47 protein-coding genes (1 of these 47 only partly in view) are annotated in these 57,671 nt (G+C 72.1%); 27 read left to right on the top strand and 20 right to left on the bottom strand.

Features of this window, described 5'->3' with window-relative positions; genetic code table 11:
* On the top strand, nt 1-576 hold the end of the coding sequence (locus ACFY12_RS31050) for a hypothetical protein (protein ID WP_390719265.1). It extends 816 nt beyond the left edge of the window; the window shows 576 of its 1,392 coding nt (coding positions 817-1,392); its start codon lies off the left edge, out of view; the stop codon is at nt 574-576.
* A 63-nt stretch (nt 577-639) separates the two neighbouring features.
* Entirely contained in the window at nt 640-1,377 is a 738-nt protein-coding gene (locus ACFY12_RS31045) for a hypothetical protein (RefSeq protein WP_390719264.1), read from the top strand.
* On the opposite strand, the gene ACFY12_RS31040 is transcribed toward ACFY12_RS31045, so the two are convergent.
* Nucleotides 1,271-1,855: an NUDIX hydrolase gene (locus tag ACFY12_RS31040; protein ID WP_390719263.1), complete on the bottom strand. Its 585-nt coding sequence runs from the start codon at nt 1,853-1,855 to the stop codon at nt 1,271-1,273. The two genes, ACFY12_RS31045 and ACFY12_RS31040, sit on opposite strands and share 107 nt — an antisense overlap.
* 367 nt (nt 1,856-2,222) lie before the next feature.
* Here ACFY12_RS31040 and ACFY12_RS31035 point away from each other — a divergent pair, with 367 nt between their 5' ends.
* Nucleotides 2,223-5,189: an FAD-binding and (Fe-S)-binding domain-containing protein gene (locus ACFY12_RS31035; protein WP_390719262.1), complete on the top strand. Its 2,967-nt coding sequence runs from the start codon at nt 2,223-2,225 to the stop codon at nt 5,187-5,189.
* Between the two features lie 13 nt (nt 5,190-5,202).
* Here the strand turns inward: ACFY12_RS31035 and ACFY12_RS31030 are convergent, their stop codons facing one another.
* On the bottom strand, nt 5,203-6,573 hold the full coding sequence (locus tag ACFY12_RS31030) for an alpha-amylase family protein (protein WP_390719261.1): 1,371 nt from the start codon (nt 6,571-6,573) through the stop codon (nt 5,203-5,205).
* A 345-nt stretch (nt 6,574-6,918) separates the two neighbouring features.
* Between ACFY12_RS31030 and ACFY12_RS31025 the strand changes: the two genes are divergently transcribed.
* Nucleotides 6,919-8,352 (top strand): Gfo/Idh/MocA family protein, encoded by a 1,434-nt coding sequence (locus tag ACFY12_RS31025; protein WP_390719260.1) that lies wholly within the window; start codon nt 6,919-6,921, stop codon nt 8,350-8,352.
* A 141-nt stretch (nt 8,353-8,493) separates the two neighbouring features.
* Here ACFY12_RS31025 and ACFY12_RS31020 read toward each other — a convergent pair whose 3' ends face one another.
* Nucleotides 8,494-9,246, bottom strand: coding sequence for a L,D-transpeptidase family protein (locus tag ACFY12_RS31020; protein ID WP_390719259.1), 753 nt, complete (start codon nt 9,244-9,246; stop codon nt 8,494-8,496).
* A gap of 229 nt (nt 9,247-9,475) precedes the next feature.
* Here ACFY12_RS31020 and ACFY12_RS31015 point away from each other — a divergent pair, with 229 nt between their 5' ends.
* Together ACFY12_RS31015 and ACFY12_RS31010 are read left to right on the top strand one after the other, a co-directional pair.
* Nucleotides 9,476-11,293, top strand: a complete 1,818-nt coding sequence (locus ACFY12_RS31015; protein WP_390719258.1) for an ABC transporter transmembrane domain-containing protein — start codon at nt 9,476-9,478, stop codon at nt 11,291-11,293.
* On the top strand, nt 11,290-13,080 hold the full coding sequence (locus ACFY12_RS31010) for an ABC transporter ATP-binding protein (RefSeq protein ID WP_390719257.1): 1,791 nt from the start codon (nt 11,290-11,292) through the stop codon (nt 13,078-13,080). The genes ACFY12_RS31015 and ACFY12_RS31010 overlap by 4 nt, the downstream gene beginning before the upstream one ends.
* A gap of 18 nt (nt 13,081-13,098) precedes the next feature.
* Here the strand turns inward: ACFY12_RS31010 and ACFY12_RS31005 are convergent, their stop codons facing one another.
* Nucleotides 13,099-13,890, bottom strand: coding sequence for a metal-dependent hydrolase (locus ACFY12_RS31005; protein ID WP_390719256.1), 792 nt, complete (start codon nt 13,888-13,890; stop codon nt 13,099-13,101).
* Nucleotides 13,891-14,464: 574 nt separating this feature from the next.
* Here ACFY12_RS31005 and ACFY12_RS31000 point away from each other — a divergent pair.
* A complete protein-coding gene (locus ACFY12_RS31000) occupies nt 14,465-16,978 on the top strand; it encodes a DEAD/DEAH box helicase (protein ID WP_390719255.1) in 2,514 nt (837 codons plus the stop codon).
* 52 nt (nt 16,979-17,030) lie between these two features.
* On the top strand, nt 17,031-17,894 hold the full coding sequence (locus ACFY12_RS30995) for an acyl-CoA thioesterase (RefSeq protein ID WP_390719254.1): 864 nt from the start codon (nt 17,031-17,033) through the stop codon (nt 17,892-17,894).
* Here ACFY12_RS30995 and ACFY12_RS30990 read toward each other — a convergent pair.
* Together ACFY12_RS30990 and ACFY12_RS30985 are read right to left on the bottom strand one after the other, a co-directional pair.
* Entirely contained in the window at nt 17,881-18,771 is an 891-nt protein-coding gene (locus ACFY12_RS30990) for a DUF6397 family protein (protein ID WP_390719253.1), read from the bottom strand. The two genes, ACFY12_RS30995 and ACFY12_RS30990, sit on opposite strands and share 14 nt — an antisense overlap.
* Before the next feature lie 67 nt (nt 18,772-18,838).
* Nucleotides 18,839-19,258, bottom strand: coding sequence for a roadblock/LC7 domain-containing protein (locus ACFY12_RS30985; protein ID WP_390719252.1), 420 nt, complete (start codon nt 19,256-19,258; stop codon nt 18,839-18,841).
* A gap of 168 nt (nt 19,259-19,426) precedes the next feature.
* On the opposite strand from ACFY12_RS30985, the gene ACFY12_RS30980 reads away from it, so the two are divergent.
* Nucleotides 19,427-19,855 (top strand): PPOX class F420-dependent oxidoreductase, encoded by a 429-nt coding sequence (locus ACFY12_RS30980; RefSeq protein WP_390719251.1) that lies wholly within the window; start codon nt 19,427-19,429, stop codon nt 19,853-19,855.
* Between the two features lie 49 nt (nt 19,856-19,904).
* Here the strand turns inward: ACFY12_RS30980 and ACFY12_RS30975 are convergent, their stop codons facing one another.
* Nucleotides 19,905-20,519, bottom strand: coding sequence for an ATP/GTP-binding protein (locus ACFY12_RS30975; protein WP_390719250.1), 615 nt, complete (start codon nt 20,517-20,519; stop codon nt 19,905-19,907).
* Between the two features lie 282 nt (nt 20,520-20,801).
* Here ACFY12_RS30975 and ACFY12_RS30970 point away from each other — a divergent pair, with 282 nt between their 5' ends.
* Together ACFY12_RS30970 and ACFY12_RS30965 are read left to right on the top strand one after the other, a co-directional pair.
* A complete protein-coding gene (locus ACFY12_RS30970; RefSeq protein ID WP_390719249.1) occupies nt 20,802-21,470 on the top strand; it encodes a class I SAM-dependent methyltransferase in 669 nt (222 codons plus the stop codon).
* A gap of 195 nt (nt 21,471-21,665) precedes the next feature.
* Entirely contained in the window at nt 21,666-22,448 is a 783-nt protein-coding gene (locus ACFY12_RS30965; RefSeq protein WP_390719248.1) for a hypothetical protein, read from the top strand.
* Between the two features lie 48 nt (nt 22,449-22,496).
* On the opposite strand, the gene ACFY12_RS30960 is transcribed toward ACFY12_RS30965, so the two are convergent.
* A complete protein-coding gene (locus ACFY12_RS30960; RefSeq protein ID WP_390719247.1) occupies nt 22,497-22,679 on the bottom strand; it encodes a hypothetical protein in 183 nt (60 codons plus the stop codon).
* 148 nt (nt 22,680-22,827) lie between these two features.
* Between ACFY12_RS30960 and ACFY12_RS30955 the strand changes: the two genes are divergently transcribed.
* The 7 genes from ACFY12_RS30955 (at nt 22,828) to ACFY12_RS30925 (ending at nt 31,817) form a co-directional block, all read left to right on the top strand.
* Nucleotides 22,828-25,734 carry a DEAD/DEAH box helicase gene (locus tag ACFY12_RS30955; protein ID WP_390719246.1) on the top strand — a complete coding sequence of 969 codons (2,907 nt, stop codon included), beginning with the start codon at nt 22,828-22,830 and terminating at the stop codon, nt 25,732-25,734.
* A complete protein-coding gene (locus ACFY12_RS30950; RefSeq protein ID WP_390719245.1) occupies nt 25,731-27,044 on the top strand; it encodes an SWF or SNF family helicase in 1,314 nt (437 codons plus the stop codon). The genes ACFY12_RS30955 and ACFY12_RS30950 overlap by 4 nt, the downstream gene beginning before the upstream one ends.
* Nucleotides 27,045-27,215: 171 nt before the next feature.
* Nucleotides 27,216-28,103 (top strand): YceI family protein, encoded by an 888-nt coding sequence (locus ACFY12_RS30945; protein ID WP_390719287.1) that lies wholly within the window; start codon nt 27,216-27,218, stop codon nt 28,101-28,103.
* Between the two features lie 43 nt (nt 28,104-28,146).
* Entirely contained in the window at nt 28,147-29,082 is a 936-nt protein-coding gene (mmuM, locus tag ACFY12_RS30940) for a homocysteine S-methyltransferase (RefSeq protein ID WP_390719244.1), read from the top strand.
* A gap of 256 nt (nt 29,083-29,338) precedes the next feature.
* A complete protein-coding gene (locus ACFY12_RS30935; protein ID WP_390719243.1) occupies nt 29,339-30,154 on the top strand; it encodes an ABC transporter substrate-binding protein in 816 nt (271 codons plus the stop codon).
* A gap of 11 nt (nt 30,155-30,165) precedes the next feature.
* The gene (locus ACFY12_RS30930) at nt 30,166-30,951 is read left to right on the top strand and encodes an amino acid ABC transporter permease (RefSeq protein ID WP_390719242.1); all 786 of its coding nucleotides are present in this window, start codon (nt 30,166-30,168) and stop codon (nt 30,949-30,951) included.
* A 5-nt stretch (nt 30,952-30,956) separates the two neighbouring features.
* Complete coding sequence (locus ACFY12_RS30925) at nt 30,957-31,817, top strand: amino acid ABC transporter ATP-binding protein (RefSeq protein WP_390719241.1); 861 nt, start codon at nt 30,957-30,959, stop codon at nt 31,815-31,817.
* Between the two features lie 86 nt (nt 31,818-31,903).
* On the opposite strand, the gene ACFY12_RS30920 is transcribed toward ACFY12_RS30925, so the two are convergent.
* Complete coding sequence (locus tag ACFY12_RS30920; RefSeq protein WP_390719240.1) at nt 31,904-32,719, bottom strand: hypothetical protein; 816 nt, start codon at nt 32,717-32,719, stop codon at nt 31,904-31,906.
* Between the two features lie 205 nt (nt 32,720-32,924).
* On the opposite strand from ACFY12_RS30920, the gene xylB reads away from it, so the two are divergent.
* From xylB to ACFY12_RS30895, 5 genes are all read left to right on the top strand, one after another.
* Nucleotides 32,925-34,355, top strand: a complete 1,431-nt coding sequence (gene xylB, locus ACFY12_RS30915) for a xylulokinase (protein WP_390719239.1) — start codon at nt 32,925-32,927, stop codon at nt 34,353-34,355.
* A gap of 248 nt (nt 34,356-34,603) precedes the next feature.
* On the top strand, nt 34,604-36,019 hold the full coding sequence (locus ACFY12_RS30910; protein ID WP_390719286.1) for a family 2B encapsulin nanocompartment shell protein: 1,416 nt from the start codon (nt 34,604-34,606) through the stop codon (nt 36,017-36,019).
* A gap of 103 nt (nt 36,020-36,122) precedes the next feature.
* Nucleotides 36,123-37,541 carry a family 2B encapsulin nanocompartment shell protein gene (locus tag ACFY12_RS30905; protein ID WP_390719238.1) on the top strand — a complete coding sequence of 473 codons (1,419 nt, stop codon included), beginning with the start codon at nt 36,123-36,125 and terminating at the stop codon, nt 37,539-37,541.
* 182 nt (nt 37,542-37,723) lie between these two features.
* Complete coding sequence (locus tag ACFY12_RS30900) at nt 37,724-38,428, top strand: N-acetylmuramoyl-L-alanine amidase (RefSeq protein ID WP_390719237.1); 705 nt, start codon at nt 37,724-37,726, stop codon at nt 38,426-38,428.
* Nucleotides 38,429-38,662: 234 nt separating this feature from the next.
* The gene (locus tag ACFY12_RS30895) at nt 38,663-39,895 is read left to right on the top strand and encodes a phosphodiester glycosidase family protein (protein ID WP_390719236.1); all 1,233 of its coding nucleotides are present in this window, start codon (nt 38,663-38,665) and stop codon (nt 39,893-39,895) included.
* 9 nt (nt 39,896-39,904) lie between these two features.
* Here ACFY12_RS30895 and ACFY12_RS30890 read toward each other — a convergent pair whose 3' ends face one another.
* Nucleotides 39,905-40,099 carry a hypothetical protein gene (locus ACFY12_RS30890; RefSeq protein ID WP_066934301.1) on the bottom strand — a complete coding sequence of 65 codons (195 nt, stop codon included), beginning with the start codon at nt 40,097-40,099 and terminating at the stop codon, nt 39,905-39,907.
* A 241-nt stretch (nt 40,100-40,340) separates the two neighbouring features.
* Between ACFY12_RS30890 and ACFY12_RS30885 the strand changes: the two genes are divergently transcribed.
* Entirely contained in the window at nt 40,341-41,258 is a 918-nt protein-coding gene (locus ACFY12_RS30885; RefSeq protein WP_390719235.1) for an Ig-like domain-containing protein, read from the top strand.
* Between the two features lie 26 nt (nt 41,259-41,284).
* Nucleotides 41,285-44,605, top strand: a complete 3,321-nt coding sequence (gene lysX, locus ACFY12_RS30880) for a bifunctional lysylphosphatidylglycerol synthetase/lysine--tRNA ligase LysX (protein WP_390719234.1) — start codon at nt 41,285-41,287, stop codon at nt 44,603-44,605.
* Nucleotides 44,606-44,672: 67 nt separating this feature from the next.
* Here the strand turns inward: lysX and ACFY12_RS30875 are convergent, their stop codons facing one another.
* From ACFY12_RS30875 to ACFY12_RS30860, 4 genes are read right to left on the bottom strand one after another with little or no spacing between them, the layout of a single operon-like run.
* Nucleotides 44,673-45,710, bottom strand: coding sequence for a 2-hydroxyacid dehydrogenase (locus ACFY12_RS30875; protein WP_390719233.1), 1,038 nt, complete (start codon nt 45,708-45,710; stop codon nt 44,673-44,675).
* Nucleotides 45,711-45,741: 31 nt separating this feature from the next.
* On the bottom strand, nt 45,742-46,371 hold the full coding sequence (locus tag ACFY12_RS30870; RefSeq protein WP_390719232.1) for a histidine phosphatase family protein: 630 nt from the start codon (nt 46,369-46,371) through the stop codon (nt 45,742-45,744).
* Entirely contained in the window at nt 46,368-47,882 is a 1,515-nt protein-coding gene (locus ACFY12_RS30865; RefSeq protein ID WP_390719231.1) for an FGGY-family carbohydrate kinase, read from the bottom strand. The genes ACFY12_RS30870 and ACFY12_RS30865 overlap by 4 nt, the downstream gene beginning before the upstream one ends.
* Nucleotides 47,875-49,404 (bottom strand): FGGY family carbohydrate kinase, encoded by a 1,530-nt coding sequence (locus ACFY12_RS30860; protein WP_390719230.1) that lies wholly within the window; start codon nt 49,402-49,404, stop codon nt 47,875-47,877. The genes ACFY12_RS30865 and ACFY12_RS30860 overlap by 8 nt, the downstream gene beginning before the upstream one ends.
* 532 nt (nt 49,405-49,936) lie before the next feature.
* On the opposite strand from ACFY12_RS30860, the gene ACFY12_RS30855 reads away from it, so the two are divergent.
* A complete protein-coding gene (locus ACFY12_RS30855) occupies nt 49,937-50,719 on the top strand; it encodes a DeoR/GlpR family DNA-binding transcription regulator (protein ID WP_390719229.1) in 783 nt (260 codons plus the stop codon).
* Here ACFY12_RS30855 and ACFY12_RS30850 read toward each other — a convergent pair.
* From ACFY12_RS30850 to ACFY12_RS30825, 6 genes are all read right to left on the bottom strand, one after another.
* A complete protein-coding gene (locus tag ACFY12_RS30850) occupies nt 50,716-51,402 on the bottom strand; it encodes an ABC transporter ATP-binding protein (RefSeq protein ID WP_390719228.1) in 687 nt (228 codons plus the stop codon). The genes ACFY12_RS30855 and ACFY12_RS30850 overlap by 4 nt on opposite strands.
* Nucleotides 51,395-52,348 carry an ABC transporter ATP-binding protein gene (locus ACFY12_RS30845; protein ID WP_390719227.1) on the bottom strand — a complete coding sequence of 318 codons (954 nt, stop codon included), beginning with the start codon at nt 52,346-52,348 and terminating at the stop codon, nt 51,395-51,397. Before ACFY12_RS30845 ends, ACFY12_RS30850 begins: the two co-directional genes overlap by 8 nt.
* Nucleotides 52,345-53,232, bottom strand: coding sequence for an ABC transporter permease (locus ACFY12_RS30840; protein ID WP_390719226.1), 888 nt, complete (start codon nt 53,230-53,232; stop codon nt 52,345-52,347). Before ACFY12_RS30840 ends, ACFY12_RS30845 begins: the two co-directional genes overlap by 4 nt.
* Nucleotides 53,225-54,190, bottom strand: coding sequence for an ABC transporter permease (locus ACFY12_RS30835; protein ID WP_390719225.1), 966 nt, complete (start codon nt 54,188-54,190; stop codon nt 53,225-53,227). The genes ACFY12_RS30840 and ACFY12_RS30835 overlap by 8 nt, the downstream gene beginning before the upstream one ends.
* A gap of 29 nt (nt 54,191-54,219) precedes the next feature.
* The gene (locus tag ACFY12_RS30830; RefSeq protein WP_390719224.1) at nt 54,220-55,842 is read right to left on the bottom strand and encodes an ABC transporter substrate-binding protein; all 1,623 of its coding nucleotides are present in this window, start codon (nt 55,840-55,842) and stop codon (nt 54,220-54,222) included.
* A 161-nt stretch (nt 55,843-56,003) separates the two neighbouring features.
* Complete coding sequence (locus tag ACFY12_RS30825; protein WP_390719223.1) at nt 56,004-57,227, bottom strand: S1 family peptidase; 1,224 nt, start codon at nt 57,225-57,227, stop codon at nt 56,004-56,006.
* A gap of 45 nt (nt 57,228-57,272) precedes the next feature.
* Between ACFY12_RS30825 and ACFY12_RS30820 the strand changes: the two genes are divergently transcribed.
* Nucleotides 57,273-57,416, top strand: coding sequence for a hypothetical protein (locus tag ACFY12_RS30820; RefSeq protein ID WP_390719222.1), 144 nt, complete (start codon nt 57,273-57,275; stop codon nt 57,414-57,416).
* Nucleotides 57,417-57,671 lie beyond the last annotated feature (255 nt).

Below are 57,671 nucleotides of genomic sequence, written 5' to 3'. Positions count from 1 at the left end.
TCGCTGGGCGGGCTGCGCGAGGTGCTGGTCAACGGTGCCACCGCCGACCCGGCGCGGGGCGGCCATCGCTGCTGGGGCGCGGCGCTGGCCACGGGGCACGGCAACCCGGCGCCCTCGGCGGCGCACACCGCGCGGGCGGTGGTGGCGCTGGACCGGGCCGCGCGGGTGCTGGGTGAGGACGCCCGGCAGTGCGCGGTGCGCGAGGAAGGGCTGCGCTGGCTGCTGGCGGGTGCGGTGGCGGGCGGTGCGATGCCCGACCTGGACAACTGCCAGGAGGAGGTCCGCCGGCCGGACCAGGAGGATCCGCTGCATCAGGAGCTGCTGTCGGTGCGGCACTTCTCCGCCGCGTGGGTGGCCCGGGCGCTGATGACGGACGGGGCGCGGCGGACAGCGGCGGAGGAAGTGGGTCCGGAAGCCTGGGAGGGGTACCTGGCCACCGCGGTGGCGCGGGTGCGGAGCATGCAGCGGGGCGGGGTGTGGCGGTGGGAGGACGGGCCCATGGGCCACCCGGTGTGGATGGCGTATCAGGGCCTGTCGGTGCTGCGGCGGTACGCACTGCTGGTCCACCGGCCCTGACATCGGCGGGTTCGGCTGCGCGGTGCCGCCGGCGGTCGGCGGCACCGGGAACAGGAGGCGGAGATGCAGGTCGAGGAAGCCCGGCGGCTGCTGGTGGCACGGCTGGGCGGCGGGCCGCGTCCGCCGTCGCCCGAGGCCGCGCGGGCGGCGATCGCCCGGCTGGCGCATCCGGACGCGCTCGGTCCGCTGGTGCGGCGATTATCCGCCGGTGATCTGGACCTGCCGGAGTGCACCCGGCTCTCGTACCGCCATGTGCTGGGTTTCGACAAGCTGGTGCTGCTGTCCGGTGCGCCCTGTTTCGTGCTGCGGGTGCATTTCTGGCACGGCGGGACGGGCCCGGCCCCCGAGGACATCCACAACCACCGCTGTGCCATCGCCTCGGCCGTGGTGCGCGGCCGGGTCCGGATGGAGTGCTACGAACCCGCGGCGGACGGGGTGCCCGCGACGGCTTACCGGGAGTCCATCGACGGCCCGGGCGGGGCCTGGCGGCTGCGCCGGGTCGGGGACGCGCGGCTGCGGCTGCTGCGTACGGAGCGGTACGGGCCCGGGCAGAGCTATGGCCTGGACGCCCGTACGCTGCACCGGGTGATGAGTGAGGAGCCGACGGTCACGCTGTTCCTGGAGACGGCGCCGCAGCGCTCGGTGACGGATGTGTACGTCCGGCACGGCGGCGCCGTTACGGGCGGCACGGTGCTCAGAAGTGGCGAGTCCCGGCGTGCCCGGCCGCAGCCCAAGGTGCCGCTGCCACCGGCCGTCTATCTTGCCGAACTCGACGCGCTGGCATGCTCGTTGGGCTACTGAGCGGCACCGGCCCGGGACCGCCGATGCGGGCCGCCAGGACGTGCCGGCCGGCCGCGTCGAACCGGCCGCCGAGCGCCTGGCGGATCACCTCGAGGTTGTACGCGTCCACCCCGGCCCCGGCCAGCTCGGACGGCCGGGCCCAGCGGTGGGCCTGGTCCGGGCTGGGCAGTACGACGTCGAAGGTCAGCGGGTGGACGAGGAAGTTCCGCTGATGGTTGTGGACCCGTCGGCCCTGATAGTCACTCAGGAAGGCGGACGACCCGGAGTGCGCGACGATGGCGCCGAGGAGTCCGGTCTCCTCCTTCAGCTCGCGCAGGGCGCCGCTCTCGGCGGACTCCCCCGGTTCCAGTTTGCCGCACGGCACGCCCCAGGTGCCGGGCAGGAAGCGCTCGCGGTAGCTACGGCGAACGATCAGCACACGACCGTTGTGCACCACTACCGCCGCGGCCAGGTATTTATGGGCTGCAGGCTGATTCATCGGAGATCTCGCAATCCGAACGGACGGGCGACAGGCCCGTGGCGGAGGGCCACCGTACCGACGATGCCTGCGCGGCGGACCGGCGCCGGCGGGACGACATGCGGTGAAGTGGCGTGCGAGGGGGGCTTGTACTGGGCGCGCACGATGTTCGACCCTGATGCTTCCTGTTGCCTTACGGCCGGAGCCGTCGACGCATCGGCCGACGGCGCGCGTTGCGCAGGGCGCGCGGCCGCCGCGGAGGAGATCCTGGCTCCGCCGACCGCCGGACCGCACAAGGTCCGGGGCGGCGGTCTGCTGTCCACCTGGCCGACGGGCCGGGTGACCCGCCGGCGGCCTGACGTCCGATCGAGCCGAGGAGTGCCGTGCCATGCCCCTGCTGGAGCCGAAGCCCGAGCGCCTGCGTCCCCCCGCCGGCGGCCACCCCTCGTACGACCGGGTACCCGGCCGCCGCGCCTCCGGTACCCCCGAGCCGCTGCGCGGCGACCTGATCGCGCTGCTCGGCCCGGACAAGGTGCTGCACACGATCTCCGACCTGGTCCGCTACGCCTCCGACGCCAGCCCGTACCGCTTCGTACCGCAGGTGGTGGTGGTCGCCGAGGACGTCGACGACATCTCCGCGGTCTTCTCCTACGCCCGCGGCAAGGGCCGGACGGTGGTGTTCCGGGCTGCCGGGACCTCCCTCAACGGCCAGGCGCAGGGCGAGGACATCCTCATCGACGTACGCCGGCACTGGACCGGGATCGAGGTGCTGGGGGACGGCGCCCGGGCACGTATCCGCCCGGGCACGACCGTGCTGCGCGCCAACGCCGTGCTCGCCCGCCACGGCCGGCTGCTCGGGCCCGACCCGGCCAGCGCCCTCGCCTGCACGCTGGGCGGGGTGGTCGCCAACAACGCCTCGGGGATGACGGCCGGTACCACCCGCAACTCCTACCGGACGCTGGCCTCGGTCACCGTCGTCCTGCCGTCCGGCACGATCGTGGACACCGCCGATCCGGACGCCGACACCCTGCTGGCCCGTGCCGAACCGGCGCTGTGCGCAGGCCTGCTCGCGCTGAAGGCGGAGATCGAGGCGGACCCTGAGCTGGTGGCCAGGATCCGCGCCAAGTACGAGATCAAGAACACCAGCGGCTACCGCCTGGACGCCTTCCTCGACGGCACGACACCGGCCGGGATCCTCCGTGGGCTGATGGTCGGCTCCGAAGGCACCCTCGGCTTCCTCGCCGAGACCGTCTTCGACACCCTGCCGCTGGACCGGTACACCTCCAGCGCGCTGCTGTTCTTCCCGACGCTGAGCGCCGCCGCGGCGGCCGTACCGCGGTTCACCGAGGCGGGCGCGCGGGCCGTGGAGCTGATGGACGGCAACACGCTGCGCGCGTCGGTGCGGGTGCCCGGGGTGCCGGCGGACTGGGCGGCGCTGCCCAAGGAGACCACCGCGCTCCTGGTGGAGTTCCGGGCGCCCGACGAGGCCGGCCGGGAGGCGTACGAGCGGGCCGCGGCGCGGGTGCTGACGGAGCTGGAGCTGGTCGCGCCGGCGGCGTCGGTCACCAATGCCTTCACCCGTGACCCGTCGGCGATCGGCGGCTACTGGAAGGCCCGCAAGGCGTTCGTCACGGCGGTCGGCGGCTCCCGGCCGTCCGGTACGACGCTGATCACCGAGGATTTCGCGGTGCCACCGGCCCGGCTGGCCGAGGCCTGTACGGCGCTGCTGGAGCTGCAGTCCCGGCACGGTTTCGACGCGGCGGTCGCCGGGCACGCCGCCCATGGCAATCTGCACTTCCTGCTCGCCTTCGACGCGGCGGAGCCGGACGATGTGGCACGCTACGCGGCCTTCATGGACGCGTTCTGCCGGTTGACCGTCGAGCGCTTCGACGGCTCACTGAAGGCCGAACACGCCACCGGCCGCAATATGGCGCCGTTCCTGGAGCTCGAATGGGGGCCACGGGCAACGGAGTTGATGTGGCGCATCAAGGGGCTCATCGACCCGCACGGTGTGCTGGCCCCGCGCGTCCTCCTCGACCGCGACCCGAGGGCGCACCTGCGGGGCCTGAAGAGCATCCCCCGGGTCGAGGCCCTCGCCGACCCCTGCATCGAATGCGGCTTCTGCGAACCGACCTGCCCCAGCGGGGACCTGACCACCACCCCCCGCCAACGGATCGTGCTGCGCCGTGAGATGCTCCGCCAGCCGCCCGGCTCCCCGGTCACCACCGCGCTGCTGGACGCGTACGGCTATGACGCGGTGGACACCTGCGCCGGGGACTCGACCTGCCGGCTGGACTGTCCGGTGGGCATCGACACCGGCGCGCTGATGAAGGACTTCCGGCACCGGCGCCACTCGGCCCGCGAGGAGTGGCTGGCGGAGCGGGCCGCCCGGCGGTTCGCGGCGGTCGAGCGGTCGGCCCGGCTGGCGGTGGCCGCCGCCGACCGGATCCGCGCCCGGATCGGCGACCGGCCGCTGACCGCGCTGACCGGTGCCGCCCGCCGGGCCGTACGCCCCGACCTGGTGCCGGAGTGGCTGCCGCGGATCCCCGGGGCGGCGGCTCGCCGGCTGCCAGCGACGGCGAGGGCGGACGCGTCCGCGGTCTACTACCCGGCGTGTGTGAACCGGATCTTCGCCGGCCCGGCCGGGCACCCGGGCCCCTCGCTGCCGGAGGCGGTGGTGGCCCTCGCGGAGCGCGCGGGCCGCCCGGTGTGGATCCCACCGGACGTGACCGGGACCTGCTGCGCCGCCATCTGGCACTCCAAGGGCTACCGGCGCGGCGCGGTGGTGATGGCCCATCGGATCGTCGAGGCGGCCTGGAGCTGGACGGCCGGCGGCCGGCTGCCGCTGGTGGTGGACGCCTCGTCCTGCACCCTGGGCCTCGCCCACGAGGTCGTGCCGTATCTGAGCCCGGACCACCGGACGCTGCACGCCGGGCTGACCGTCGTCGACTCCGTCGTCTGGGCCGCCGAGGAGCTGCTGCCGCGTCTGACGGTGCTGCGTACCCTCGGCTCCGCGGTGCTCCACCCCACGTGCGCCATGCGGCACTTGGGCGACGAGGCGGAGCTGCGCCGGGTGGCCGGGGCCTGTGCGCGGGAGGTGGTCGTCCCGGACGACGCCGGCTGCTGTGCCTTCGCCGGGGACCGCGGGATGCTGCACAGGGAGCTGACCGAGTCGGCCACCGCGAAGGAGGCCGCCGAGGTCACCGCGCGGTCCTTCGACGCCCATCTGTCGGCGAACCGGATGTGCGAGATCGGTATGGACCACGCTACGGAGGGCCGGGGCTACCGCTCGGCCCTCCTGGCGCTGGAGTGGGCGACCCGGCCCGCGTCCCCCGATGGTCCGCACCGCGGATGAGGGGCCCGGCGGGTCAGCGTGCGACGTGCAGGGCCACGGCGCTCCTCGCCGGGACGGTCATCCGTGCCTGACCGTCGCCCTCGACGGTGACCGTGTGGCCGGCGCAGTTGTCGGGGGCGGCGGCGAGGACATTGCAGTACGTCCCCGCCGGCAGCGACGTGGCGAAGGTCCGGCTGAGTTCGCCGTCGCCGTTGTTGAGGGCGACGAAGCCCTTGCCGGCCCGCGCGAAGGCGATGGCGTTGCCGCCGTTGTCCCACCAGTCGGTCAGCTCGGCCGGCCCCACCGCGTTCCGGAAGCCCACCATCGCGGTGATCTCCCGCTTCGCGTGCTGCTCGGTCCAGCCGCCGCTCCCGCTGGGCGGCCCGGCGTCCTTGTCGGACCACTCGTAGCCGGAGTAGACGTTCGGCGAGCCGTAGGGTGAGGCCAGCATGAACACGTTGGCGAGGGTGTGGACCGCGCCGTCCTTGTAGGAGAGCGTCGAGCCATTGCGCTCGGTGTCCCAGTTGTCGACGAAGGTACGGGCCCGGTCGCCAGCGAGCTTGCCGTCCGCGACGGACTTGAGCTGGGCGAGGCCGCCACCCTGGAAGGCGCTCTTGAGGTGGCTGCCGTAGCGGAACTCGTCGACATCACCGATACCGGTGTACTCGTCGGGCTGGACCGCCTCTCCTGCACCGTGGATGACCTCCTGCACCCAGTAGCCGGGGTCGCGCATCTTGCCCTTGACGGCGGCGAGGTCGGTGGCGGACATGTGCTTGGCGGCGTCGATCCGGAAGCCGTCGACGCCCAAGGAGCGCAGGTCGTCCAGGTACCGGGCGACAGTGGTGCGGACGTTGTCGCTGCCGGTGTCGAGGTCGGCGAGCCCCACCAGTTCACAGTTCTGGACGTTGTCGCGGTCGGCGTAGTCGGAGATGTCCTTGCGGCACGCGTGGAAGTCCTGGTCCTGGTAGTGGCCCGGGTAGTTGTACTTGGTGTACGAGGTGCCGCCGGTGCCGGTACCGGATCCGGCCGCCATGTGGTTGATGACGGCGTCGGCGATGACCTTGACACCGGCGGCGTGGCAGGCGCTGACCATCGAGGCGAACGCGTCCCGGTCGCCCAGCCGTCCGGCGATCTTGTAGCTGACCGGCTGGTACGAGGTCCACCACTGGGCGCCCTGGACGTGCTCGGAGGCGGGCGAGACCTCGACATAGCCGTAGCCGGCCGGGCCCAGCTGTTCGGTGCAGGCCTCGGCGACCTCCACGTACTTGCGCTCGAACAGTGTGGCGGTGACGGTCTTCTGGCCCGGTGGGGTGGCCTGGGAGGGCCACGGCGCGACGGTGGCGAGGCCGACCGCGGCGAGCACTCCGGCCAGCGCCCCGCCCAGCAGACGGGAACGTTGCAGCATCTTGCGGCTCCTTCAGCATGGGGCGCGGTGTCCCGCACCGCGCCCACGAGAGCAGCCACGCGCCAGGCCACTGTGGGGGATTCCGTACCGGAGCCTGCCGTTAACATCGTGAACACGTCAACCCTCCTTGCAAGGCTTTTCAGCTACTTGCGAAAGGCGCCGATGGGACCTCGTCCCCTCCCGCGCCCCCACCCACCGCGCATCGGCCTGAGGGTGCGGGCGAAGAGTCCAAGTCCGCCGCCACGGGAATCCCCTCGGCCCTCTTGTGTCTCCGGCCCCGGGCCGCCAAGGTCCTGACCGAGGTTCACGTTTGCCCCGGCGCACCACCGCTCCTCTGGAGGACCGATGAACGAGGCACAACCGCAGAACCACCACCACAACGAGACGGGCCCCAGCCGTCGTTCGGTCCTGTGGACCGCCGGTGCGACGGGCGCCGGACTGGGGCTGGGCGGACTGACGGCCGGTCCGGCCGCCGCGGCCGCGCCCCGGGCCACCGGCCCCTCGGCGACGGCCGCCACCACCCCTGCGGCCAAGGGGAAGACCATGATCGGGGTCCCCTTCGAACGGCGCTCCACCGTGCGCGTCGCGATCATCGGCCTGGGCAACCGCGGCGGCAGCATGATCGACCTCTTCCTCGCGGTGCCGGGCGTCCGGGTCGTCGCCCTCTGCGACCCGGTGAAGGAGAAGACCGCACGGGCCGCCAGGAAGGTCACCAACGCCGGACAACCCGCGCCCGCCGTCTACACCAACGGCGACCACGACTTCGAGCGCCTCTGCCAGCGCGGCGACCTCGACTTCGTCTACGTGGCCACGCCGTGGGACCTGCACTTCGAGATGGCGAAGGCGGCGATGCTCCATGGCAAGCACGTCGGCGTGGAGTGCCCGGTCGCGCTGCGCCTGGAGGAACTGTGGCAGCTGGTCGACCTCTCCGAACGGACCCGCAGACACTGCATGCAGGTGGAGAACTGCTGTTACGGCAGAAACGAGATGCGGGTGCTGCGGATGGCGCATGCGGGCCTGTTCGGTGAGCTGCTGCACGGCGCCGGCGCGTACCTCCACGACCTGCGGAACCTGATGTTCGATCCCACGTACTACGAGGGGCCGTGGCGCCGGCTGTGGCACACCCGGCTGCGCGGCGACCTCTACCCCACTCACGGCTTCGGCCCGGTCGCCAACTACATGGACATCAATCGCGGCGACCGCGCCATCCGGATCTCCAGCATCGGCACCCCCGCACTCGGCCTCGCCGCGTACCGCAAGGGCCATATGCCGCCGAACGACCCCAGCTGGAAGGAGTCGTACATCGGGAGCGACCGGACCATCAGCCTCGTACAGACTGCCAAGGGCCGGGTGATCCGGCTGGAGCACGACGTCTCCACCCCGCACCCCTACAGCCGTATCAACAGCCTCGGCGGCACCAAGGGCGTCTTCGAGGACTACCCCGCGCGGATCTACCTCGAACCGGACCAGAGCAACGACGAGTGGGGCGACTTCAGCAGCTACGAGCAGTGGGACCACTGGCTATGGAAGGAGCACGCCAACCCGCCCGGCGGCCATGACGGTATGGACTACATGCTGGTCTTCCGGCTGATGCAGTGCATGCGGCTGGGCCTGGTACCGGACTTCGACGTCTATGACGCCGCGACCTGGACGGCGCCGGTACCGCTGAGCGACCGCTCGATCAAGGCGCACGGCGCCCCGCAGGAGATACCCGACTTCACCCGTGGCCTGTGGAAGCAGGCACGGCCGGGGGTGGACTCGGAGAAGCCGGAGGAGTGAGGAACCGGGCGGCCGGACACCCCGGGCCGGCCTCCGCAGGGGCGGACTCCCGGGGCCGGTCGCCGTGGGCCCGGCGGTGGTGATACCCGCCGGGCCCGCATACGGGGGCGCTCGTCCTGCCGCCCTCGCCCCGTACGCTCCTCAGGCGGCGAGATGGGCCTTGTCCCCCATGACCACCACCGGGTGCCGGGCGGGGTCGAGGGCGCGCAGCAGCGACCGCATCCCGGCCTTCGAGACGCTGACACAGCCGGACGTGCCGCCGCCGTGGTCCATGTGCAGCCAGATCCCGCCGCCCTTGGACCGCCCCTCCGGGCGAGTGGGGTCGAGCGGCGAAATCCCCTTCACCCGGTTGTAGTTGATCGCGATGACGTAATCGAAGTCGTTACGGGTGTTCTTGGGCCAGTACGAGGGCGGGGTGAACGCCGAGGAGTGCGTATAGGGCAGCTTGGTGCCGGGGTTCGCGAGCACACCGCCCGCATCGGTCAGGGTGAACACCCCCACGGGGCTGCGCTTGTCGTCCTCGTGATGGTCGACGGTCCAGCCGCGCCTCCCGTTGTGCGCCGTCCAACTGCCCTGCTGGTCCCACCCCTTGGCGTGCTTCTCGTACAGGACCACGGTGGAGTCGGCGGAGTCCGGGCCCCTTCCGTAGACCGCGACGACCTGCCCGGAATCGGCGGGGATCCGGGACCGCAGCGCGGTGCCGATCCCGGGCACGGTCTCGGGGTGGACGGTGACCGGCGCGCCGGGCGGCGGGCCCCCGGGGCGCTCTCCCTTGGCGGCGCCGTCGTCCTTTCCGCCCTCGTCCCGGCTGACCGCGCCGCCGCAGCCCGCCAGAAGAACCAGCCCCGCCACGGCCACCGCCGCCATCCGCACCGCACCGCCCGCTGTTCGCATGCGCCCATGGTGGCACCGCCCGCCTGACAGGCCCTCAGCGCCCGCTCGCCGCGCGCAGATCACCACACGATTGTCCGAATCACCGGGCCACGGCGGAAAACCCTTTGAAATCGGCCCACCCCACGCGCCAGGCTTCCAGCACCTCCGCCGACGAGACGGGCGAGAGGGGCATTCCGCCTGCCGGGACGGCGCTCTGCCGGCCACCCACCACGACTTCGCCTGGGACCTCATGCATATTCGCGATCTTCCGCACCCCGACCCCGGCGTCCCGGACGTCCGTACGGGCGGCGCCTTCCTCAGGTGGCTCTGCCGACAGCAGCTCGGCGGCCACCTCAAGGCCCTCTGCTGGGGGCTGGTGAACTTCGGCGCCATCGCCTCCTTCCCGCTGCCGGTCGGCCTCGCCGTACAGGCCGTGGTCGACCGTGACAGCGGCCGGCTCGCGCTGTCCGCCGGCCTGATGGCGGTACTGGGCGTGCTGATCGCGCTCGGCAGCACGATGCTGCACCGGGCGGCCGTCACGAACTGGATCACCAGCGTCGCCCGGATACAGCAACTGCTCGCCCGCAAGACCACGGAGCTGGGCTCGGCGATGACGCGGCGGGTGGCGGCCGGTGAGATCGCCGCGGTCAGCACCGGCGACCTGGAGAAGATCGGCACATTCGCCGAGACGGTCTCCCGGTTCGGCGCGGCGGCGGTCACCACGGTCGGCGTCGCCGTCGTCCTGGTCATCCGTCAGCCGCAGCTCGGCGTCCTGGTGGCGCTCGGTCTGCCCGTCCTCGTCCTGGCCGTGCTGCCCCTGCTGCCGCCCGCGACCCGGCGCGCCGACATCCAGCGGGACAAGGCCGGCCGGGCCACCGAGCTGGCCTCCGACACCGTGGCCGGACTGCGGGTCCTGCGCGGCATCGGCGGCGAGGAGCTCTTCCTCGGCCGCTACCGCAGCGCCTCCCAGGAGGTGCGCGAGGCCGCCGTGCGCAGCGCCCGTATGTGGTCGCTGATCTCGGCCGTCCAGGTGGTGCTGCCGGGCCTGCTGCTCATCGCGGTGGTCTGGTACGGCACCCGGCTCGCCCTCGACGGCACGGTCGCGGTGGGCGAACTCGTCGGCATCTACAGCGCGGTCACCTTCCTGCTCCTCCCTCTCCGCCACTTCGAGGAGATCGCCCAGGCCTACTCCTTCGCCCGGCCGTCGGCGAAGCGTACGGCCCGGGTACTGGCCCAGTGCCGGCCGGCCGGCGGACGGGCCGCCGAGCCCGTGGAGATGCCCACCGGTGCCCTGCACGACCCGGTCAGCGGGCTGACCGCCCCGGCCGGCCAGCTGACCGCGGTGGTCTGCGGCGACCCCGACGCCGCGGGCCGGCTCGCCGAACGCCTCGGCGGCCACCCGCCGCGGAGCGACGGCGGCGAGGGCTACAGCAGCGAGGGTGACGCCGCCGTCCTGCTGTCCGTCTCCCTCGGTGGCACTCCGCTGGACGGCCTCCCCCGGGACACCGCTCGCCGGGCCGTCCTCGTCCAGGACAAGGACCCGGTGCTGCTCTCCGGCACCCTGAGCGAGCTGTTCGACGTCCCGTCCTCCGGCCGGGTGCCCGCGGCGGACGCCCTCACCGCCGCGGAGTGCGGCGATGTGCTGACGGCACTGGCCCAGGCGTCCGTCGACGACTCCGGAGACCCGATGCGCACCCACATCACCGAGCGCGGCCGTTCGCTCTCCGGCGGCCAGCGGCAGCGGCTGGCGCTGGCCCGGTCGCTGGTCACCGACCCGGAGGTACTGGTGCTCGACGAGCCCACCAGCGCCGTCGACGCGCACACCGAAGCCCGTATCGCGGACGGCCTGCGGGAGATCAGAGGAGGCCGTACGACGGTTGTCCTCACCTCCAGCCCGCTTCTGCTGGACCGGGCCGACCGGGTCGCGTACCTCCATGAGGGCAAGGTCGTAGCCGAGGCCGCCCACCACGAACTGCTGCACAGCCACCCCGCCTACCGCGCCATCGTCACCCGCGCCACGGACTCCGAGCCGGCGCTGCCGACCGGCCGGATCGAGGAGACCGCATGATCGGCCTGGCACCGCCGGACCACGACCCGGACGCCCCGCAGACCCTTTCCACACTGCCCGTCGGCTCACCGGCGACGGTACGGAGCTACGTCGGCGGCCTGATCCGCCGTCACCGCCGCGCGTTCACGGTCCTGGTCACCGTGAACGCCGCCGCGGTCATCGCCTCGATGGTCGGCCCCTACCTCCTCGGCGGAGTCGTCGAGAAGCTGGCCGCGGGCTCCCGCGACCTCCAACTGGGCTGGACCATCGCCCTGTTCACACTCGCTCTGGTGGCCCAGGCGGTCTTCGTCCGCATGGTCCGGCTCCGGGGCGCGATGCTCGGCGAACGCATGCTGGCGGACCTCCGGGAGGACTTCCTCGTACGGTCCGTGGCACTGCCGCCGGGCGTCCTGGAACGGGCCGGCACCGGCGATCTGCTGTCGCGGATCACCACGGACATCGGCCGCCTCTCCAGTGCGATGCGCGAGGCGGTCCCCGAGCTGTCCATCGGCGTGGTGTGGGTGGCGCTGCTGCTCGGCGGGCTCACGATCACCGCGCCGCCCCTCGCGCTGGCCGTACCGATCGCCCTGCCGCTGCTGGTCATCGGCTGCCGCTGGTACTTCAAACGGGCGCCCGGCGCCTACCGTTCGGAGGCCGCCGGCTACGCGGCGGTTTCCACCGTACTCACCGAATCCGTCGATGCCGGACGCACCATCGAGGCCCACCGCCTCGGCCGGCGCCGGATCGACCTGTCGGAGCGGCGCATCCGCGCCTGGACCCAGTGGGAGCGGTACACGCTCTTCCTCCGCTCGGTCCTCTTCCCCGTCATCGACCTGACACATGTGCTGTTCATGAGCGCGGTGCTGCTGCTCGGCGGCGCGTTCGTCATGCAGGGATGGATCACCCCGGGCCAACTGACCACAGGGGCGCTGCTCTCCCACATGATGACCGAGCCCATCAACATGATCCTGCGCTGGTACGACGAGCTGCAGGTGGCCCAGGTGTCCATCGCCCGCCTCGTCGGCGTCCGGGAGATCGAACCCGGAGCAGGCGACCCGGACCTGGCCCCCGGCGGCCGCGATGTCCACGCCGATGGGGTGACGTTCGGCTACCGCACCGGCGTCGACGTGCTGCACGACGTGTCGCTGCGGATCCGCCCGGGCAGCCGGCTCGCGCTGGTCGGCCCCTCCGGCGCCGGGAAATCGACTCTCGGACGGCTGCTGGCCGGGATCTACGGCCCCCGGGTGGGCTCCGTCACCATGGGCGGTGCCGAGCTGTCGGCGATGCCGGCCGAGCGGGTCCGCGAGCAGGTGGCACTGGTCAACCAGGAGCACCACGTCTTCGTGGGCTCACTCCGCGACAACCTGCTGCTGGCCCGCACGGGCGCCACGGACGCCGAACTGTGGGCGGCACTCGGCGCGGTGGACGCCGACGGCTGGGCCCGGGCACTGGACGACGGCCTCCACACCGAGGTCGGCTCCGGCGGCCACACCCTGACCCCGGCCCAAGCCCAGCAGATCGCCCTGGCCCGTCTGGTCCTCGCCGATCCCCACACCCTGGTCCTCGACGAGGCCACGTCGCTCCTCGATCCCCGGGCAGCCCGCCATCTGGAACACTCCCTGGGCAAGGTCCTCGACGGCCGCACGGTCGTGGCCATCGCCCACCGCCTGCACACCGCCCACGACGCCGACGTCATCGCCGTCGTCGAGGACGGCCGGATCAGCGAACTGGGCAGCCACGACGAACTCGTCGCGGCCGACGGCGCCTATGCGGCGCTGTGGCAGTCATGGCACGGGCGAGACGCTTGAGGACCTGGGCGGCGCGCCTCAGAGGTAATCGAGCGCGCCCAACCCGCTGAGGCCGCCCACCAGCATGAACGCCGGCATCAGCACCTTCAGCTCCACCCAGCTACCGGCCTTGAACCGCATGGCCTTCGGCGGACCGACCGGGTACCAGCGCTTACGGCCTATCGGGATGGGCCACAGGATGGGGCAGCCGGAGACCGTGAGCGCATCGCCGATGTCATGGACCAGCGCACCGAGCACGATCGGCAGCCCCAGCCAGAGGTACTGCTGCCCGGGCCCGTCGAACAGCCAGTTCGCCCCGTTGCCCGGCTGGTCGAGAACGCCGGCCAGGATCCAGGCCGAGGCCGCGCCCAACAGCCACACCAGCACATCGCTGGAGACCCGCGCCGCCCGCCACAGCAGCCCCTCGATGGCGAGCACCATGTGCACGAAGAGGATGCCGAGCACCGCCCACCGGCCGCCCTGCATCGCGAGCAACGACATCCCGCCACCGACCAGCACGGCCCACACCCAGGTGTGGGTGAGCGTACGGTGACCACCGGAACGGTTCGAGTCGCCGCGCATCTTGGTCGCCTTGTAGACCGCGTGCGAGAGGTTGTCGACCACTTCGCACACCATCCGCGAAAGCGGACCGAAGGCCCGCGAGATGGTCGCCGACTTGTGGTCGAGATCCGGGGCGAGCGCCGCTCCGGCACAGATCAGAGCGCCGCAGACGACCACCGGCCAGGGCATGGGCTGTCCGGCGGCAGCGGTCACCGCGCCCAACCCAAGCCAGGCCGCGGCCCCGGACAGCGAGTGCGCCGGTCCCATCATGGTCGTTCCCACCCCTTGTTCTCTTGCTTCGCCGTTGTCCTGCTTCGCACTCGTGGGCCAAGCACCTGACGGCCGATCGGCAACTCAGCGTAACGCCAGATGATCTCCCGACAAGGAGCGGGTGCCCCACCCGGCTCCGCCCTCCCGGTGGTGATCTCCACCACGTCACCACCGCGTCACCGCCACGCCGGTCGCCCCCATCGACGCCGCGAACGACGCTGAGTTCATGTGCGTGTGCGGAGTGTGAAGAGATTGCGCGGAAGGCGTCGGGTGTACGCGGAGGCTTTGGGCGGCAAGGGGGTGCGGGGACGCGGCTGCCTCCCTTTGCGTCAGGGGCGCGGGGTCGTTCACGGCCGGTGGGCTGCTGAGGCGCGGCTGAGGGCCGGCACGCCCGGAGGTCATCGTTTTCGCAGGTCACCATGGGTATGGCGGCGGGGCAGGGAGCTGCGGCGGGTGGCCTTGCGGAGTGGGCGGGGGTGTAGCGCGGACGGGATGAGCGGGTGTTGATCTTCGTGGAGTGGGGTTGCGGGTCGCCGGTTCCGTGATGCGGGGGGAAGCCAGGCAGTATGGGGGCGTGACCCTCATCGATCATCTGCCGAACGACGCCGACCCCGATGCCCTCTTCGAAGCCTTTTCGGGCTGGGCCGAGCAGCAGGGGTTCTCCCTCTACCCCGCCCAGGAGGAGGCGCTGATCGAGGTGGTCTCGGGTGCGAACGTCATCCTGTCCACCCCCACCGGCTCGGGCAAGAGCATGGTGGCGGCCGGTGCGCACTTCACCGCGCTCGCCCATGACCAGGTCACCTTCTACACCGCGCCCATCAAGGCGCTGGTGTCGGAGAAGTTCTTCGATCTGTGCAAGCTTTTTGGTACCGAGAACGTCGGCATGCTCACGGGTGACGCATCGGTCAACGCCGACGCTCCGGTGATCTGCTGCACCGCCGAGGTGCTCGCCTCGATAGCGCTGCGGGACGGCAAGGACGCCGATATCGGCCAGGTCGTGATGGACGAGTTCCATTTCTACGCCGAGCCGGACCGCGGCTGGGCCTGGCAGATCCCGCTGCTGGAGCTGCCGCAGGCGCAGTTCATCCTGATGTCGGCAACGCTCGGCGACATGTCGCGCTTCGAGGAGGATCTGACGCGGCGCACGGGGCGTCCGACGTCGGTGGTCCGCTCGGCGACGCGACCGGTTCCGTTGTCGTACGAGTACCGGACCACGGCACTGACCGAGACGCTCACCGAGCTGCTGGAGACCCGGCAGTCCCCCGTCTACATCGTGCACTTCACCCAGGCCGCCGCCGTGGAGCGGGCGCAGGCCCTGATGAGCATCAACATGTGTACGCGGGCCGAGAAGGACCAGATCGCCCAGCTGATCGGGAACTTCCGGTTCACCACCAAGTTCGGGCGCAATCTCTCGCGGTACGTCCGCCATGGCATCGGCGTGCACCACGCGGGGATGCTGCCCAAGTACCGCAGGCTGGTGGAGAAGCTGGCACAGGCCGGACTGCTGAAGGTCATTTGCGGTACGGACACGCTGGGCGTCGGGGTCAACGTCCCTATTCGTACGGTGCTGTTCACTGCTCTCACCAAGTACGACGGGTCGCGGGTGCGGACACTGCGGGCGCGGGAGTTCCATCAGATCGCGGGCCGGGCGGGGCGGGCCGGCTTCGACACCGCGGGCTTTGTGGTCGCGCAGGCGCCCGAGCATGTCGTGGAGAACGAGAAGGCACTGGCGAAGGCGGGCGACGACCCGAAGAAGCGGCGGAAGGTGGTGCGGAAGAAGGCACCGGAGGGGTTCGTCAACTGGGGCGAGAACACCTTCCAGAAACTGATCGCTTCGGATCCGGAGCCGCTGACCTCGCGGTTCCGGGTGACGCACACGATGCTGCTGTCGGTGATCGCCCGGCCGGGCAATGCCTTCGAGGCGATGCGCCAGCTTCTGGAGGACAACCACGAGCCGCGGAAGAATCAGCTCCGGCACATCCGGCGGGCCCTCGCGATCTACCGGTCGCTGGTGGACGGCGGGATCGTGGAGCGGCTGGCGGAGCCGGACGCGGAGGGCCGGATCGTCCGGCTGACCGTGGATCTTCAGCAGGACTTCGCGCTGAACCAGCCGCTGTCGACCTTCGCTCTGGCGGCCTTCGACCTGCTGGACCCCGAGTCCCCGTCGTACGCGCTGGACATGGTCTCTGTCGTGGAGTCCACACTGGACGACCCGCGCCAGATCCTGGCCGCGCAGCAGAACAAGGCGCGGGGTGAGGCCGTGGCCCAGATGAAGGCCGACGGCGTCGAGTACGAAGAGCGCATGGAACGGCTCATGGACGTCGAGTACCCCAAGCCGCTGGAAGAGCTGCTCTTCCATGCCTACGGGCTGTACCGCAAGAGCCACCCGTGGGTGGGCGACCATCCGCTGTCGCCGAAGTCGGTCATCCGCGATATGTACGAACGCGCCATGACCTTCACGGAGTTCACGTCCTTCTACGAACTGGCGCGTACCGAGGGCATCGTGCTGCGCTACCTGGCGAGTGCGTACAAGGCGCTGGACCACACCGTGCCGGACGATCTGAAGTCCGAGGACTTCGAGGACATCATCGCCTGGCTGGGCGAGATGGTGCGGCAGGTCGACTCCAGTCTGCTGGACGAGTGGGAGCAGCTCGCCAACCCCGAGGAGGAGACGGCGGACCAGGCGCAGGAGCGGGCCGACCAGGTGCGGCCGGTCACGGCCAACGCCCGGGCGTTCCGGGTGCTGGTGCGCAACGCGATGTTCCGGCGGGTGGAACTGGCGGCGCTGGACAAGGCCGACGAGCTCGGGGAGATGGATGCCGAGTCCGGCTGGGACGCCGAGGCCTGGGGCGAGGCCCTGGACGCCTACTGGGACGAGTACGACGAGCTGGGCACCGGTCCGGACGCGCGCGGTCCGAAGCTGCTGCAGATCGAAGAGGACGCCGAGCACGGCCTCTGGAAGGTGCGGCAGACCTTCGCCGACCCGAACGGCGATCACGACTGGGGTATCTCGGCGGAGGTGGACCTCGCCGCCTCCGACGAGGAGGGGCGCGCGGTCGTGCGGGTCACGGATGTGGGTCAGTTGTGAGGCGACGGCTTCGCCCGAGGCCGCCGGGGAAGCGGACGGAGGACCACTGGTCATGACCAATCCTGCGGAGAGGCTGGTCGATCTGCTCGATCTCGAGCAGATCGAGGTGAACATCTTCCGGGGGCGCAGTCCCCAGGAATCGCTGCAGCGGGTCTTCGGCGGCCAGGTCGCGGGGCAGGCGTTGGTGGCCGCCGGGCGGACCACGGAGGCCGACCGCCCGGTGCACTCGCTCCACGCATACTTCCTGCGGCCCGGCCGGCCGGGTGTACCGATCGTGTACCAGGTCGAACGGGTCCGTGACGGAAGGTCTTTCACCACCCGTCGGGTCGTCGCGGTCCAAGAGGGACGAACGATCTTCAATCTGACCGCCTCCTTTCACAAGCCGGAACCCGGCTTCGAACATCAGTTGCCGATGCGCCGGGCGGTGCCCGGCCCGGAGGACCTCCCGACGGTTGCCGAGGAGGTCCGTGCACACCTCGGTGGTCTGCCCGAGGCGTTGGAGCGGATGGCGCGCCGTCAGCCCTTCGACATCCGCTATGTCGACCGGCTGCGCTGGACGCCGGAGGAGATCGGGGATGCGGAGCCGCGCAGCGCGGTATGGATGCGCGCGGTCGGACCACTGGGCGAGGATCCGCTCGTGCATACCTGCGCGTTGACCTATGCCAGCGATATGACGCTGCTGGACGCCGTCCGCATCCCGATCGAGCCGCTCTGGGGGCGGCGTGGTTTCGACATGGCCTCGCTCGACCATGCGATGTGGTTCCACCGGCCGTTCCGCGCGGACGAGTGGTTCCTCTACGACCAGGAGTCGCCGATCGCCACCGGCGGCCGGGGCCTGGCCCGCGGCCGCATCTACGACCGGGAGGGCAGACTGCTGGTCTCCGTCGTCCAGGAGGGGTTGTTCAGGGCGCTGTAGGACGTGTCCGGCCATCCCAGGAGGGACTGTTCAGGAAGCTGGACGGCTGCCCCGGGTGGGTGGCCGTCGCCGCGGCGGCCGCTGTCCGTAGCCGTGCGGGCTCTTCGCCGCGGGCCCTTTCGAGGGCCCGGGCGAGATTGACGCGGTACCAGAGGACTTCGTCGAACTCGTCCGCCGTCAGGACCCGTTCGACGGTTTCGCGCGCTGCCGCGGTGGCGGTGAGCACCCTTGCGAGGGTGGGCCTGAGCCGGCGGAGCAGGGTCCGCTCAAGGGGGTTGTCGGCCACCGAGGCCAGCTCTTCCGGGGGAAGTACGGCAGCGATCGCCGCTGCCGATTCCCACGGGTCCTCGGTCTGTCCCATGAGCTGGGCGACCCGTCGGCTGCGCCACTGCCGGGCGCGCCAGTCCTGCCCCTCGTCGAGCATCACCCGCATCGCGGTGGGGGTGCCGCCCCGCAGCAGGCCGGGTTCACGGTCGGCGAATTCGGCGACCTCGGAGGCGAGGTAGAGCCAGACCACCGCGCCGTAGCGGTTCACATAGAACCGGACGGGGCCGAAGCAGCCGGCCCGGGTCAGGCGGAGGGCCCTGCCGGGTCCGATGCCCATCAGCGCGGCGGCTTCATTCGTGCCGACTGTGCGGATGCGCTCACGGAGCGCCTCCGGGAAGCCCGGCTCGGCCTGCAGCCGGGCGATCTCCTCTGCCGGGACCCGGCGCCGGACGGGTGTCGCCGTGCCGCCCGGCCGGTCACCGGACTCAGCCGGGATGGTTCGTACTTCTCCGAGCTGGACGGCAAGCTCGAACTCGCCACTCCTCAGCTCCAGTTCGCGGGCCGCTCGCCCCGCCGTGAGCGTCTGCCGCCCGTCGCACATCACTGTCATGTCGGTTCCCCCGCAACTCGGTCGATCACTGACAGTGACGACCATAGCCGCAGTCAACGACAGTGCGTCAACCCCGGTCGCCGGCCTGTGGATAACTCTCCGGCCGGCGGGACGCGACACCCAGATGCTCCCCGACGCGATGGACCAACAACGTCATCTCGTAGGCGATCTGCCCCATGTCGGCGTCGGCACCGGCCAGTACGCACAGACAGCTGCCGCCGCCGGCCGCGGTCACGAACAACACCCCGTCGTCGAATTCGATCATGGTCTGACGCACCCGCCCGGCCCTGAAATGGAGCGCCGATCCCTTCGCGAGGCTGTGCAGTCCCGAGGCGACCGCGGCCAGATGCTCGGCGTCCTCCCGCTCCAGTCCCTCGCTCGCGCCGGTCACCAGCCCGTCGGTGGACAGCACCAGGGCGTGCCGCACTTTCCGTACCCGTTTGGTCAAGTCGTCCAGCAGCCAGTCGAGTCCGCTGCTCAATGCCATTGCCGCTTCCTCCCCGCATCCCCGTCCGCTCTCCGGGCCGGACGGCAGTCCGCGGTCCGTCCGCGGCCCGCCGTGCCAGCCTGTCCCACGTCCGCCGTCCCGGCAAGCGGCCCCGCGGCCCGGCGTGCCCCACGGCGCGGCGCCGTAGCGCGCGGAGAGGATGCAGGCATGGCACACGAAATGACCAAGGACGAGTGGCAGAGGTTCCTTTCCGAGGGCACCAGGACCGGCAAGCTGGCGACCGTGCGGGCCGACGGCAGTCCGCACATCACCCCGGTGTGCTTCCTCATGGACGGCGATGACCTGGTGTTCAACACCGGGGTGGACTCGGTCAAGGGCCGCAATCTGGTCCGCGGCAGCAGGGTGGCGCTCTGCGCCGACGAGGAGCGGTTGCCGTTCTCCTTCGTGGTCGTCCAGGGCTCGGCGGCCATCAGCGACGATCTGGCGGCGGTACGGCACTGGGCGACCCGGATCGCGGCCCGTTACCTGGGCGAGGACCGCGCGGAGGAGTTCGGCGCGCGCCACGCCGTTCCGGGCGAGGTGGTGGTCCGGGTCACGATCGACAAGGTCGTCGCCATGGCGGCGCTCGCGGACTGACGGCGCACGGTCGCGGAGCGCCCGGGGCCGACGCCTGCCCGGCCGCCGCTCAGGCCACCGGGGCCGGTATCCGTCCGGAGTGCCGGCGGCCCGCGTGCTCGACGAGCCGGACCAGTACTTCCTTGCCCGAGTCCCGGTCCCTGGCATCACAGAGCACGACCGGGGTGCCATGGTCCAGGTCCAGCGCGCGGGCCACCTCGTCCGCCCCGTAGGACCGTGACTCCGCGAAGCAGTTGACCGCCACCAGGAAGGGGATCGCCCGGCGCTCGAAGTAGTCGACCGCCGGGAAGCAGTCCTGCAGCCGCCGGGTGTCGGCGAGGACGACGGCACCCAGCGCGCCCTCCGACAGGTCGTCCCACAGGAACCAGAAGCGGTCCTGTCCCGGGGTGCCGAAGAGGTAGAGGGAGAGCCCCTGCCTGATGGTGATACGGCCGAAGTCCATGGCCACCGTGGTGGTGGCCTTGCCGTCCACTCCCCCGGTGTCGTCCACCGCCTCGCCCGCCTGGGTGAGCCCTTCCTCGGTGTGCAACGGACGGATCTCGCTGACCGCCCCCACCAGGGTTGTCTTGCCCACTCCGAAGCCGCCCGCGACCAGGATCTTCAGGGCCAACTCGGGGCCGGGGTCCGGGGCTGCGCCCTCCGGGGCCCCTTGTGCGGCGTTCATGGGCCGGTCTCCTCCAAAATGCGGGATCCGCGCGTCACGGGGTGTGCGGATGAGTGGCTCGACAAGTGGAGCCTTCGGCGGCAGAGCGCCGTCCGAAAACCATGGCGAGGACCGTACCTGCCCACAGCCGGGATTTCCCCGGATTCGCCAAACCCGTCACATCTTCCGATCAAGAGCCTCACGGCCCCTGACGTTCCTGCCGGTTGGGCCTCGTGCACACGTTCCCCGGAGAGGGGCCCGTGCGGGATCATGTATCCAGCCCGCCGCCCCTGGAGGAGCCAGATGACCGACCACCACACGGACCGGCCGCACGACATCCGGGCGTTCTTCGCACCGCGCGCCGCCGGTTGGGACGCCAAGTTCCCCGACGACGGCCCTGCCTACGCCAAGGGCGTCGCCGCACTCGGCCTCCAGCGAGGCGACCGGGTCCTGGACGCCGGCTGCGGTACCGGGCGCGCGCTGCCCGCGCTGCGTCAGGCCGTGGGGCGGCACGGCGTGACGCTGGGCGCCGACCTCACACCCGACATGCTGGAGGCCGCCGTACGGGCCGGGCGGGACACGCACGCCGCGCTGCTCCTCGCCGATGTGGCCCGGCTGCCGCTCCCGGACGCGGCGCTGGACGCGGTGTTCGCCGCCGGGCTCCTGACCCATCTGCCCGCCCCGTCGGACGGCCTCACCGAACTGGCCAGGGTGGTACGCCCCGGTGGTCGGCTGGCGCTCTTCCACCCCATCGGGCGGGCGGCCCTCGCCGCACGCAAGGGCCACCCGGTCACCCCCGACGACCTCCGAGCGGAGCCGAATCTCCGGCCCCTCCTGGCCGGCAGCGGGTGGGACCTGGTCCGGTACGAGGACGGGGACGACCGGTATCTGGCGGTGGCGTCGCGTCGGCCGTCCCGCGCTCCGGCACCTTCCACGAAGGGGTGGAAGAAGTCCGATGGGGGTGTACGTTAAGGGCTCGCGTCCGAGCAGTGGACCGCTCACGCACGCCCCCACCACGCTCTTCACTCCCCCTCACCGGAGGGGCCGTTCCGCAGGACACCAGTCCGGAGGAGCGGACCCGCACCCGACAAACCCACGCCCGCCGCAGGCGCCACGGCGAAACCGGAAGGCACGGCGGGAAAGCCGAACACGTGGGAAGGCAGCCAAGTGCAACGAACCGGCGACGACCAGCTGTTCGTCCTGACAGCGGTCCTGTTGACGCCCGCGCAGTTCCCCAGTGTGCTCGGTGACGACTACCCCGAGGTGTGCGCGGGGCTCGGTCTCGAACCGTACGCGGAGGGCTATGGGCTGGTCCTCGGCCAGGACGGCGGCGGCGCGCGCTGGACGGTGGTGACCGAGGACGTGCCGCTGGTGGCCTGTGCGATCGCGGCCTGGGACTGCGGTGTGGAGTACGAGCTCTCGCCCGGCGAGGGGAGCGTCGTCGCGGCGCTTCCGGGGTGGCCGCTGGCGCTCGCGGTGTCGGCCCCCGGCGTACCGCCGCCGCACGATCCTGAGCCGCGGGAAGGTGACCCGGCACCGCTCGCCCCTCCGGACGCCGGGGAGTGGGGGCCCGCGCAGCGCCGGCTCGGGGCGGACGAGATCGCGCTGCAGTGGGCGGCATGGCGCGAGCAGGTGGCGGACGACGAGGTCGAGTTCACAGAGCCGGGGGCCGGAGGCGAGGCGCGCGAAGCAGTGCGGCGGGTGCTGGCGGAGGCCCGTGGGTATGTGACCGATCCGCCGCCACCGGGCCGGGTGCGGTCGTCGTTCGCGGCCGGCGAGGCGCGGATGCTGCGAGCCGACGGGCCCGGCTGGAGCATGGTCGCGCGCACCGACGACATCGCGTTCGTTCTGCTCGACGAGGAGCCCGGCGAGGTGCATCCGGTGGGCCGGGGGCCCGAACTGCCCGGTCTGCTGTCGTCGCTCGATGAGCTGGCCGCCCGGCCGGTCTGAGGTCGGCCCCGCCGCCCGGGCCCCCGGCGCAGGTGGGGGCCCGGGGGTTCAGCGGCCGATCTGTTTGCGGCCGGCCCGGCGCAGCCGACGGCGCTGGGAGGGGTCGAGCGTCAGGTACGCGACGGCCGGGACCCCGACCATGACCAGTACGGCCGCCCAGAAGGGCAGCAGCCACAGCAGGATCACTCCCACCGCGACACCGCCGATCGCGACCTTTCCCTGTGTGGACATCCTTCACGCCCCTTCCGCGGCGTGTGCCGCGCTCTGTCTACTCCATTGAACGCCGTTTTCCCACCGCGGGTTCCCTCCCACGGCGTGCCGTCCTGTACCCTCGGGCGGTTCAGGCGCAAGTAGTCAAACTTGAGGAGTTCGGGACCTCGTGGCATCCCTCCCTGTGGTCACACCCGCTCGGCTCTCCGGGCCGTCCCGCTGTGCGGTGGCCTTCCGGCCGTCCGATCCGCCCCGTACCGGACGCGTCGCCTTCTGGCGTCCGGATGGCGAGCCCGTGGGGGCGTTCTCCGGGGGCGCCGGGGAGGTGACACGGCTGAACGTCGTCGTGCCGGACGAGAGCGGCGGGGTCTCGGTGTGCGAGGTCCCGGCCCTGGAGCTGTCCGTCGCCGATGCGGTCCCCCTGCTCACCCGCGCGCGAACCATGGCGGGCACCCATCCGGCGGCGGCCTTCTGGGGAGCCGCGTCCGTAGTCGCGCTCCAGCTGGCGGCACGCGGCCGACTGCTGCCCGGGGTGAGCCCCGCCGGGTTCGACGCCTGGCGGGCGGGTCCGCTCGACCCGGCGGACATCGAGCGGCTGCGGGACCTCGCCGCCGCCATGCCCCCGTACGCACACGCCGTCCCGCTCCCGGGAACGGGCCCGCTGGAGCTGGCGGACCCCGAACGGCACCTACGGGACTTCCTCGACGCGGTGGCGGACGGGCTGCCGCGCTCCCCCGCCGCCGCGCTGGCCACCGGCGGACCGGCGTTCGCGGCGCACGTCTCGCAGCACATCCCCGCGCAGCGCGCCTGGGCGGCGGACGTCGCCGCGGGCCATGACGCCGGTGTGCGGATCTCCCTGCGGGTAGAGGTGCAGGGGATGGCGGAGACCGACGAACTCGCGGGCCCCGGTGGCGAGTCCGCGGCCGCGTTCCACGCGGTCCTCCAGCTGCACAGCCTCACCGACCCCACGCTGGTCGCGGACGCCGCGGAGGTCTGGGCGGGGACCTCCCCGGCCGGGCAGGCGTTCGGGCCGCAGGCGCGGATGGACGCCCTGCTCACCCTGCGCCGGGCCGCCGCTGCCTGGGCACCGCTGACCCCGCTGCTGTCCGCGGCGGTGCCCGATGCCCTGGAGCTCGCCGACGAGGAGATCGCCGAACTGCTCGGCCCGGCCTCCCGTGCACTGGCCGCCGCCGGGATACGGGTCCACTGGCCGAAGGATCTCGCGCGCACGCTCACCGCCCGGGCGGTGGTGGGGCCGGCGGATGACGGGGATCCCGACGGGCCGGAGTCCGGGCTGCCCTCCCTGTTGTCCGCCGATGCCCTGCTGTCGTTCAGCTGGCGGTTCGCCGTGGACGGCCAGGAGGTCGACAAGGCGGAGCTGGACCGGATCGCCGAGGCGGGGCGGCCGTTGGTGCGGCTGCACGACCAGTGGGTGCTGATCGACCCGGAGGCGGTACGGGCCGCCCGGGACCGCCGGGACCGCGAGGTCACACCGCTCGACGCGCTGGGCGCGGCGCTGACCGGGAGCGTCGAGGACGGGGACGGCCGCCGGGTGGCGGTGCAGGCCTCCGGCCGGCTGGCCCGGCTGCGCGACCGGCTCGCCGATCCGGAGAGTGCCGCGCCCGTCCGGCAGCCGGCGGCGCTCACCGCGACGCTCCGCGACTACCAGCTGCGCGGCCTCGGCTGGCTGCACCGGATGACCTCACTGGGCCTGGGCGCCTGTCTCGCCGACGACATGGGACTCGGCAAGACGATCACGCTGATCGCACTGCATCTGCACCGGCAGGGCGATCCCGGCTCCGCCGGCCCCACGCTCGTCGTCTGCCCCACCTCCCTGATGGGCAACTGGCAGCGGGAGATCGAGAAGTTCGCACCGGGTACGCCGGTGCGCCGCTTCCACGCCGGGCGGCGCGACCTGGCCGGCCTGGCGGACGGCGAGTTCGTGCTCACCACGTACGGAACGATGCGGCTGGACGCCGGGAAGCTGGCGGAGGTGGGCTGGGGGCTGGTGGTCGCGGATGAGGCGCAGCACGTCAAGAACCCGTTCTCGGCGACCGCCAAGGCGCTGCGGACCGTCCCCTCGAAGGCGCGGGTGGCGCTGACCGGAACGCCGGTGGAGAACAACCTGTCGGAGCTGTGGGCGATCCTGGACTGGACGACGCCCGGACTGCTGGGACCGCTGGGCCGGTTCCGCAGCCGCTGGGCGCAGGCCGTCGAGGGCGGACCGGCGGCGTCCCCCGAGGCGGCCGCGGCGGCCGAGCGGCTGGCCCGTCTGGTCCGGCCGTTCCTGCTGCGCCGCCGCAAGTCCGATCCGGGGATCGCACCGGAGCTGCCGCCCAAGACGGAGACCGACCGCGCGGTGACACTGACGAAGGAGCAGGCGGGGCTGTACGAGGCGGTGGTGCGCGAAGGGCTCGACGAGATCGCCGGTACGGACGGATTCGCCCGCCGTGGACTGGTGGTCAAGCTGCTCACCTCGCTCAAGCAGATCTGCAACCACCCCGCGCAGTACCTCAAGGAGGCCGACCCGCGGGTGCCCGGGCGCTCGGGGAAGGTCGAACTCCTCGACGAGCTCCTGGACACCCTCCTCGCCGAGGGCGCGAGCGTGCTGGTCTTCACCCAGTACGTGCAGATGGCGCGGCTGCTGGAGGCCCACCTCGCGGCACGCGGGGTGCCCACCCAGCTCCTGCACGGCGGGACGCCCGTGGCCCGGCGGGAGGAGATGGTGCGGTGCTTCCAGGACGGCGAAGTGCCCGTCTTCCTGCTGTCGTTGAAGGCGGCCGGTACGGGTCTGAACCTCACCCGGGCGTCCCATGTCGTGCACTTCGACCGCTGGTGGAACCCGGCCGTCGAGGCGCAGGCCACCGACCGCGCGTACCGCATCGGGCAGACCCAGCCGGTGCAGGTGCACCGGATCGTCACGGAGGGCACGATCGAGGACCGGATCGCCGAACTCCTCCGCCGTAAGCAGCAGTTGGCGGACGCGGTGCTGGGCGGTTCCGGCGAGGCCGCGCTGACCGAACTCACCGACGCCGAACTGGCGGACCTGGTCGCACTGCGAGGGAGCGAGCGATGACCGGACACTTCGACGACGAGTACACGTACACCTCTCCGGCCGAGCGGACGTTCACCGCGCTGCCGCCGGCCCGGGGGCGCGCCTTCGCGGGGACCTGGTGGGGTCAGGCATGGCTGAAGGCGCTGGAGGACTCCGCGCTCGACGGGGCGCAGGTGAAGCTGGGCCGACGGCACGCGCGGGCCGGTGCGGTCGGCGCGGTGACGGTGCGCCCCGGCCGGATCACCGCCATCGTCCAGGACCGGGACCACACCCGGCACCGGTCCGATGTGCTGCTGCACCAGCTGGGGACGGCGGAATGGGACCGCTTCCTGGACCTGGTCGCGGACCGGGCCGGGCATATCGCGGCGCTCCTGGACCGCGAGGTGCCGCCGGCGCTGGCCGAGGACGCGTCCGCCGCCGGGATCGACCTGCTGCCGGGCATCGGCGACCTGGAGTCCGAGTGCGGTTGCGGGGCGTGGGACCACTGCGCCCATTCGGCGGCGCTCTGCTATCAGGTGGCGCGGCTGCTGGACCAGGACCCGTTCGTCCTGCTGCTGTTGCGCGGACGGGGGGAACGGGAGCTGCTCGACGAGCTCCAGGCGCGCAGCACGGCACGAGCGGAGGCGGCCGCCGGCGCGGGGGACACGGCAGGCGCGGGGGCCGGGCGGGCCGGTGCGGGTGTGCCGGCCGCCGAGGCGTACGCGGCGCGCGACGTTCTGCCGCCGCTGCCCGCGCCGCCCCCGCCGGTCACCGCACCGGGCACCGCGCCGGCGCTCGGCGGCGGCACCCCGCCCGCGCCCGGACTGGACGTGCCCGCGCTGGAGTTCCTGATCGGTGACGCGGCGGCACGCGCCCAGCGGCTGCTGGCGGACGCGCTCTCCCCGGGGCATCTGGATGTCCCCGTGCCCGCGCCGCTGACGGTTGCCCAGGACGCGGTACGGCTGGCGGCCGCAGGTCCCGAGGCGCGGATCGCGGCACGCCTGGCAGCGGGTTCGGACCGCGGCTCCCGGGGGCTGGCGACGGCCGTACGGGCCTGGGAGCAGGGCGGCGCGGCCGGCCTTGCCGTACTGGACGAGGAGTGGATGCCGGACGCGGTGACGCTGGCCCGTGCCACGGCCCGACTGGCGGCCGTCTGGGGCGCGGAGGAGTCCCGGCCGCCGCTGCGCGAGCAGGGCAATCGGTGGACGCTGTACGGCGGTTCGGCGCAGCTGCGCTACGGGCGGGACGGGCGGTGGTGGCCCTACCGCGAGGAGCGCGGACAGTGGGTTCCGGCGGGCCCGGCCGACGAGGATCCGGCCGGCGCGCTGGCCGTGCTGCTGGACGAGAGCTGACGCATGGGGCGCCCCTCCCCGAGGGGCGCCCCTCGTCTGCCGGCAGCGAGGGCGCGAACGAAGCGACGAATGTCACGTCTGCCGCCCTATCGGCAGCCGATGACAGATGTGGTCTGGACCAATGGCAGGATGTACCTGTTGTCCCAACTGACCGAGAGGCCCGTTCTGCATATGGCGTTCGCGTTCCTGCTCCGCCGCCGCGACCGCGCGCTCCGCGGCACCCAGCGCCCCGTACCCCGCGGTGCCGGAGCCGTGGACCTGACCGTCCACGACCCCGTCGGCCTGCCGATGACCGGCGCCGAGATCGCCGTACGCGACCGGGAGGGGCAGGAGGTGATGCGCGGCCAGTCCGACCCCCACGGCATGTTCGGCGCCACCTTGATGCCCGGTGAGTACCAGCTCGTCATCACCTCCGACGGCTTTCAGCCGCAGCGTGTGAGGTGCCAGGTCATCGAGGGGGAGCGGACCCCGCTGCGGCCGGTCGCGCTGGATCTCGCGCCCGCGCCGCCGACGCCCGCGGCCGGGCACTGGCGGATCGATCCGGACCACACCTCCATCCGCTTCAGCGCCCGGCACATCGGGATGGCCGAGATCCACGGCCGGTTCAACCGCTTCGAGGGCGCCCTGTGGATCGGCGAGCGGATGGCGGACTCGCGGGTCGAGGTGAGCATCGACGCCGCCAGCATCGACTCGGGCGTGAAGATGCGCGACGAGCACCTCCGCTCCAAGGACTTCCTGAACGTCGCCGCCTACCCCGCCATCCAGTTCGTCAGCGAACGCTTCGTGCACAAGGGCGGCAGCCGCTGGTCGGTGCAGGGCGTGCTGCATCTGCACGGCGTCAGCCGCTCCGTCCAGTTGGACACCCGTTACATGGGCCTCGGCACCGGCATGTTCGGCGAGACCCGCACGGCGTGCACGGCCACGACCGAGCTGCACCGCCAGGACTTCACACTGGACTACCACAAGCTGCTGAGCCGGGGCATCGCTGCCATCGGCGCTACGATGCGGATCGAAATGGACATCCAGGCGGTACCGGCCGGGGAGTCCGCCGCCCGGTAGCGACCGGGCCCGGCGACGGCCGTCCGGGACGAGAGGTTCGCGCATGACCGGCACTATGTCCTCCCCCGCCCGGCCCTCACTCGCCGACGCCCTCGCCGCGGGCCCGGTCGTCCTCGACGGCGGGCTGTCCAACCAACTGGAGGCCGCCGGGCACGACCTGGGCGATGCCCTGTGGTCGGCCCGGCTGCTGGCCGAGGAACCGGAGGCCGTCGCACAGGCGCATCTGGCGTACTACGAGGCGGGGGCGCAGGTCGCGATCACCGCCAGCTATCAGGCGACGTTCGAGGGCTTCGCGCGGCGCGGTATCGGCGAGGCGGAGGCCGCGGCGCTGCTCGGCCGGAGCGTGGAGCTGGCGCGCGAGGCGGCCCGGCGGGCGTCGGCGGGCCGGGCCGCCGGCCCGTTGTACGTCGCCGCGTCGGCGGGGCCGTACGGGGCGATGCTGGCGGACGGCTCCGAGTACCGCGGCCGGTACGGCCTGTCGGTGGCGGAGCTGGAACGGTTCCACCGGCCGCGTCTGGAAGTGCTGGCCGCGGCGCGCCCGGACGTACTGGCGCTGGAGACGGTGCCGGACGCCGATGAGGCGCGGGCTCTGCTGCGGGCGGTGCGCGGCCTCGGCGTGCCGGCGTATCTGTCGTACAGCATCGCGGGAGACCGTACCCGGGCCGGGCAGCCGCTGGCGGAGGCGTTCGCGTTGGCTGCGGAGGCGGACGAGGTCATCGCGGTGGGGGCGAACTGCTGCGCACCGGAGGATGCGGACCGGGCGGTGCGCCTGGCGGCAGAGGTCACCGGCAAACCGGTGGTGGTCTACCCGAACAGCGGGGAGCGCTGGGACCCGAAGGCCCGGGCGTGGTGTGGCAGCCCGGCGTTCAGCGCGGACCGGGTCGCGGGCTGGGCCGCGGACGGCGCCCGGCTCATCGGCGGCTGCTGCCGGGTGGGTCCGGAGACCATCGCGGAACTCGCGGCCGTCCTCGGACGCTGACGGGGTCCCAGGGACGGGACCGGAGGCGGGCTCGGTTCGGCGTCGTCACCCGGGGCCGGAGCGGGGCCGGTGCGGGGCCTGTACTTGGGCCGACGCTCGGAGCCGTACGCAGGTCTGAGGCGTTACACAGACGCAACCGACAGGTCGGAGTCAACACCCCTGGCCGGTGGCAGGATGCAGCCAACTCGCAGTACGCACGGCTTGGTTGATCTTGATGTACGGCTTCGGTTGATCGTCGTCCTGTCCTGGAGGACCAGTGTCCGCTCGCTCCGCGTTGCCCGTCATAGCCGTCGCCGCGGCTCTCACCGTCCTGGCGGGGTGCAGCGCCACCACATCCGCCGGGTCCGCCGGGTCCGCCGGGAAGCAAGGTTCCGGTGGTCTGGAACTGGTCTCCGCCGGAACACTCACAACCTGCACCCACCTTCCGTATGCGCCGTTCCAGGTGAAGAAGGGCGGCAAGGTCGTCGGATTCGACGTGGACCTCATCGACCTGGTCGCCAAGGATCTGGGCGTCCGGCAGGAGATCGTCAATACCCCGTTCGAGGGCATCGAGACCGGCCAGGACTTCACCATCCGCAAATGCGATCTGGCCGCCGCGGGCATGACCATCACGCCCGCCCGCGACAAGGTGATGGATTTCTCCGACCCGTACTTCGACGCGACCCAGGCGCTGCTGACGAAACCGGGCAGGAATTACCGGAAGGTCGAGGACCTCAAGGGCAGGAAGCTCGGATATCAGAAGGCCACCACCGGCGGTGTCTACGCCAAGAAGCACGGCCAGGGCGTCGAGCTGGTGGAGTTCGAGGATCTGGGGCTGCTGCTGACCGCTGTGAAGTCCGGCCAGGTCGAGGCCGGAATCAATGACAACGGCGTCCTGTTCGACTATGTGAAGGAGAACCCGGATACCACGGTGACGGCGGAGTTCGACACCGGTGAACGGTATGGCTTCGCCGTCCGTACGGGCAATGAAGCACTGCGTAAAAAGATCAATGAGGTCATCAAGAAGGCCAGGTCGGAGGGGAGTTACGATCGGCTCCACAAGAAATGGTTCGGCACCACTGCGCAGCGCTGAGGCCGGTACCCATGCCGCTCTCCAGACGACAGCGCGCGCGGGTGTTCCGCGGCGTGCAGTACGGCGTTCTGGTCGTCGCCGTGGTGACGTTGGCGCTGGTCGCCGACTGGCACCGGCTGCTGACCGCGTTCTTCGACATCGAGGTCGCCAAGGCTCTCTTCCCCGACGTCATCACCACGGCCCTGGTCAATACCGTCCGCTATACCCTGCTCGGCTTCGGGTTCGGCCTGGCGCTGGGGCTGGTGCTGGCCCTGATGCGGCTGTCGTCGGTGCCGCCGTACCGCTGGATCGCCATCACCTATATCGAGTTCTTCCGCGGAGTTCCCGCACTGCTGGTTTTCATCGCGCTGGGCTTCGGCGTTCCGCTGGCATTCGAAGTCGCGCTCGACATGGATGTCACGGTGATGCTCTCACTCGGCCTGGTGGGCGCGGCGTATATGGCGGAGACGATTCGCGCCGGAATCCAGGCGGTGCCCAAGGGGCAGCTGGAAGCGGCACGTTCCCTGGGGATGTCGCACGGTCGCGCCATGGTTTCGGTCGTCATTCCGCAGGCCTTCCGTATCGTGCTGCCACCGCTGACCAATGAACTGATCCTGCTGACCAAGGATTCCTCGCTGGTGTATCTGCTGGGTCTGGCGCTCCACCAGTTCGAGCTGGCCAACTTCGGCCGGGACGCGCTCAATGAGCACAAGAGCCTGACGCCGATTCTCATCGCCGGGCTGCTCTACCTCGTGATCACCCTCCCGCTGGGCCAGCTGGTCCGGCGGCTGGAAGCACGTACCGCGAAGGCCAGGTGACCGGTATGGCGACGGACAAGGCAGACACGGCAGCCGCCGGGGACGCACCGGCCATCGAGGTACGGGGCCTGCGCAAGGCCTTCGGTGAACTGGAGGTACTGCGCGGGATCGACTTCTCGGTGGCGCGCGGTGAGGTGGTGTGCGTCATAGGACCCTCGGGTTCCGGTAAGTCCACGCTGCTGCGCTGTGTGAATCTGCTGGAGGAGCCGAGCGCGGGCCGGGTCACGGTGGCCGGCACCGAGGTCACCGACCCCGATGTCGACATCGACCGGGTCCGGCGGCGGATCGGGATGGTCTTCCAGGCCTTCAACCTCTTTCCGCATCTGACCGCGCTGCAGAACCTCACGCTCGCTCAGCGACGGGTACTGCGCCGCGACCACACCGAGGCGGCACGGATCGCCCGAGCCAACCTGGCGCGGGTCGGGCTGAACGACAAGGCGTCGGCCTATCCGGCGCAGCTGTCCGGCGGGCAGCAGCAGCGGGTGGCGATCGCCCGTGCGCTGTCCATGGACCCCGAGCTGATGCTGTTCGACGAGCCGACCTCGGCCCTCGACCCCGAACTGGTCGGTGACGTCCTGGCGGTGATGCGCGGGCTGGCACGGGACGGGATGACAATGCTGGTCGTCACCCATGAGATGAGCTTCGCGCGGGAGGTGGCCGACCGTGTGGTGTTCATGGACGGTGGGGTGATCGTCGAGGAGGGCACCCCGGAGCAGGTGGTGGGCGCCCCTCGGCACGAGCGGACCAGGACCTTTCTGGCCCGGGTGCTGGATCCGGCGGGGGCCGGAGTGAGCGGGGCGGACGGGGCCGACGGGGCCGACGACGGTGAGCCGGTGGGCCGGCCGCCGGGCGACGGGCGGCCCTGACGCGTTCGGTGATCAGAGTCGCCCGCGGACGGCGGAGCAGCCGTCTGCGGACAGCGGAGCACCGGCGACCGTGCCGGCCGTCCGGCTCAGGACAGCGGCTTGGTGAGCTTCTTGGTGCCGGTCCGGTCGGCCATCAGGCTGCAGCTGACGAACCTGGTGCCGAACTGGTAGCTGTCGACCGTGGGGAACTGGTAGTAGCTGCCCTCGGCGGTCCCCGCGGGCTGCCGTGCCGCCTTGCGCTGCAGATCGCCGAGGCACAGCGACGCCGCCTTGCGCTGGATCTCGGACTGGGTCGTCAGACCGGACTCCAGCTGGTGGGTGGTGACGACCTCGGCGTCGTGCGGGCCGTCGCAGGACATCGCCGTGTTCTTACCGCTGCCGTCGACCGGGCGGTCGAAACAGTCGCCCGCCCGCAGCCGGTAGAAGGGGATCGTGCTGCTGGAGGGCGTCGGCCCACTGGTCTCGTCGTCGCGGCCGGCGGACGGCCCAGGGGACGACGGGTAGGCGGAGGGCGTGGCGGACGTGCTCGCCGTGGCGCTCGAACTGGACGACGGCTGGGCGCGGTTGGTGCTGTCGTCGCCGCTGTTGACCATCACGATGACGGTGATGACGGCGGCGAGGACGACCGCGCCGCCGCCGATGATCGCCGCGATGACCTTGCCGTTGCCGCCTCCGCCGGGCGGGCCGGGCGGAGGCGCCTGCCAGCCGCCGGGGCCGGCTGGTCCGCCCGGTCCCGGCGGACCGTAGCCGCCCGCCGGCGGGCCGAAACCTCCGGTCGCCTGGCCGCCGCCCGGGGGCGGACCGTATCCACCGACCGGCGGGCCGAAACCACCCGAAGCGTTGTGGGGCGGCTGGTTCGGCTGATTCGGCTGGTGGGACGGCGGAGGCGGAGGAAAGCTCATGGCGCAAATGATCGCTTCTTCGCGGAGGCCTGCGGGACGTGTTGACGGTCTCGGCGGGACTTGGTGACCAAGATGGAACATTTCACGTCTGAAATGTCCGTCCTCGCCATCCATACCATCCGTCGCGGTCACGGCTACCATGCGGCAGCACACCCGGGAAACCTGGACACCGACCATGGACACCGGCCGCCGAGGGAGACGCACGATGGGCGCACAGGCAGCGGGACCGCTCGTCGTCGGGGTGGACAGCTCGACGCAGTCCACCAAGACACTCGTCGTCGACGCGGAGACCGGCGCGGTCATCGCCCGGGGGCAGGCACCGCACCCGGTCAGCGGCGGCGCGGCCAAGGAGACCGACCCCCGGCAGTGGTGGCGGGCGCTGGGTGAGGCGCTGGCGCGGTGCGGGGACGCGGTGCGGCAGGTCTCGGCGGTGTCCGTCGCCGGGCAGCAGCACGGGCTGGTCGTGCTGGACGCGACGGGTGCGCCGGTCCGCCCGGCCATCCTGTGGAACGACGTACGGCCGGCGCCTCAGAGCGAGCGGCTGATCGCGGAGCTCGGCGGCGCCGAGGCCTGGGCGGAGCGGATCGGAAGCGTGCCGCCACCGGCGTTCACGGTCGCCAAGTGGGCCTGGCTGCGGGCGAACGAGCCGGCCGCTGCCGACGCCACCGCAGCGGTCCGGCTGCCGCACGACTACCTCACCGAGCGGCTGACCGGCGAAGCCGTCACCGATCGCGGCGATGCGTCGGGGACCGGCTGGTGGGCGTCCGCCACCGAGTCCTACGACACGGAGGTCCTGGCACACGTCGGGCTCGACCCCGCGGCGCTGCCCCGGGTCGCGCGGCCGGGTGAGGCGGCCGGGACCGTGCACGCCGATGAGCTGCCCTTGCCGAAGGGCGCGCTGGTGGCCGCGGGCACCGGCGACAACATGGCGGCGGCGCTCGGCCTGGGCCTGCGCCCGGGGCAGCCGGTGCTGAGCCTGGGCACCTCGGGGACGGTCTATGCGGCCTCCACGCTCCGGCCCGCCGATCCGACCGGTACCGTCGCCGGCTTCGCCGACGCCCGGGGCGACTGGCTGCCACTGGCCTGCACCCTGAACTGCACGCTCGCCGTGGACCGGGTGGCGGCCCTGCTCGGCCGCGGCCGCGAGGCCGTGGAGGCGGGTGGCACGGTGGTGATGCTGCCGTTCCTCGACGGGGAGCGGACGCCGAATCTGCCCCGGGCCTCGGGGCTGGTGCACGGGCTGCGGCACGACACCACGGCCGGCCAGCTGCTCCAGGCCGCGTACGACGGTGCGGTGTTCGCGCTGCTGGCCGCCCTGGAACGGGTGCTGGACGCGGGCACCCCGGCCGACGCACCGCTGCTGCTGATCGGCGGCGGGGCGAAGGGAGCGGCCTGGCGGGAGACCGTGCGCCGGCTTTCCGGCCGCCCGGTGGTGGTGCCGGAGGCCCAGGAGCTGGTGGCGCTCGGCGCGGCCGCGCAGGCGGCGGGGCTGCTGCTGGGCGAGGATCCGGCGGCGGTGGCGCGCCGCTGGGGCACCGCGCGGGGTGCGGAGTACGGCTCCGTGGAACGGGACGGGGCGGCCTGGGAGCGGCTGGCGGCGACGCTCACCGACGGGGCGGCGCTGCTACGGCGGTGACCGCGGGGGCGTCGGGCGGCTGCCGGGCAGATGCCGGCACCCGGTGGAGCGGTCCCGCGCCCCGGCACACTCTCCCCCGTCCTGGTTCCGCTAAACCTTCCCGCGGGACATTACCTCCATGCCACTCCATCGAGCGATTGTGTCGATAAAAAGAGTGCCACTACGGTCAGTTCGGCTGCTGCGGAACTTTGCCGAGTCAAAGTTTCCGGGCGCGCAGGCCGATATGCACCTTCGAGGAGATGGGCCATATTGTGACCATTATCGATGAATCGCTGCCCGGCAGTGCGGAAGAATTCCAGAATTCCAGTCTGAGCACCGGCGCCGCACGGAATTTGGCGACCACCACCAAAACCCCGCCGCAGATGCAGGGCATCACGTCCCGCTGGCTGCTGCGGCTGCTGCCCTGGGTGCAGGTGTCCGGCGGCACATACCGGGTGAACCGCCGGCTCGCCTACATCGTGGGGGACGGGCGTATCGACTTCGACATCAACGGCACCGATGCCTCGATCATCCCGGACGAGCTACGAGAACTGCCCGCCCTACGGGACTTCACCGACACCGAGGTGCTCGCGGCGCTCGGCCGGCGGTTCACCCAGCACGAGTACGCACCCGGCGAGCTGATCGCCGAGGCCGGTACGCCGGACGACCGGCTGGTACTGATCGTGCACGGCCGGGTGGACCGTATCGGCGCGGGCAAGTACGACGCGGAGACCACCGTCAAAGCGCTGGCCGGCGGTGACCGCCTGGGCGACGGTCCGCTCACCACCACCGGGGGGACGTGGCGGTTCAGCTATCGCGCGGTGACCCGGGTGACCGTGCTGTCACTGTCCCGGCAGACCGCCCAGGAGATTGTCGACCGGTCCCCCGGGCTGCGCGAGCATCTGGCGTCGGTCGAGCGGAGCGCCGCCGCACGCCCGGCGAACGAGGCCGGCGAGTCGGCGGTCGCGGTCGCCTCCGGCCACCACGGCGAACCGTCACTGCCCGGCACCTTCGTCGACTACGACGCGAGGCCGCGGGAGTACGAACTCGGCGTCGCGCAGACCGTCCTGCGCACCCACAGCCGGGTCGGCGACCTCTACAACGACCCGATGAACCAGGTCGAGGAGCAGCTGAAGCTCACGATCCAGGCGCTGCGCGAGCGCCAGGAACACGAGATGATCAACAACCCCGGATTCGGGCTGCTGCACAACGCCGACCTCCGGCAGCGCGTCCACGCCCGCAGCGGCCCGCCCACCCCCGACGACCTCGACGAGCTGCTCGCGACGGTCTGGAAGGACCCGGGCTTTCTGCTCGCCCATCCGCAGACGATCGCCGCGATCGGCCGGGAGTGCAGTGTGCGCGGACTGTATCCGACCGCGGTGGATTTCATGGGGCATTCGCTGCCGTCCTGGCGCGGAGTGCCGATCTTCCCGTGCAACAAGATTCCGGTGACGAAGCAGCGGACCAGCTCGATTCTGCTGCTCCGCACCGGCGAGGAGAACCAGGGAGTGGTCGGTCTGCACCAGACCGGAATTTCCGATGAATACGAGCCGAGCCTCTCGGTGCGCTATATGGGGGTCGATGACCGGGCGATCGTCAAATACCTCGTCAGTACCTACTTTTCGGCGGCCATTCTCGTGCCCGACGCACTGGGAATTCTCGAGGACGTACAGATCGGGCACTGACCCGGCCCCACGGCAGTACGTATTCGCACGCACCACGCACCGCACGCACGGCACCGCACGGCACCGCACCGCACCGCACCGACAGAACAGGTGAGCCTCCCACATGACCACATCGGTGGACCCGACGTCCGTCCCGCACCCCGGGATCGCGCAGAACCGTTCCAGCCTGGACACCTCGGCCGCCCGCAAACTGGCGACCACGACCAAGAGCGTGCCGCAGATGCAGGGGATCTCCTCCCGCTGGCTGCTGCGCGTCCTGCCCTGGACCCAGGTCTCCGGCGGTACGTACCGCGTCAACCGCCGGCTCACCCACACCCTCGGCGACGGCCGGATCGAGTTCGTCTCGACCGGTTCCGAAGTCCGGGTCATCCCTGAGCAGTTGCGGGAGCTGGCGCCGCTGCGCGGCTACGACGACACCGCGGCGCTGGAAGCCCTGGCCGGCCGCTTCGTCCAGCGGGAGTTCGCCCCCGGCGACGTACTGGCCCGGGCGGGCGGGCCCACGGACCGGGTCGTCCTGATCGCGCACGGCAAGCTGGACCGTACCGGCACCGGCAGGTACGGAGAAGAAACGTCCCTGGGGACGCTGGCCGACGGTGACGCCATCGGCGCGGCGGCCCTGCTGTCGTCCGACGCGGAGTGGGAGCACTCCGTACGGGCCGTGACCCGGGTGACGGCGCTGACCCTCTACCGCAGCGACTTCGAAGCGGTGCTCGGCGACTCCGCCTCCCTGCGGGCGCATATCGAGGAATTCCGTACGGCGGCGGCGCAAGTACCGGCGCAGAACAAGTACGGCGAGGCGGCCATCGAGCTGGCCGCGGGTCATGTCGGCGAACCGATTCTGCCGGGCACCTTCGCCGACTACGACCTGACGCCGCGGGAGTACGAACTCAGCGTCGCGCAGACCGTACTCAAGGTGCACTCGCGGGTCGCGGACCTCTACAACGGCCCGATGAACCAGCTGGACCAGCAGCTCCGGCTGACCGTGGAGGCGCTGCGCGAGCGCCAGGAACACGAGATGATCAACAACCCCGAATTCGGGCTGCTGCACAACGCCGACCTCAAGCAGCGCATCCGCACCCGAAGCGGCCCGCCCACCCCCGACGACCTCGACGAGCTGATCTCCCGGCGCCGCAAGACGCAGTTCCTGCTGGCGCATCCGCGCACCATCGCGGCGATCGGACGGGAGTGGAACGCCCGGGGCGTCTACCCGAGCACCGTGGAGTTCGAGGGCTCCACGGTACGGGCCTGGCGGGGCATTCCCCTGCTGCCGTGCAACAAGATCCCGGTCACCGCGGACCAGACCAGCTCGATCCTCGCGCTGCGGGTCGGCGAGGAGAACCAGGGCGTCATCGGACTGCACCAGACCGGCATTCCGGACGAGTACCGGCCGGGGCTCTCGGCACGCTTCATGGGCATCAATGACCAGGCCGTCATCCAGTACCTGGTCAGCGCCTACTACTCGGCGGCCGTGCTGGTGCCGGACGCACTGGGCATCCTGGAGGACGTGGAGGTCGGCCGCTGACATTCCGGGCCGTACGCCCGGCTGCCAGGTCCGTGATGCGCCGTCATGGCGGCGGGCACGGCGGCCGGGTGGCGTCCTGATGGCTTGACGACTCATCAGAACGGCCCTTAAGGGGGATTAAAATACCATAGTTCGGGGAAGCGAAACCGGGTAAACCCGGTATGTCCCCCGCGAGGAGACCGATGGCTCCTTCCCACCCCCACCCGGCCCGTCGGCGTCTGATCACCGGCGCCGCCGTGCTGGCCGCCTCCGCCGCGCTCACCCCCCTCACGGCCACCGCCGCTGCCGCTCCGCAGCGGCGGCCACGCGGCGGCGGCGCCTATCCCCACGCCCAGTGGATCCCGGCGAGCCCGTCCAACTACACCGTCGCCCACCGCCCGAAGCAGCACCCGATCGAGAAGGTCGTGGTGCATGTGACACAGGAGACCTACCGGGACACCCTCAGGCTGTTCCGGAACCCCTCGCACCGGGCGAGCGCCCACTACGTCGTACGGTCCGCCGACGGCCACATCGCCCAGTGCGTCCGGGAACGGGATATCGCCTGGCACGCCGGCAACTGGGGCTACAACACCCACAGCATCGGCATCGAGCACGAGGGCTGGATCGATGACCCGACGTGGTTCACCACGTCGCTCTACCGGCGTTCCGCCCGGCTCACCGCCGCCATCTGCGACCGCTACGGAATCCCCAAGGACCGCGAGCACATCATCGGCCACATCGAGGTCCCCGGCAGCACCCACACCGACCCGGGCGAATTCTGGGACTGGGGGCGCTATCTGCACCTGGTCCGCGAGAGCTCCTGGCAGTTCGAAATGGACGCCGAGCTCGACGCGTTCGACACGCCGCCCGCGAGCAGCACGCGAGAGCGGGCAGGCCGCCGGAGGTAGGGGGCCGCACCGGCGGCCTTGGCGGGAGCGGCGCCCGGTGACACCACCGCCGTTCCGCGGATGTACAGCTGCCCGGCACCTCCCCTCCACAGTGACGCGGGACAGTGACGTGGCAGGACGGTGACGTGAACGGAGCGCGTGCGGCGCGGATGAACTTCCCGGGTAAATAGGGCAGTTGATGTGACGTCAGGGGGGCTTGTGAAGCGGCGAGGCGGTCGGGTTCGTGCGGCGCTGATGGTATGGGTGGCCTGGCTGGTGCTGGCCGGCGCCGGGACGGCCGGCGGGGCGCCGGCTGCCGCGGCCTCCGTCCTGCACCGCTCGGGCGCCGTGACGGTGGCGCCCGGTGTGACGTACGGCGCATTCCTGATGACGGTGCCGCGCGGTGTCGTGCACGGGCATCTGCTGACGGTCGACCTCACCGAGCCACGGGTCTCGGTGGACCTGCTGTATCCGGGCGCGGTCGGCGCGCGCTCACCGGTGTCCGTCCTGGCGGCGGCGAGCGGTGCGGTGGCGGCCGTGAACGGCGACTTCTTCAACATCGACGAGCGCCAGCACCCGGGCGTGGAGGCGACCGGCGCACCGGTGGGCCCGGCGGTGGCCTCGGGGCGGCAGCTGAAGGGCGCAGTGCCCGACGGGCAGCGGTTCGGACCGGTCATGCCGCCCGGCGCGACCACCGAGGACGTCCTCGGCGTCGGTGCGGACCACCGGGCCCGGCTGGACCGGCTGACGCTGCGCGGCGTGGTGCTGGCCCCGGAGGGCATGCTGCCGCTGAGCGGGGTGAACCAGTACGCGCTGCCCGTGGACGGCATCGGCGCGTACACCGCGCGGTGGGGCCCGGCGTCCCGGATGCGCGCCACCTGCGGTACGGACTCCGACCGGGCGGCGCCGTGCAGCCCGGACACCGCGGAGGTGACGGTCCGGTACGGCCGGGTGGTGGCGGTCGGCGGCTTGCCGGGCGCCGGCGGGGTGGCTCGGGGGAGCGTGGTGCTGGTGGGCCGGGAGGAGGGCGCCCGGCGGCTGCGCGCGCTGCACGTCGGCGAGCCGGTGCGGGTGGGCTACCGGCTGGTCGGCCGAGGACCGGCCCCGCTGCGGTTCGCGGTCGGCGGCTTCCCGATCGTGCGGGACGCCGAGCCGGTGGCCGGACTGGACACCGTCACGGTGGCCGTGCGGACGTCCGCGGGGATCGGGGACGGCGGCCGGGTGCTGTACCTGCTGGCGCTGGACGGGGCGCTCGGTCAGGGCCGGACCGGCCTGACGGTGCGGGAGCTCGCGGAGCTGATGGACGAGCTGGGTGCGCGGGACGCGGTGAATCTGGACGGTGGCGGGTCCTCGACGCTGGTGACCGACGACGGGGACGGCGGCGGGATCACGGTACGCAACCATCCGTCGGGCGGGGCGGAGCGGCCGGTGCCCAATGCCGTCGGCGTCTTCTCCCCCGGGAGACCACTGGAGGGTTCACGGCTCTGACGCCAGGGGTCACGGACGGACGCTGCTCACCATCTTGGCGGCGCCGGCCAAGCCCTGGTGGATGTCGGGGGCGAGGCTGCTGCTCGCCAGGTAGAAGCCGAGCAGCGCGCACACCAGGGCGTGCGAGACCTTGAGTTTTCCGCTGCGCAGGAAGATCGCCGTAAGGATCACCAGCAGCAGCACGACCGAGATGGAAACAGCCACGGGACGCACTCCTCCTCAACCGCCGCCCGAACGGACGGCAATGCGTGGCCATTTTGGCGTATGTCGATGTATAGCCAGTTCGATGCTTTATGCTCCATTTGGGGGTTTACTGCGCGTCACCGACCACGGCGGCACCTCCAATAGTGACGTGGATCACATCACTCCCCGCAACGGAGCATGCGGATCGTCCGTCTTAGCGACCGACATCACCGCCCTCCTCCACGCCACACGGAAAGCCCTCATGCCCCAGACCCTCGTCCCCCGCCGTCGGCCTCCCCGGCCGGCGTGTGCCGCCCTCGCCCTGATCCCGGTGATCGGGGTCGGGGCGCTCACCGCGTGCGGCGGCGGCGCGTCGGCGGCGTCCGCGACCGGCCAGGTGAAGGTGGCGCTGGGCGCGGCGGACGGGACCCGGACGGTCCAGGCCGGTGACAACCTCAAGGTGACCGCCGAGGGCGGGGTGCTGACGGGGGTGACGGTCACCGATCCCCAGGGCCGGCAGCTGCCGGGCGGACTCGGCGACGGCGGCGCCGTCTGGACGTCCAGCGCGAAGGCCGCGCCGGACACCAAGTACTCCGTCGTCGCCCGAACGAAGGACCCGCGCGGCGGCCTCGGCGCGATCAAGGAGTCGGTGATCACGGGGAAGGCACAGAAGCTGAACAAACTGGTCATCGACCCCGGGTCGCAGGGCGCGGTGATCGCCCCCGACCGGCCGATCACGATCACCTTCGACTTCCCGGTGACCGACCGCGCCACGGTGGAGCGGAACCTGACCCTCACCGCCGACGGCCGGGTGGCCGGCTCGTGGACCTGGGTCAGGGACGACAGCGGCAAGGACCGGGTGGACTGGCGGCCCGCGAAGCCGTCGAAACCGGGCACGAGGCTCACGCTGCGGGCGGATCTCAACGGGGTGGACTCCGGCGGCGGCCGCTATTTCGCGAAGGATTACCACCTCAATTTCCTCATCGGCCGGAGTTGCCCCGACTCGGCCGCGGCGCGGGATTGTGGCAAGGTCCACGAGGGCGACCGGACCCAGGTCACCGCGTCATCTCTACGATCTTCCTCCCTACAAGGGAACGGCGATCGGACCACCGGGATCGGAGACTGGATTGTCAGCCGGTCCCTCCCCCGGCAAAACAGCGCCCTCACGTCGAGCAGCTGACCCCTTTCAGACCCTAGTGTGACGGAATGAGCACCGTGCAGGACCAGGATCAACTCACGGGGTGGCGGCGCTTCCAGCGCCGCGTCCCCAATGGCTTCGCCATCATCTTCAGCACGCTGGGGCTCTACTGCGCCCTGACGGCGCTGATCGGGCCCCTCCGGCGCGCACTCCACCCGGTGACGTACTGGCTGGACACGCTCACCATCCCGGTGGCGACCAACTTCGCCTATGCGGCGTTCTGCTTTCTCCTCGCCGCGGCGCTGACCGCCCGCAAACGCGTGGCGCTGTGGTTCCTCGCGGCCTACATGGGGCTGGTCATCCTCGCGGACGCGCTGTTCGTGGCCGACGGGTACCGGGAGTACACCTTCTCGCTGGTGCTGAGCGCCGGTCTGCTGGTGCTGCTGCTGGTCTCGCACCGCGAGTTCTACGCGATCACCCGGCGCGGCGCGTTCCTGCGGGCCATCGGTGTCCTGGCCGGCGGGCTGGCCGCGGCGGTGCTGATCGGCTGGGGTCTGGTCGCGCTGGTGCCGGGCACGCTCAAGGCCGGCGGTGGCGACCGGCTGCTGTGGGCCGCCAACAGCGTCTGCGGCGGACTGGTCAGCAACCACGAGTTCGAGGGGCATCCGCCCCACTGGATCGGCACCGTCCTGGGTCTGCTGGGCCTGCTGGCCCTGCTGAACGCCGCGGCCGCGCTGTTCCGCTCGCAGCGCATGGAAGCCGCGCTGCACGGCGACGAGGAGGCCCGGATCCGGGCCCTGCTGGACCGTTACGGCAGCCAGGACTCGCTCGGCTACTTCGCCACCCGCCGGGACAAGGCCGTGGTCTTCTCCCCCAGCGGCAAGGCCGCCGTCACCTACCGGGTCGAGGCCGGTGTCTGCCTGGCCAGCGGTGACCCGGTCGGTGACCGTGAGGCGTGGACGCAGGCGATCGAGGCCTGGCTGGAGGTCGCCGGACGGTACGGCTGGCAGCCGGCCGTGATGGGCGCCAGCGAGAGCGGCGCCAAGGCGTTCGCCCGCTGCGGGCTGGGTGCGCTGCAGCTCGGCGACGAAGCGATCCTGCACGTGAAGGACTTCGACCTGGACGGCCGGGAGATGCGGGTCACCCGCCAGGCCGTCAACCGCGTCGAGCGGGCCGGCGCGACCTTCCGCGTACGGCGCCACTCCGAGCTGACCGACGAGGAGATGCAGGAGGTCATCCACCGGGCGGACGCCTGGCGGGACACCGAGACCGAGCGCGGCTTCTCGATGGCGCTGGACCGGCTGGGCGACCCGGAGGACGGGGAGTGCCTGCTGGCCGAGGCGTTCGACGGCGACGGCAACATGATCGCGCTGCTCTCCTTCGTCCCCTGGGGCAAGGACGGCATCTCGCTCGATGTGATGCGCCGCGACCGCAGCGCGCCCAACGGCGTCATGGAGTTCATGGTGGCCCGGCTGTGCGCCCAGGCCGGGTCGCTCGGGGTACGGCGGATCTCGCTGAACTTCGCGGTGTTCCGCTCCGCCTTCGAGGAGGGCGCCCGGATCGGCGCCGGCCCGGTGCTGAAGGTCTGGCGCCGGCTGCTGCTCTTCTTCTCCAAGTGGTGGCAGCTGGAGGCGCTCTACCGCTCCAACGCCAAGTACGCCCCGGAGTGGTACCCGCGGTTCCTGTGCTACGCGGACGCCGGCGCACTGGCCCGGATCGCCCTGGGCTCCGGTATCGCCGAGGGCTTCGTGGCCGTACCGAGCCTGGGCAAGCTGTGGGGCAAGGGCCACCGGAAGCGGAAGGTGCTGGCCCCGGCGAGCACGGCCGGTCTGCCGTCGCTGGACGAGCTCGGCCTGGTGCAGGCGGCACCGGCCACCGAGGAGGAGCTCCGCGAGCAGGAGCTGGCGGCGCTGCCCGAGCAGGTACAGGTGCGCCACCGCAAGCTGGAGCGGCTGCGCGAGGAGGGCACCGACCCGTACCCGGTGGGCGTGGAGCGTACGCACACTCTGGGCGAGGTCCGCGAGGACTACCCGGACCTGGAGCCGGGGACGCGTACCGGCAAGAGCGTCAGCATCGCCGGCCGGGTGCTGCTCACCCGGGACCATGGCGGGGTGCTCTTCGCGGTGCTCCGGGACTGGTCGGGCGATCTGCAGATCGCCCTGACCCGGGACGACAGCGGCCCCGAGACGCTGGCCCGCTTCGCGGCGGACGTCGACCTCGGTGACCACGTCGAGGCCGAGGGCGAGATCGGCACCAGTGACCGCGGTGAGCTGACCGTGTTCGTCACGCAGTGGCGGCTGACGGCCAAGTGCCTGCGTCCGCTGCCGGACAAGCGGCGCGGCCTGTCCGACCCGGAGGCCAAGGTCCGCCAGCGCTATGTGGACCTGGTCGTCTCGACGGACGCCCGGGACAACCTGCGGGCCCGCAGCACGGCCGTACAGGCGCTGCGCCAGGGGCTGATCGACCGCGGCTACCTCGAGGTCGAGACCCCGATGCTGCAGCAGATCCACGGTGGCGCCAACGCCCGCCCGTTCCACACCCACATCAACGCCTACGACCTCGACCTGTACCTGCGCATCGCACCGGAGCTGTACCTCAAGCGGCTGTGCGTGGGCGGTATGGAGAAGGTCTTCGAGATGGGGCGGACCTTCCGCAACGAGGGCATCTCCTACAAGCACAACCCCGAGTTCACGATGCTGGAGGCGTACCAGGCGTTCGCCGACTACGACGTGATGCTCGACCTGACCCGGGAGCTGATCCAGGGTGCGGCGATCGCCGCGTTCGGCAGCGCCACCGCCCGTAAGGCGGACGCGAAGGGCCGGCTGGTCGAGCACGACATCTCGGGGATCTGGCCGGTCAAGACCGTCTACGGGGCGATCTCCGAGGCGCTCGGCGAGGAGGTCGACGCGGACACCGGCCCGGACGCCCTGCGCCGGCTGTGCCACGCGTCGTCGGTGCCGGTCCGGCCGGACATGGGCCGCGGCGACATCGTGCTGGAGATGTACGAGCGGCTGGTCGAGGAGAAGACCACGCTGCCCACCTTCTACAAGGACTTCCCCACCGACGTCTCGCCGCTGACCCGGCAGCACCGCAAGGACCCGCGGCTCGCCGAGCGCTGGGACCTGGTCGCGTTCGGTACCGAACTGGGCACCGCCTACTCGGAGCTGACCGACCCGGTCGAGCAGCGCCGCCGGCTCACCGCGCAGTCGCTGCTGGCGGCCGGCGGTGACCCGGAGGCGATGGAGCTGGACGAGGACTTCCTCCAGGCCCTGGAGTACGCGATGCCGCCGACCGGTGGTCTGGGCATCGGCGTGGACCGGCTGGTGATGTTCCTGACGGGCCTGTCGATCCGCGAGACGCTGCCGTTCCCCTTGGTGCGACGGCGCTGACGGAGCGCATACCGAGCGGCCCCGTACCCACCCTCAGGTGGGTGCGGGGCCGTCGTCGTGCCGGCTGTCACCGCAGCGCGTCCGGGTTGGCGCAGTGCACCAGCGGCTCCCCGCGAAGGTAGCGGCCGACCTCGTCGGCGACGAGGGCCGCCGCCTTGTGCGCGACCTGGCGGCTGCCGCCCGCGATGTGCGGGGTCAGTACGGCGCCGGGCGCGCTCAGCAGACGGGAAGCGGCCGGGAGGGGCTCCTCGGGGAAGACGTCCAGCCCGGCGCCCGCGAGCTGTCCCGACTCCAGCGCGTCGCACAGGGCGTCGTAGTCCAGCAGCGCACCCCGGGCGCAGTTGACCAGGACGGATCCACGGGGCATGGCGGCGATCTGCGCCCGGCCGATCATGCCCGTGGTCTCCTCGGTCACGCGGGCGTGCAGGGAGACGATGCGGGAGCGGGTCAACAGCTCGTCCAGCGGGACGGGTCGGGCGATACCCGCCAGCGACTCCGGGGCCACGTACGGGTCGTGGACGAGTACCTCGGCGCCCATCGCGGCCAGCACCCTGGCGACCCGGCTGCCGATGGCACCGAAGCCGATCAGGCCGACGGTGGCACCGTCGATCTCGATACCGCAGTGGTCGTAGTCGTAGTAGTCGCCGCGCCAGGTGCCGCGGCGGAGGTCGGCGTGGGTGTCGCCGACACCACGGGCCGCGGCGAGCAGCAGGGTGAGAGTGTGCTCGGCGGTGGCGGTGGCGTTCCGGCCGGGGGCGTAGCAGACCGGGACACCGTGCCGGGTGGCGGCTTCGAGGTTGGCGTTGACCGGCCCGCCACGGCTGGTGCAGAAGAGCTTCAGGCCGGGGGATGCGGCGAGGACGCGCTCGGTGAGCGGGCCGTGCTCGGTGACACAGATCTCGACGCCCCGCAGTGCCTCGATCATCTGGTCCTCGCTGCCGGAGGCCTCGCTGACCTCGGCGACCGGGCCGAAGGGGGTGTGCGGCCAGTCGAACCGGATTTCGCGGACGTCCAGCGGGGTGTCCCCGGCGGCCGCGCGCACGGCCTCGGTGAACAGGCCGGGGCGGATGAAGTGGTTGCCGGCGGCGAGGACGGTGGTGGTCATGGTGGGACTTTCTCCAGAGGGGGTGGTGCGGTCAGTGACGGGCGGGGGCGGGCGGGGCGACGGCCGGGGCGTTGAAGGTGAGCAGCGCGGTCCGGCCGTGCTCGACGCGGATCTCGGTGAGCGCGCCGTTGTGCAGCTGGGGGAAGACCCGGCGGTAGTCGGCGAGCGGGATGCCCAGCAGATGGCAGAGCAGGACCCGGACGAGGGTGGAGTGCGCGACCACCAGGACCCGGCCGTGCGGCTGTTCGCGGGCGATGCCGGTGAGGCAGTCGGCGGCGCGTTCGGCGGCGTGCCGGGGGTGTTCACCGCCGGGCAGGTGGCCGTCCACCGGGTCGGCGAGGAAGGCGGCCAGCCGCTCGGGGAAGCATGCGCGCATCTCGTCCCTTGTCAGGCCCTCGCCCTGGCCGAAGTCGACCTCGTAGAGCCGCTCGTCGACGCGCGGGATCAGGCCGCAGGCCGCGGCGGCGGGCGCGGCGGTGAGCCGGGCCCGGGAGAGCGGAGAGCTCCAGACGGCGGTGAGACCGGCGGTGGCGGCCCAGGTGGCGAGGGCGGCGGCCTGGGCGCGGCCGTGGTCGGTGAGCGGCACGTCCGTACGGCCGGCGTAGCGGTTCTCCGCGTGCCAGATGGTCTCGCCATGGCGCACCAGGATGAAGTCGGTCACTGTGCTGCCCTCCTGCGGGCGTGGTCGGCCACTGCCCGGCCGAGCCAGCCGCGGCGGGTGAGTTCGTCGATGAAGCGGAGGTGGACGGGGGTCCAGCGGGCGGTGCGGTCCGGCCGGGGCGTCAGCTCCCGCTCGGTCCGGACCATGGCGGCGGCCGCCTCCGCCAGGCCGGTCCCCGAGGAGGTGGCGGCCAGAACCGCCATCCCGATGGCGCCCTCGGCCTGGGCGGGCAGCCGTACGGGGCGTCCGAGGACGTCGGCGCGCAGCTGGCACCAGTAGGCGTTGCGGGCGCCGCCGCCGGTGAGGGTGAGCGGGCCGTCGACAGGGGCGCCCAGGTGATCGAGGTAGTCGAAGCAGAGCCGTTCGAGGCAGGCGACGCCGAGCAGGCAGGCGTGGAACTCGGCGGCGGGAGTGGGGACTTGGCCCAGCAGGAAGGGCTCGGCGTCAGGGGAACGGAACGGGAAGCGTTCGCCGCCGCCGGCGACCAGCGGATAGGCGACCGCGTCCGGGTCCAGGGCAGCAGCCCGCGCGGTGAGCGCGTCCAGGTCCGCACCGGGGAAGCGCCGGGCGAGGACGCCGGCGCCGCTGCTGGACGCACCGCCCGGAAGCCAGGTGTCGCCCGGGCCGCGGTGGCAGTAGACGACGCCCGCCGGATCGCGGACCAGGTACGGGCTGCTGCCCTTGAGGACGAGGGTGGTGCCCAGCACCGAGTTCCAGGCGCCCGGTGCGAGCGCCCCGGCGCCGATCTGCGCGGCACAGCCGTCGGTCATCCCGGCGACGATGGCGGTCCCTTCGGGGATGCCGGTGGCCGTGGCGGCCTCGGCGCATACCGTGCCGAGCACGCTGCCCGGACGCACCACATCGGGCAACACCCCCTCGGTAACGCCGAGTTGGGCCATCACCCGCTCGGGCCAGCGCTCCTCGACGAGGTGGTAGCCGGTCTTGAGCGCGTGGCTGGCGTCGGCGGCGACCTGACGGCCCGCCAGGCGCCAGGTGATCAGGTCGGTCTGGTGCAGCAGCCGGGCCCCGGCCGGGAGACCCGGGGCCGCGGCGAGCACCGAGACGAGCTTGGGCAGCGCCCAGGACGGCTGCATACTGCGGTAGCCCAGCTCCTGCCAGACCGCGGCCCCGGCCGCGTTGACGGTGGCGGCCTGCTCGGCGGCGCGCCCGTCGTCGTACATGAGCCCCGGGGTGAGCGGGGTGCCGTGGGCGTCGGCGAGCAGGATCGTCCCGGAGGTGCCGTCGACGGCCAGTCCGCGGACCCGCCGGGGGTCGACGTGCGCGAGGGCGTCCCGGCAGGCGGCGGCGAGCGCGCGCCACCACTCCTCGGGGTCCTGTTCGTGCCGGTCGCCGTCGCGCCTGCTGGTCAGCGGGCGGGCGGCGGTACCGAGGACCTGTCCGGTGCCGTCGACGGCGACACAGCGTGCGCTCTGGGTGCCGAGATCCAGGCCGAGCCAGACGCCGTCGAGGGTGGGAGCGGGGGTGCCGCCGGGGCGGTGCGGGTCAGGCAAGGGTGCCTCCAGGGGTCGGGACAACGGAATCGGCGGACGGGCCGGGGGCCGCGCCAGGACGCCAGCCCGCCTCGCGGGCGAGCCCGCGCCAGCGGAGGAAGTCCTCGTAACGCGCGGCATAGAACGCCGCACGCTCCGGATCGGGCTCCCAACTGCGTCGCATCCGGACGTACTTGGCGGCGGCGCGGTGCATGCTGGTCTCGGCACCGGTGCGGACCAGGCCGGTGAGGAAAGCCCCCTTGGCACCCAGTTCGGTGTCGCCGGAGCGGGCGGTGGGCACGCCCGTCGCGTCCGCGATCAGCGCGCACCAGGCGTCGCTGTTGGCGCCGCCGCCGCACAACCGCAGTTCGCTGATGTCCGTACGGGCGGCGGCCAGCGAGTCCCGCAGGACCAGCGAGAGCCCGTCGAAGACCGCGCGGGCCAGGTCGGCGGGCGTGTGTTCCAGGGACAGGCCCCAGAAGGAGCCACGGGCGGCCGGGTCGAGGAAGGGGGCGCGCTCGCCCGCCGGGGAGAGGTACGGCAGGAACATCAGGCCCCGGGCGCCCGGTTCCGACTCGAAGGCCAGCCGCGCCAGTTCCGGCGGGCCCGGCAGGTGCAGCAGCCGCGCCGCCCAGCCGAGCACCTCGGCGCCGTTGAGGGTGGGGAAGGCCCGCAGCACCCGCTCCCGCCCCCGGTAGGCGATGTTGATGCCGGCCGGCTCACCGGTGGTGTCGATCTCCGTACGGACGACCTCGGTGCAGAGCGTGGTGCCGAGGATGCCGCAGGCCTGGCCCGGGTTGACCACACCCACACCGCGGGCGGTGGCGGCGATGTCGTAGGGCGCCATCACCACCGGGAGCCCGGCGGGCAGCCCGAGCTCCGCCGCGGCGGTGCCGGTGATCTCGGCGATCCGCTGCTCCTCACCCAGAACGGTGGGCAGCAGCCGCCGGTACGCGGTGAGGCCGAACAGCTCGACGATGTACGGGTCGTAGTCGCCGGTGGTGTGGTCGAGGAACGGGGCGGAGGCGTCCGATTCGTCGCTGGCGCGGACGCCGGTGAGGCGCAGGAAGAGCCAGCCGGCGGCGGTGAGCGAGGTGGCGGAGCGGGCCAGCCGGTCCGGATCATGCGCGGCGAGCCAGCTGAACAGGGCGTTGGGCATCCCGGCGCAGGTCAGCGAGCCGTTGCGGCGGAAGGCCGCCTCCAGAACGCCGTCCCGCCGCCAGGCGGTGAGCTGGTCCCCGGCGCGGCCGTCTGACCACAGGATGGCGGGTCCGGTGGGGCGGCCGCGCTCGTCGACGAGCCAGGCGCCGTCGCCCTGAGCGGTGAAGGACACCAGCCGGACGGGATCGGCCAGCCCGTCCAGTACGGTGCGGACGGTGCGGACGACGGCGCCCCAGACGGCGTCCATGTCCTGTTCGGCCCAGCCCGGCTGCGGGCGCAGCACCTCGGTGGCCCGCCGGGCGACGGCGGTCTCTGCGCCCTGGTCGTCGAAGACGACGGACTTGATCACCGTGGTGCCGATGTCGATGGTGAGTGTGGACAATTCACCCTTCCTCTGCGCTTGGCTGGCTTCCCACGTTGTTGGCTTTCCCGCCGTGTCGCCTGGCGGCGGGCCGTAACCGCTGCGCGGGGCTGTACGTCACGGGTGCGCCCCTCCGAACTTCGTTCTGCGGTCCGCCCCCTCCCGTGGGTGGGTGGAAAAGGACCGGTGGGGGTGTATGTAAGCGATCGTCTGCGCGCAGTGGACCACTCGCGTACACCCCCACTCACCGTTTTCCTTCCCCATCACGGGAGGGGCCGCTCCGCAGGACGAAGTCCGGAGGAGCGGACCCGCACCCGACAAAACCACGCCCGCCGCAGGCGCAACGGCGAAACCGGAAGGCACGGCGCCGCAGACGACAACGTGGGAAGCAAGCCAAGCGCAGCGTTTTGCCTAGCGTCAACGAGCCGCCCAAACTTCGCATCGCGCCCGTGACCAGCCGTGTTGTGTCGTACCAGGCCGCCCGCCCAGGGCCACGTGCGGTGTTAGATCCGTGCGAACATAACGCGGCGCACCGAGGGGAGAGGAAGGCACGATGGACCGGGTCGAGGCCCAGGAGGAACGGCGGCGCCGGATACGGGAGACGGTCATCGCGCGCGGCTTTGTCCGCACCGCGGACCTCGCCGCGGAGTTCGGCATCAGCCTGATGACCGCGCACCGCGACCTGGACGCCCTCCAGGCGCAGGGCTGGCTGCGCAAGGTGCGCGGTGGTGCGACCGGTCTGCCGTCGGCGCAGTTCCACGGGAGTGTCGCGGAGCGGATGGCCACCATGGCGCAGACCAAGCAGCAGCTGGCACGGGCCGCCGCGACTCAGCTGGTTCCCGGCCAGTCGGTGCTGCTCGACGACAGCACGACCTGTCTGCTGCTGGCGCACCAGGCTGCCGAGCACACCCCGCTGACCGTGCTGACCAACTCCCTGCCGGCCATCACCACGCTCGCCAAGGAACCCGGTATCTCTCTGATCACCTTGGGCGGCGCGTACTTCCCCGCCTATGACGCCTTCATGGGCCCGCACACCGCCGAAGCGGTGCGGGCTTTCCGTGCCGATGTGCTCTTCCTGTCCACCACGGCCGTCACCAACGGCCGCTGCTACCACACCTCGCCGGAGACCGTGCAGGTCAAGCGCGCGATGATGGAGAGCGCCGGGCGCCGCGTCCTGCTGGTCGACCACACCAAGTTCGCCAAGGGCGGCCTCTACGCCCTTGCCCCGCTCACCGACTTCGACCTGCTGATCGTCGACGACGGACTGCCTGCGGAGCAGATCCGCCGCATCCGGGCAGCCGGCACGGAGGTGATGGTGGTGCCGGCCAGGGCCTAGCCAGGGGCTGTGCCGGAAGTCTCCGCGGCGCTCTCCAGCTCGGACCAGGTGACCGTGCGGTCGCACCAGCGTTCCAGGAGCGTGCGGTCGTGGCCGACGGCGAGCAGGCCGGCACCGGTGCGGCGGCGGTAGTCCTCGACGACGGCCACCAGGGCCGCGGTCGTCGAGGCGTCGAGCATCGCGGTCATCTCGTCGCAGACCAGCCAGCGGGGCCGGAGCACCAGCGCCCGGGCGAGGCAGGCGCGCTGGAGCTGTCCGTCGCTGACCTCGTGCGGGCGCCGGGCGAGCAGGTCGTCGCCCAGACCGACGAGGGGGGCCAGCTCCTTCATACGGTCCGGGATGTCGTTGCGGCGCCCGGTGGCCCGCAGCGGTTCGGCGATCAGGGCGGCGAGGGTGAGCCGGGGGTCGGCGGAGAGCCGGGGTTGCTGGAAGACCACTCCGACGGCGGTGCGCTGGGAGCGCGGGGCACGGTGGCGCCACCCGGCGGCGGGCTCACCGTCCAGGACGACGGTGCCGGCTTCGGGGCGGTGGAGCAGCGCGGCGACGCGTGCGAGCGTGGACTTGCCGCAGCCGCTGGGTCCGAGCAGGCCGACGGCCTCGCCCCGGTCGATGGCCAGCGAGACGCCGCGTACGACGGGGTCGCGGCGGCGGTATCCGGCGGTGATGTCCCGGAGTTCAAGCATCGGCGGTCTCCCGTGCGTGGTGGCAGGCGACCCCGTCGTCCAGTGCGGGCACCGTCGCGCAGTCCGCGGTGGCCCGGTGGCAGCGGGGGGCGAAGGCGCAGCCGGACGGGAGGTCGCCCAGCTCCGGCGGCATACCGGGGATGGGGGTGAAGGCGCGGTCGGGAAGGGCGTCGAGCAGTCCGCGCGCGTAGGGGTGGCGGGGGCCGGGGGCGCCGAAGAAGCGTGCCGCGTCGGCGAGTTCGACGATCCGGCCCGCGTACATGACGGCGACCCGGTCGGCGATGCGCTCGGCGGCGGCCAGATCGTGAGTGATCATCAGCAGGGCGCGGCCCTGGTCGACGTGGCGGCGCAGCTCGTCGACGGTGCGGTCGACCAGGGCGCGGTCGAGGCCGGTGGTGGGTTCGTCGGCGAGCAGCAGCGGGGCGTCCCCGACGAGGGCGAGGGCGGTGGCGGCGCGCTGGGCGAGGCCGCCGGAGAGCTGGTGCGGATGGCGGTCGAGGTGGTCCAGGGGGAAGGCGGCGCGCTCGGCCGCCGCCTCCGCCGCCGCGCGCAGGCCGGGCTTGGCGGTGTCCGTCAGCTCCCGGACGGTCTCCTCCAGCTGGGAGCGGACCGTGCGGACGGGGGTGAGGTGCGCGGACGGACTCTGCGGTACGAGTCCGACGCGGCGGCCCCGGATGGTGCGGGACAGCTCGCGCTCGGAGGCGCGCAGCAGATCCGTCCCGCCGAGCAGCGCCGAGCCCGCCGTCTCAGCATTGGCGGGCAGCAGTCCGAGCAGCGCGGAGGCCAGCACGGACTTACCACAGCCGCTCTCCCCCACCAGGGCCAGGCACTCCCCCGGCGCGAGGTCGAAGCGGGCTCCGGTGACGGCGGCGACATGGCGGCCGGTGCGCATCCGGAACCGCACGGAGAGATCGCGTACGGACAGCACGGGCGGTACGGCAGTCACAGCATCAGCTCCGATCGGCGGCGCGGGTTGATGCGCTCCCGCCAGGCGCCGGCCAGGCCCGCGATGGCAAGGGTGGGGACGATGATGAACAGGCCGGGGAAGAGGGTGGGCCACCAGTCGCCGGCGAGCAGTGAACTCCGCGCGCTGTTGACCATGTTGCCCAGGCTCGCCTGGTGGGCGGGGAGCCCGAGCCCCAGGAAGGAGAGCGCGGACTCGTGCCAGATGGCGTGCGGGACCATCAGGACGGCAGCCAGCCCGGCCTGCGGCAGGACGCCGGGCAGGAGGTGGCGTACGGCGACCCGCCACCGCGAGGCGCCGCCGGAGACGGCCGCGTCGATGTACGGGCGGGAGCGCAGGGAGAGGACCTCGGCGCGGACGATGCGCGCGGTGGACAGCCAGTGGGTGGCGGCCACCGACAGGATGACCGGCCAGACGCCGGGCCGGAACATCGCGACGACGAAGATGCCGAGCAGCAGGTGCGGCACGGACGAGAACAGGTCGACGACGCGCATCACGAGGCGGTCGGCCCAGCCGCCGAACGCGCCCGCGAGCGCGCCCACCGCCGTCCCGATCACCGTGGCGGCGAGCGCCGCGACCACGCCGACGAGCAGCGAGATCCGCAGCCCGTGGACACAGCGCAGCAGAAGGTCGCGGCCGACCTCGTCGGTGCCGAAGAGGTGCTCCCAGGAGGGTGGTTGAAGCTTGGCGACGAGGTCGACGGCCTGTTCGTCGAGCGGGACGAGCGGCGGGACGAGCAGCACGGCGAGGACGACGGCGGCGATCAGGGCCGCCGAGGCCCGGAGGCGGAGCGTGCGGGTGCCGCGCCGGCCGCCGCGCCGGTCCCGGCGGGCGAACCAGTCGTGGGGCGTGGTGGTGTCAGCCATCGAAGGCCACCCTCGGGTCGGCCAGTCCGTACAGCAGGTCGGACAGGAGGTTTCCGGCGAGCACGGCGGCGGTGGCGAGCACGGTCAGCGAGGCGAGCAGCGGGAAGTCGACACCGGTCGCCGCCTGGACGGTGGCCGAGGCAACCCCGGGCCAGCTGAAGACGGTCTCCACCAGCAGCGCGCCGGTGATCAGCTCCGGCACCCGCGAACCGATCAGGGTCAGCACGGGCAGCAGCCCGGAACGCAGCGCGTGCCGCAGGAGGATCGTGCGCTCGCGCAGCCCGCGGGCCCGGGCGCCGCGCACCGGGTCCTCCTCCAGCGCGTCGCCGACGCCCTGCCGTACGTACAGCACGAACCACGGGAGCTGGGAGACGGCGAGCACCAGCGCGGGCAGCAGGGCATGGCTCGCGATCTGCCCGGCGGTGGCGGTCTCGGCGCCGGTGTCGGTGAGGCCACCGGCCGGGAGTACGTCGAGCTTGAGGGCGAACAGCCAGATGGCGAGCAGGCCGAGCCAGAACGGCGGTGCGGCCTCCAGCGCGTACGACACGGAGGTGACGGCGCGGTCGAAGAGCCCGCCGCGGCGGCGCGCCGCGAGCACACCGAGCGCCGTGCCGAGGACGACCGCGACGGCGAAGGCGAGCCCGCACAGCAGCGCGGACCAGCCGATCCGCTCGCCGATGACCTGGGCGACGGGCTGGCGCAGCGAGGTGGACTGGCCGAGGTCGCCGGTGAGGGCGCCGGTCAGCCAGTGCCACCAGCGCGCCACCAGCGGCTGGTCGACACCGAGGTTGGCGCGGAGCTGGTCGAGGGTCTCCTGGGAGGCGGTGAGCCCCGCCCCGCCCGCGTACGCCGTGACCGGGTCGAAGGGCGAGGCGGCGGCGATCGCGAAGACGCCGAAGGTGACGGCGAGGAGGACGGGGACGGCGAGCAGCGCCCGCCGTCCCGCCATCCGTGCCATCGGCCCCCAGGGGAGAGCGGTCCGGGCGGTCACTTCTTGGGCTGCCAGTCCTCTACGTTCCACCAGGGGCCCGCGCCGAGGCCGTGGTCGTGCGGCTCGACCTGGGTGGTCAGGTCCTTCCACTCGTCCTTGACCACGTAGAGGTGATCGACGTGGGTGAGGAAGACATAGGCCGGGTTCTCGGCCAGCTGGTGCTGGATCTTGTCGTAGGCGGCCTTGCGCCGGGCGGGGTCGTCGGTGCGGCGGGCCGCTTCGAGCTGCTCGTCGACGGTCTTGTCGGCGTAGCGGGACATGTTGTTGAAGCCGTCGCCCGCCAGGGAGGAGTGCAGCAGGAGGTACTGGTCGAAGTCGGGGTCGGCGGGGCTGCCGCCGCCGCCCAGCACCGCGTCGTTCTTCATGTTCGGCTCGATGGCCTCCCAGGTGCCGGACTGCACCTTGACCTCGATGCCGGCCTTCTTGGCGTCGGAGGCGAAGGCGAGGGCGTGCTTCTGGCGGAGTGTGTCGCCGGAGAGGTACCAGAGGGCGAAGGAGGCGCGCCGGCCGTCCTTCTCGCGGATGCCGTCCTGGCCCGGCTTCCAGCCCGCTTCGTCCAGGATCTGCTGGGCCTTCGTCAGGTCGTGCGGGCGCTCGGTGCCCTTGGCGAACCACGGGCTGTCGGTGGGCACGGGGCCGTAGGCGGGCTTGCCCGCGCCTTCGAGGATGCCCTTGACCATGGCTTCGCGGTCCACGGCGAGGTCCAGGGCACGGCGGACGGCCCGGTCGCCGGTGACGGGGTGGGCGCTGGGCAGCGTGACGTTGCGGTAGTCGAAGGTCTTGGCCGTGACCGTCCGCAGCCCCTTGCCGTCCTTGCCGGACTCGCCGGCCTTGAAGGTGGCCGCCAGGTTGGGCGGCAGGATGGCACCGTCGAGCTCGCCCGTGCGCAGGCGGGTGGCGCGGACGTCGTCGTCCTTGATGATCGCCATGGTGAACTTCTTCACCTTCGGTGCGCCGCCCCAGTACGTGGGGTTGGCCTTGAAGGTGAGCTTCTCGCCCTTGGACCAGCCGGTGAGGATGTAGGGGCCGGTACCGACCGGCTTGGTGGAGAAGTCGCCGCTGTTGACGTCCTGCTTCTCGGCGATGTGCCGGGGGACGATGGGCAGGACGGTGCGCTCGGCGAACGGCGCGTAGGGGTACTTGAGGTGGAAGACGACGGTGCGGGCGTCCTTCTTCTCGACCTTGTCGATGGCGTCCAGCTCGGCCTTGGAGGCGTTGTTGGTCTTCTCGTCGAGGATGGTCTCGTAGGTGAAGACCACGTCGTCGGCGGTGAAGGGCTTGCCGTCGGAGAACCGTACGCCCTCGCGGAGGGTGTAGGTGTAGGTCGTGCCGTCGTCGGACACCTTGGGCAGCCCGGCGGCGAGGGCGGGCTTGAGCTTCATTCCCGCGTCGTGGGCGAGCAGCCCATCGAAGATCTTGGAGTTGCCGTCCTTGCCGAAGCCGAGGAGGGGGCTGAGGGTCTCGGGCTCGTTGGCGATCCCGACGACGGCGGTGCCGGGGTCACCCGCGCCCGTGCCGCTCCGGCCGCCGTCGTTCGGCGTCGAACAGGCCGCCGCCAGCAGCGCCATGGCGCCCGCCAGCGCCGCGGCGGTCACTCCCCGTATGGACCGGGCCGTCATGCCCACACCCCTAATGAAGATCGACTGTTATTGCGACGTACTCGCAATTAAGCGGACCCCATTAAACATGACGTAAAAGCACGGGCGAAAAGCGGTGGCGGGGGGTATGGCGCTTCAGGCGCCGCGGAGATCCATCGGAAGCGCCCTGGGCCCTGTCCTCACTAGCCGCCCGTCTTGAGCCTCAGATCCCATCGGTCCAGCGCCTCCCCGACCGGCTGGAAGATGGTGACGGTGTCCCCGCCGCCGTCGCAGTGCGCGGCGCCGCCGCCGGAGTGCAATCCGACGGCCAGTGGGGCGTCCGGCCGGGTCACGTACGAGCCGCCCGAGTCACCGGCGGCGGAGCAGGCGTTGGTGTACGAGAGCCCCTCGATGACCGTGGTGCCGTAGTCCACGGTCTGGTCGACCCGGGTGATCTCACCGCAGTGCCAGCCGCTGGACTGCCCGGAGCGGCAGATGGACATACCGGCCAGGCCCTCCTGAATGCCGGTCACCGCGACCCGCGCCCCGCCCTGACCCGCCACATCCGGACTGACGGTCCACCCCGGCTGGTCGACCTCCACCAGCCCGAAGTCCCCCTCGCGTCCGTTGACGCTGCCGTCGCCGCCCGGGTTGGAGGTCCCCATCCGGCTGCCGTCGCCGCCGTACGCGGCCTGGTCGGGGGTGAGGGTGCAGTGACCGGCCGTCAGAAAGCCCTGGAAGTCGTGCGGGCCGGTCACCGAGAAGCCGACGGAGCAGATGCCCTCGTGGGCCGGCATCCAGCGGTCACCGCCGACGACCGTGCCCTCCTGCTGGCGCGGCGACCGGTCGGTCCGCTCGACGGTGACCGGGACCCTCGCCCGCGCGCCGAGGGCACGTACGGTGTCCTCGAAGGCGGCGGTCCGCGCGGTGCTCCTGGTCCGGTCGACACGGATCACCACCCCGTTGGCGCGTTCGTCCACCCCCCAGCCGATGACGCCGGGCACGCCCTGGCCGACCCGGTCGTCGATCTGCCGGACCAGCGCGGTGAGCACGGCGTGGCTGTGCCGTACGGTCCTGGGCACCGCGCCGGCGGTCCGCACCAGCTGGGCGTCGACGGCACGGGTGACCGCGACGATCAGCTTGCCGCTCAGCTTGTCGAACCACATCCCGGCCGGCGGCGTGGTCAGCATCCGGCGCACGGCGGCGGCCGCCCGGTGCGCGTCGGCCTCCTGCGCGAGCCGGATGCGTACCTGATCCGCGGAGAGTCCGAGGTCCCGGCTCATCGTGTCGAGCATGCCGCGCGGCGACGGCAGGGGCGTCGGGCCGGGCAACGGCACGGCGCGCGCCGGGCCGACCGGGCCGGCCACCGCCAGGACGGCGGCGGCGATCGCGCCCCAGAGGGCTGCCTTGCGCATGCGGCGTTCCATCGGGGATCTCCTTCGCGGTATCGAGAGCACGTCGGATCCGATGTGGTGAGCGTGCTCGACACCGTGCGGCGCGGCATGGGGAAGATCCCCGGCATCCTGGCGGCGGGACCGGCGGCCCAGGCTCCCAAATCCCCGCCGCCCCTGGCCCGGTGGCGTTCCGGCGGCTCCCCGCGGCGCCGCGGCACGTGACCTGCTCGGGCGCCCGCCATCCGGGAGGCACGGCACCTGAATGCCCGTCATACGGGCCGGGTGGTGCGTACGGGCGGGACGGGTGGTGCGCAGGGCGGGACGGGCGGTGCGTACGACAGGCCGGGGAGGGGGCCGCGTACGACGGGCCGGTGGGCGCTCAGCCGTGGTGAGCGCTCACCGGCCCGTGGCGGCTCGGCGGACGGTTCGCCCGGAAGGCCTCCGTGGCCTGGTCCTGGTGGCTCCAGGAGCCCCGGT

This window comes from Streptomyces sp. NPDC001339 (assembly GCF_042895955.1).
GTDB lineage: Bacteria > Actinomycetota > Actinomycetes > Streptomycetales > Streptomycetaceae > Streptomyces.
The sequence above is the reverse complement of the archived record's forward strand: the minus strand, read 5'-3'. Positions and strand labels throughout refer to the sequence as shown.

Bases quoted from the DNA above. Each gene is read 5' to 3' on its own strand.
- ACFY12_RS31045 (WP_390719264.1), top strand. From the start codon at position 640: ATGCAGGTCGAGGAAGCCCGGCGGCTGCTGGTGGCACGGCTGGGCGGC.
- ACFY12_RS31040 (WP_390719263.1), bottom strand. From the start codon at position 1,855: ATGAATCAGCCTGCAGCCCATAAATACCTGGCCGCGGCGGTAGTGGTG.
- ACFY12_RS31035 (WP_390719262.1), top strand. From the start codon at position 2,223: ATGCCCCTGCTGGAGCCGAAGCCCGAGCGCCTGCGTCCCCCCGCCGGC.
- ACFY12_RS31030 (WP_390719261.1), bottom strand. From the start codon at position 6,573: ATGCTGCAACGTTCCCGTCTGCTGGGCGGGGCGCTGGCCGGAGTGCTC.
- ACFY12_RS31025 (WP_390719260.1), top strand. From the start codon at position 6,919: ATGAACGAGGCACAACCGCAGAACCACCACCACAACGAGACGGGCCCC.
- ACFY12_RS31020 (WP_390719259.1), bottom strand. From the start codon at position 9,246: ATGCGAACAGCGGGCGGTGCGGTGCGGATGGCGGCGGTGGCCGTGGCG.
- ACFY12_RS31015 (WP_390719258.1), top strand. From the start codon at position 9,476: ATGCATATTCGCGATCTTCCGCACCCCGACCCCGGCGTCCCGGACGTC.
- ACFY12_RS31010 (WP_390719257.1), top strand. From the start codon at position 11,290: ATGATCGGCCTGGCACCGCCGGACCACGACCCGGACGCCCCGCAGACC.
- ACFY12_RS31005 (WP_390719256.1), bottom strand. From the start codon at position 13,890: ATGATGGGACCGGCGCACTCGCTGTCCGGGGCCGCGGCCTGGCTTGGG.
- ACFY12_RS30995 (WP_390719254.1), top strand. From the start codon at position 17,031: ATGACCAATCCTGCGGAGAGGCTGGTCGATCTGCTCGATCTCGAGCAG.
- ACFY12_RS30990 (WP_390719253.1), bottom strand. From the start codon at position 18,771: ATGACAGTGATGTGCGACGGGCGGCAGACGCTCACGGCGGGGCGAGCG.
- ACFY12_RS30985 (WP_390719252.1), bottom strand. From the start codon at position 19,258: ATGGCATTGAGCAGCGGACTCGACTGGCTGCTGGACGACTTGACCAAA.
- ACFY12_RS30980 (WP_390719251.1), top strand. From the start codon at position 19,427: ATGGCACACGAAATGACCAAGGACGAGTGGCAGAGGTTCCTTTCCGAG.
- ACFY12_RS30975 (WP_390719250.1), bottom strand. From the start codon at position 20,519: ATGAACGCCGCACAAGGGGCCCCGGAGGGCGCAGCCCCGGACCCCGGC.
- ACFY12_RS30970 (WP_390719249.1), top strand. From the start codon at position 20,802: ATGACCGACCACCACACGGACCGGCCGCACGACATCCGGGCGTTCTTC.
- ACFY12_RS30960 (WP_390719247.1), bottom strand. From the start codon at position 22,679: ATGTCCACACAGGGAAAGGTCGCGATCGGCGGTGTCGCGGTGGGAGTG.
- ACFY12_RS30950 (WP_390719245.1), top strand. From the start codon at position 25,731: ATGACCGGACACTTCGACGACGAGTACACGTACACCTCTCCGGCCGAG.
- ACFY12_RS30945 (WP_390719287.1), top strand. From the start codon at position 27,216: ATGGCGTTCGCGTTCCTGCTCCGCCGCCGCGACCGCGCGCTCCGCGGC.
- mmuM (WP_390719244.1), top strand. From the start codon at position 28,147: ATGACCGGCACTATGTCCTCCCCCGCCCGGCCCTCACTCGCCGACGCC.
- ACFY12_RS30930 (WP_390719242.1), top strand. From the start codon at position 30,166: ATGCCGCTCTCCAGACGACAGCGCGCGCGGGTGTTCCGCGGCGTGCAG.
- ACFY12_RS30925 (WP_390719241.1), top strand. From the start codon at position 30,957: ATGGCGACGGACAAGGCAGACACGGCAGCCGCCGGGGACGCACCGGCC.
- ACFY12_RS30920 (WP_390719240.1), bottom strand. From the start codon at position 32,719: ATGAGCTTTCCTCCGCCTCCGCCGTCCCACCAGCCGAATCAGCCGAAC.
- xylB (WP_390719239.1), top strand. From the start codon at position 32,925: ATGGGCGCACAGGCAGCGGGACCGCTCGTCGTCGGGGTGGACAGCTCG.
- ACFY12_RS30905 (WP_390719238.1), top strand. From the start codon at position 36,123: ATGACCACATCGGTGGACCCGACGTCCGTCCCGCACCCCGGGATCGCG.
- ACFY12_RS30900 (WP_390719237.1), top strand. From the start codon at position 37,724: ATGGCTCCTTCCCACCCCCACCCGGCCCGTCGGCGTCTGATCACCGGC.
- ACFY12_RS30895 (WP_390719236.1), top strand. From the start codon at position 38,663: ATGGTATGGGTGGCCTGGCTGGTGCTGGCCGGCGCCGGGACGGCCGGC.
- ACFY12_RS30885 (WP_390719235.1), top strand. From the start codon at position 40,341: ATGCCCCAGACCCTCGTCCCCCGCCGTCGGCCTCCCCGGCCGGCGTGT.
- lysX (WP_390719234.1), top strand. From the start codon at position 41,285: ATGAGCACCGTGCAGGACCAGGATCAACTCACGGGGTGGCGGCGCTTC.
- ACFY12_RS30875 (WP_390719233.1), bottom strand. From the start codon at position 45,710: ATGACCACCACCGTCCTCGCCGCCGGCAACCACTTCATCCGCCCCGGC.
- ACFY12_RS30855 (WP_390719229.1), top strand. From the start codon at position 49,937: ATGGACCGGGTCGAGGCCCAGGAGGAACGGCGGCGCCGGATACGGGAG.
- ACFY12_RS30850 (WP_390719228.1), bottom strand. From the start codon at position 51,402: ATGCTTGAACTCCGGGACATCACCGCCGGATACCGCCGCCGCGACCCC.
- ACFY12_RS30840 (WP_390719226.1), bottom strand. From the start codon at position 53,232: ATGGCTGACACCACCACGCCCCACGACTGGTTCGCCCGCCGGGACCGG.
- ACFY12_RS30835 (WP_390719225.1), bottom strand. From the start codon at position 54,190: ATGGCACGGATGGCGGGACGGCGGGCGCTGCTCGCCGTCCCCGTCCTC.
- ACFY12_RS30830 (WP_390719224.1), bottom strand. From the start codon at position 55,842: ATGACGGCCCGGTCCATACGGGGAGTGACCGCCGCGGCGCTGGCGGGC.
- ACFY12_RS30825 (WP_390719223.1), bottom strand. From the start codon at position 57,227: ATGGAACGCCGCATGCGCAAGGCAGCCCTCTGGGGCGCGATCGCCGCC.